Source organism: Chromobacterium vaccinii (assembly GCF_001855275.1).
In the GTDB taxonomy this organism is placed as follows: domain Bacteria; phylum Pseudomonadota; class Gammaproteobacteria; order Burkholderiales; family Chromobacteriaceae; genus Chromobacterium; species Chromobacterium vaccinii.
Map to the genome: position 1 here is coordinate 3,307,549 of NZ_CP017707.1, position 56,651 is coordinate 3,364,199.

At 64.6% G+C, this 56,651-nt stretch carries 50 protein-coding genes (2 of these 50 only partly in view); 25 read left to right on the top strand and 25 right to left on the bottom strand.

The window, feature by feature from the left end:
• From BKX93_RS24795 to dnaA, 6 genes are all read right to left on the bottom strand, one after another.
• Positions 1–197: the start of a hypothetical protein gene (locus BKX93_RS24795; RefSeq protein WP_145929327.1), read on the bottom strand. The gene continues 541 nt to the left of window position 1, outside the view; only the first 197 of its 738 coding nucleotides appear in the window; the start codon lies at positions 195–197; its stop codon lies beyond the left edge, outside the window.
• 1 nt (position 198) lies between these two features.
• Complete coding sequence (locus BKX93_RS24800; protein ID WP_145929328.1) at positions 199–1,602, bottom strand: SH3 domain-containing protein; 1,404 nt, start codon at positions 1,600–1,602, stop codon at positions 199–201.
• 3 nt (positions 1,603–1,605) lie between these two features.
• On the bottom strand, positions 1,606–4,341 hold the full coding sequence (locus tag BKX93_RS15320; RefSeq protein ID WP_244887187.1) for a type VI secretion system Vgr family protein: 2,736 nt from the start codon (positions 4,339–4,341) through the stop codon (positions 1,606–1,608).
• Between the two features lie 337 nt (positions 4,342–4,678).
• Entirely contained in the window at positions 4,679–7,069 is a 2,391-nt protein-coding gene (gene gyrB / locus BKX93_RS15325; protein ID WP_070980489.1) for a DNA topoisomerase (ATP-hydrolyzing) subunit B, read from the bottom strand.
• Positions 7,070–7,201: 132 nt separating this feature from the next.
• A complete protein-coding gene (dnaN, locus tag BKX93_RS15330; protein WP_046155229.1) occupies positions 7,202–8,311 on the bottom strand; it encodes a DNA polymerase III subunit beta in 1,110 nt (369 codons plus the stop codon).
• 42 nt (positions 8,312–8,353) lie between these two features.
• A complete protein-coding gene (dnaA, locus tag BKX93_RS15335) occupies positions 8,354–9,757 on the bottom strand; it encodes a chromosomal replication initiator protein DnaA (protein WP_046155228.1) in 1,404 nt (467 codons plus the stop codon).
• 330 nt (positions 9,758–10,087) lie between these two features.
• Between dnaA and rpmH the strand changes: the two genes are divergently transcribed.
• The 7 genes from rpmH (at position 10,088) to BKX93_RS15370 (ending at position 16,717) form a co-directional block, all read left to right on the top strand.
• Positions 10,088–10,222, top strand: a complete 135-nt coding sequence (gene rpmH / locus BKX93_RS15340) for a 50S ribosomal protein L34 (protein WP_021477546.1) — start codon at positions 10,088–10,090, stop codon at positions 10,220–10,222.
• A gap of 4 nt (positions 10,223–10,226) precedes the next feature.
• Positions 10,227–10,592, top strand: coding sequence for a ribonuclease P protein component (gene rnpA / locus BKX93_RS15345; protein WP_011137952.1), 366 nt, complete (start codon positions 10,227–10,229; stop codon positions 10,590–10,592).
• Entirely contained in the window at positions 10,568–10,777 is a 210-nt protein-coding gene (gene yidD, locus BKX93_RS15350; RefSeq protein ID WP_021477548.1) for a membrane protein insertion efficiency factor YidD, read from the top strand. The genes rnpA and yidD overlap by 25 nt, the downstream gene beginning before the upstream one ends.
• Positions 10,778–10,796: 19 nt before the next feature.
• Positions 10,797–12,434 (top strand): membrane protein insertase YidC, encoded by a 1,638-nt coding sequence (gene yidC / locus BKX93_RS15355; RefSeq protein ID WP_046155227.1) that lies wholly within the window; start codon positions 10,797–10,799, stop codon positions 12,432–12,434.
• Between the two features lie 327 nt (positions 12,435–12,761).
• Positions 12,762–14,114: a tRNA uridine-5-carboxymethylaminomethyl(34) synthesis GTPase MnmE gene (gene mnmE, locus BKX93_RS15360; protein WP_046168518.1), complete on the top strand. Its 1,353-nt coding sequence runs from the start codon at positions 12,762–12,764 to the stop codon at positions 14,112–14,114.
• Positions 14,115–14,474: 360 nt separating this feature from the next.
• A complete protein-coding gene (locus BKX93_RS15365) occupies positions 14,475–14,966 on the top strand; it encodes a putative pterin-binding protein (protein WP_070980490.1) in 492 nt (163 codons plus the stop codon).
• A gap of 56 nt (positions 14,967–15,022) precedes the next feature.
• A complete protein-coding gene (locus BKX93_RS15370) occupies positions 15,023–16,717 on the top strand; it encodes an ATP-binding response regulator (protein ID WP_070980492.1) in 1,695 nt (564 codons plus the stop codon).
• Positions 16,718–17,228: 511 nt separating this feature from the next.
• Here BKX93_RS15370 and BKX93_RS15375 read toward each other — a convergent pair.
• Positions 17,229–18,557, bottom strand: a complete 1,329-nt coding sequence (locus BKX93_RS15375) for a bifunctional transcriptional activator/DNA repair enzyme AdaA (RefSeq protein WP_222103261.1) — start codon at positions 18,555–18,557, stop codon at positions 17,229–17,231.
• 20 nt (positions 18,558–18,577) lie between these two features.
• Between BKX93_RS15375 and BKX93_RS15380 the strand changes: the two genes are divergently transcribed.
• Complete coding sequence (locus BKX93_RS15380; protein WP_070980496.1) at positions 18,578–19,414, top strand: isocitrate lyase/PEP mutase family protein; 837 nt, start codon at positions 18,578–18,580, stop codon at positions 19,412–19,414.
• A gap of 67 nt (positions 19,415–19,481) precedes the next feature.
• Here BKX93_RS15380 and BKX93_RS15385 read toward each other — a convergent pair whose 3' ends face one another.
• From BKX93_RS15385 to BKX93_RS15425, 9 genes are all read right to left on the bottom strand, one after another.
• Positions 19,482–20,213: an ABC transporter permease gene (locus BKX93_RS15385; protein ID WP_070980498.1), complete on the bottom strand. Its 732-nt coding sequence runs from the start codon at positions 20,211–20,213 to the stop codon at positions 19,482–19,484.
• Positions 20,210–21,139, bottom strand: coding sequence for an ABC transporter ATP-binding protein (locus BKX93_RS15390; protein ID WP_070980500.1), 930 nt, complete (start codon positions 21,137–21,139; stop codon positions 20,210–20,212). Before BKX93_RS15390 ends, BKX93_RS15385 begins: the two co-directional genes overlap by 4 nt.
• Positions 21,136–22,275 carry an ABC transporter permease gene (locus BKX93_RS15395; RefSeq protein ID WP_070980501.1) on the bottom strand — a complete coding sequence of 380 codons (1,140 nt, stop codon included), beginning with the start codon at positions 22,273–22,275 and terminating at the stop codon, positions 21,136–21,138. The genes BKX93_RS15390 and BKX93_RS15395 overlap by 4 nt, the downstream gene beginning before the upstream one ends.
• A 19-nt stretch (positions 22,276–22,294) precedes the next feature.
• On the bottom strand, positions 22,295–23,212 hold the full coding sequence (gene osmF, locus BKX93_RS15400; RefSeq protein WP_046155219.1) for a glycine betaine ABC transporter substrate-binding protein OsmF: 918 nt from the start codon (positions 23,210–23,212) through the stop codon (positions 22,295–22,297).
• A 112-nt stretch (positions 23,213–23,324) separates the two neighbouring features.
• Complete coding sequence (locus BKX93_RS15405) at positions 23,325–23,624, bottom strand: GIY-YIG nuclease family protein (protein ID WP_070980503.1); 300 nt, start codon at positions 23,622–23,624, stop codon at positions 23,325–23,327.
• Positions 23,611–25,194 (bottom strand): TerC family protein, encoded by a 1,584-nt coding sequence (locus BKX93_RS15410; RefSeq protein ID WP_070980504.1) that lies wholly within the window; start codon positions 25,192–25,194, stop codon positions 23,611–23,613. Before BKX93_RS15410 ends, BKX93_RS15405 begins: the two co-directional genes overlap by 14 nt.
• A gap of 130 nt (positions 25,195–25,324) precedes the next feature.
• Positions 25,325–26,470: a c-type cytochrome biogenesis protein CcsB gene (ccsB, locus tag BKX93_RS15415; RefSeq protein WP_046155308.1), complete on the bottom strand. Its 1,146-nt coding sequence runs from the start codon at positions 26,468–26,470 to the stop codon at positions 25,325–25,327.
• A complete protein-coding gene (locus BKX93_RS15420) occupies positions 26,470–28,491 on the bottom strand; it encodes a cytochrome c biogenesis protein ResB (protein WP_070980506.1) in 2,022 nt (673 codons plus the stop codon). Before BKX93_RS15420 ends, ccsB begins: the two co-directional genes overlap by 1 nt.
• Before the next feature lie 128 nt (positions 28,492–28,619).
• Positions 28,620–29,234, bottom strand: coding sequence for a c-type cytochrome (locus BKX93_RS15425; RefSeq protein WP_070980508.1), 615 nt, complete (start codon positions 29,232–29,234; stop codon positions 28,620–28,622).
• Between the two features lie 92 nt (positions 29,235–29,326).
• Between BKX93_RS15425 and yihA the strand changes: the two genes are divergently transcribed.
• The gene (yihA, locus tag BKX93_RS15430) at positions 29,327–29,947 is read left to right on the top strand and encodes a ribosome biogenesis GTP-binding protein YihA/YsxC (protein ID WP_021475550.1); all 621 of its coding nucleotides are present in this window, start codon (positions 29,327–29,329) and stop codon (positions 29,945–29,947) included.
• A 204-nt stretch (positions 29,948–30,151) separates the two neighbouring features.
• Here yihA and BKX93_RS15435 read toward each other — a convergent pair whose 3' ends face one another.
• The 3 genes from BKX93_RS15435 to BKX93_RS24090 all read right to left on the bottom strand — a co-directional run bounded on the left by BKX93_RS15435 (position 30,152) and on the right by BKX93_RS24090 (position 32,283).
• Entirely contained in the window at positions 30,152–30,964 is an 813-nt protein-coding gene (locus BKX93_RS15435) for a septal ring lytic transglycosylase RlpA family protein (protein WP_231178476.1), read from the bottom strand.
• A 103-nt stretch (positions 30,965–31,067) separates the two neighbouring features.
• A complete protein-coding gene (gene trmL / locus BKX93_RS15440; protein WP_021475552.1) occupies positions 31,068–31,532 on the bottom strand; it encodes a tRNA (uridine(34)/cytosine(34)/5-carboxymethylaminomethyluridine(34)-2'-O)-methyltransferase TrmL in 465 nt (154 codons plus the stop codon).
• A gap of 40 nt (positions 31,533–31,572) precedes the next feature.
• Complete coding sequence (locus tag BKX93_RS24090; RefSeq protein ID WP_235429480.1) at positions 31,573–32,283, bottom strand: ComFC family protein; 711 nt, start codon at positions 32,281–32,283, stop codon at positions 31,573–31,575.
• Between the two features lie 98 nt (positions 32,284–32,381).
• Here BKX93_RS24090 and bioB point away from each other — a divergent pair, with 98 nt between their 5' ends.
• The 10 genes from bioB to BKX93_RS15495 all read left to right on the top strand — a co-directional run bounded on the left by bioB (position 32,382) and on the right by BKX93_RS15495 (position 43,175).
• Positions 32,382–33,365, top strand: coding sequence for a biotin synthase BioB (gene bioB, locus BKX93_RS15450; RefSeq protein ID WP_082107249.1), 984 nt, complete (start codon positions 32,382–32,384; stop codon positions 33,363–33,365).
• Positions 33,366–33,478: 113 nt separating this feature from the next.
• On the top strand, positions 33,479–34,630 hold the full coding sequence (gene bioF / locus BKX93_RS15455) for an 8-amino-7-oxononanoate synthase (RefSeq protein ID WP_070980509.1): 1,152 nt from the start codon (positions 33,479–33,481) through the stop codon (positions 34,628–34,630).
• A 115-nt stretch (positions 34,631–34,745) separates the two neighbouring features.
• On the top strand, positions 34,746–37,589 hold the full coding sequence (locus BKX93_RS15460) for a bifunctional diguanylate cyclase/phosphodiesterase (RefSeq protein WP_070981856.1): 2,844 nt from the start codon (positions 34,746–34,748) through the stop codon (positions 37,587–37,589).
• A complete protein-coding gene (locus BKX93_RS15465) occupies positions 37,579–38,196 on the top strand; it encodes a class I SAM-dependent methyltransferase (protein ID WP_070980510.1) in 618 nt (205 codons plus the stop codon). The genes BKX93_RS15460 and BKX93_RS15465 overlap by 11 nt, the downstream gene beginning before the upstream one ends.
• Positions 38,197–38,220: 24 nt before the next feature.
• Complete coding sequence (gene bioH / locus BKX93_RS15470; RefSeq protein WP_070980512.1) at positions 38,221–38,985, top strand: pimeloyl-ACP methyl ester esterase BioH; 765 nt, start codon at positions 38,221–38,223, stop codon at positions 38,983–38,985.
• Positions 38,982–39,887, top strand: a complete 906-nt coding sequence (bioC, locus tag BKX93_RS15475; RefSeq protein WP_070980513.1) for a malonyl-ACP O-methyltransferase BioC — start codon at positions 38,982–38,984, stop codon at positions 39,885–39,887. Before bioH ends, bioC begins: the two co-directional genes overlap by 4 nt.
• Positions 39,888–39,925: 38 nt before the next feature.
• A complete protein-coding gene (locus BKX93_RS15480) occupies positions 39,926–40,474 on the top strand; it encodes a GNAT family N-acetyltransferase (protein WP_070980515.1) in 549 nt (182 codons plus the stop codon).
• A gap of 15 nt (positions 40,475–40,489) precedes the next feature.
• Positions 40,490–41,389, top strand: coding sequence for a patatin-like phospholipase family protein (locus BKX93_RS15485; protein WP_104945957.1), 900 nt, complete (start codon positions 40,490–40,492; stop codon positions 41,387–41,389).
• A gap of 83 nt (positions 41,390–41,472) precedes the next feature.
• Complete coding sequence (locus BKX93_RS15490) at positions 41,473–42,123, top strand: glutathione S-transferase family protein (protein WP_046168118.1); 651 nt, start codon at positions 41,473–41,475, stop codon at positions 42,121–42,123.
• Positions 42,124–42,290: 167 nt separating this feature from the next.
• Positions 42,291–43,175, top strand: a complete 885-nt coding sequence (locus BKX93_RS15495) for a sterol desaturase family protein (RefSeq protein ID WP_070980516.1) — start codon at positions 42,291–42,293, stop codon at positions 43,173–43,175.
• A 66-nt stretch (positions 43,176–43,241) separates the two neighbouring features.
• Here the strand turns inward: BKX93_RS15495 and BKX93_RS15500 are convergent, their stop codons facing one another.
• Positions 43,242–43,937 (bottom strand): glycine zipper 2TM domain-containing protein, encoded by a 696-nt coding sequence (locus BKX93_RS15500; RefSeq protein WP_115616349.1) that lies wholly within the window; start codon positions 43,935–43,937, stop codon positions 43,242–43,244.
• A 349-nt stretch (positions 43,938–44,286) separates the two neighbouring features.
• Between BKX93_RS15500 and BKX93_RS15505 the strand changes: the two genes are divergently transcribed.
• The 3 genes from BKX93_RS15505 to BKX93_RS15515 all read left to right on the top strand — a co-directional run bounded on the left by BKX93_RS15505 (position 44,287) and on the right by BKX93_RS15515 (position 48,894).
• The gene (locus tag BKX93_RS15505) at positions 44,287–45,657 is read left to right on the top strand and encodes an amino acid permease (RefSeq protein WP_046155202.1); all 1,371 of its coding nucleotides are present in this window, start codon (positions 44,287–44,289) and stop codon (positions 45,655–45,657) included.
• A 327-nt stretch (positions 45,658–45,984) separates the two neighbouring features.
• Positions 45,985–47,361: an amino acid permease gene (locus BKX93_RS15510; protein ID WP_070980518.1), complete on the top strand. Its 1,377-nt coding sequence runs from the start codon at positions 45,985–45,987 to the stop codon at positions 47,359–47,361.
• Between the two features lie 219 nt (positions 47,362–47,580).
• Positions 47,581–48,894 carry a sodium-dependent transporter gene (locus BKX93_RS15515; RefSeq protein WP_070980520.1) on the top strand — a complete coding sequence of 438 codons (1,314 nt, stop codon included), beginning with the start codon at positions 47,581–47,583 and terminating at the stop codon, positions 48,892–48,894.
• Here BKX93_RS15515 and BKX93_RS15520 read toward each other — a convergent pair.
• The 4 genes from BKX93_RS15520 to BKX93_RS15535 form a co-directional block, all read right to left on the bottom strand.
• On the bottom strand, positions 48,889–49,212 hold the full coding sequence (locus tag BKX93_RS15520; RefSeq protein WP_070980522.1) for an AzlD domain-containing protein: 324 nt from the start codon (positions 49,210–49,212) through the stop codon (positions 48,889–48,891). The two genes, BKX93_RS15515 and BKX93_RS15520, sit on opposite strands and share 6 nt — an antisense overlap.
• Positions 49,209–49,919 carry an AzlC family ABC transporter permease gene (locus BKX93_RS15525; protein ID WP_046155198.1) on the bottom strand — a complete coding sequence of 237 codons (711 nt, stop codon included), beginning with the start codon at positions 49,917–49,919 and terminating at the stop codon, positions 49,209–49,211. Before BKX93_RS15525 ends, BKX93_RS15520 begins: the two co-directional genes overlap by 4 nt.
• Before the next feature lie 96 nt (positions 49,920–50,015).
• Positions 50,016–50,849, bottom strand: coding sequence for a helix-turn-helix domain-containing protein (locus BKX93_RS15530; protein ID WP_070980524.1), 834 nt, complete (start codon positions 50,847–50,849; stop codon positions 50,016–50,018).
• 85 nt (positions 50,850–50,934) lie between these two features.
• Positions 50,935–51,582: a MarC family NAAT transporter gene (locus BKX93_RS15535; protein WP_070980526.1), complete on the bottom strand. Its 648-nt coding sequence runs from the start codon at positions 51,580–51,582 to the stop codon at positions 50,935–50,937.
• A gap of 189 nt (positions 51,583–51,771) precedes the next feature.
• Here BKX93_RS15535 and BKX93_RS15540 point away from each other — a divergent pair, with 189 nt between their 5' ends.
• The 3 genes from BKX93_RS15540 (at position 51,772) to dinB (ending at position 54,036) form a co-directional block, all read left to right on the top strand.
• Positions 51,772–52,227, top strand: coding sequence for a copper chaperone PCu(A)C (locus BKX93_RS15540; protein WP_046168110.1), 456 nt, complete (start codon positions 51,772–51,774; stop codon positions 52,225–52,227).
• A 357-nt stretch (positions 52,228–52,584) separates the two neighbouring features.
• A complete protein-coding gene (locus tag BKX93_RS15545) occupies positions 52,585–52,884 on the top strand; it encodes an Rdx family protein (protein ID WP_070980527.1) in 300 nt (99 codons plus the stop codon).
• A gap of 6 nt (positions 52,885–52,890) precedes the next feature.
• Positions 52,891–54,036: a DNA polymerase IV gene (dinB, locus tag BKX93_RS15550; RefSeq protein ID WP_070980529.1), complete on the top strand. Its 1,146-nt coding sequence runs from the start codon at positions 52,891–52,893 to the stop codon at positions 54,034–54,036.
• Between the two features lie 6 nt (positions 54,037–54,042).
• Here the strand turns inward: dinB and BKX93_RS15555 are convergent, their stop codons facing one another.
• Positions 54,043–56,651 carry the 3' portion of a M16 family metallopeptidase gene (locus tag BKX93_RS15555; protein ID WP_070980531.1) on the bottom strand. The gene runs 148 nt beyond the window's last position, so only the last 2,609 of its 2,757 coding nucleotides appear in the window; its start codon lies off the right edge, out of view; its stop codon occupies positions 54,043–54,045.

The following is a 56,651-nucleotide window of genomic DNA, read 5'->3' on the forward strand; positions in this document are numbered from 1 at the left end:
GCTATTTTATTTGCTTTTCTGCTAAGTACGAGTGTGGAAATTGTTGCCAAAATTGCGAAGGTAAGATAGAAAGCTATGGAAAATCTAATGGCCTCAGGCGACTTGCCAGACCACTGATTTGCCATAATAAAGGCTAGAGGCAATAGAATCCATGCCCAAACCAACACAATTCTAGAAATTTTTGTAATGGGATTCATATTATCTAGCCCAACCAGCTACGGTCTCTTTAATATTAAATGCGCTATCTGCATAGTCAATCACGGTTGCGGCAAGTATGTAGCCTCCAACAACAACCATTGCGCCCAGCCAAACTGGAGCCGTTATGGTAACACCAACTGCTGATGCGGCGGCAGCGGCGGTAAACATAATGCCCGCAGTAATCAAACCACCTAAAGCTGCTGTGCTCCCGGCTTTGAAGATAGACACTCCAGCTCTTCCGAAAAACTCGCTTATGTCATTGGACTTTCCATCTCCAAATGTGGTGGCGAAGTCTCCATATAAATCTATTACCGTTCCGACGCCTTGAATCTTCATGCCCGCCCTGAAATTTCCTTTGGCGGTTAAAAATACTCTTTTAAACCCACCGAGGCCGCGTCGTCCTGTTATGTGATGATTCGACCCCAAAAATTCAGCTTTGTTGCTACCTACGGGCATGCTAACTGTTTTTAGCTTAGACAGTCCTGTTGGGGTAATCAGCCTGCCTTTGAAAACATAACGATACATGCCAATTTTGGACCTCTCTATATAGACTCGCATGCCTAGCATGTTGAATCTTTTCCAGTGAGACTGGATATAACCTGCGGTTTCTTTAAAATAATTGGCAGTGAGAGGGGAATCATTGCTTGTCATTGCGGCATTTGTTCCCTCAACTACATTGGCAATGATGGCTTCAAGCTGACTACCCTTTTGAGGCTCTTTAAATAGCTGATCTGGAGCCCCTGTCATTTGGCCTCCAAGTAGTTCAAGTTGTTGAATAGCCGCAGGGGTTAGCTCATTTTTTGAAATTGTGCCGGCAATATAGTGCTCTTGGAGCTCGGGCTTGTCCATACTTCCTAATAAATAGGAGTATTGACTCTTCTTCATTTTTTCGTCGCTCAGGAAGCCTTGAAGTAACTGGTCTTCTTGGGTTAAAACGGCAGTATGCCCATAGGGGTCCGCGGCTGTACATTTCAAGAAGTTAGGTGTTGCGGGCCTGCTATTTAGAACGATCATCAGCGGTTCGGGCTTGATCATTGGGTCTTTGTCATACTTATTGTTGTCTAATTTGTTTGGATGCCATTCGCCTAAGACTTTTCCCGAGCTTTCAATAATTAATTTTCCAGAGAAGTCTCTGGATATCCAAACATATATGCGCTCACCATCCTTGAAAGACATGCTTTTTCTTGCATGGTATGCATGTAGAAGTTTATCTCTTTCGCTATAAAAATCACTGCGGTCTGTTCTCAGAGTATAGGTGGCACTCGACTTTATATTTATCTGAATGACCACGTCTCTGTGCCTGCGCTTAATTACTCGATTTTTGCAGCCTGCGACCAGACCTTTTGCCGTTTCTCCAGGGAGGCAAACATAAACCAGATTTTCCGGCATAGCTTTATCGGACATGATTTAACCTTTTTTTCTTGTAGGTAAATCGCCCTTGAATGTGTCGAAAAGCACATTCTTAAACTTTACCCAGCCGTCTGCATCAGATGATTGTTGCAATTTTGTATTATCACCTGATTGCAGCTTGATTTGTTCCCCAACCAAGGGGTTGCCCTCAGCATCCTCATAACGTACATGCAAGTCTGTGGTTTTATTCTCTGATTTCAACGTCTGAACGAGACTTGTGGGCCCACTCAATTGATGTTCAGCCCCCTTGACGCTCACGGTGCCTGGGCAATGTACCTCGATATTGCCGCCGGCGATGCGGATGTAGCTGCCGCCGCTGGTTAGCAGAATCTCTTCTTTGGCTGCAACGGTGATGACGTTTTTGCAGGAGGTGATCGATACATCCTTATCCGCCGTCAGCTCCATCGCATCGCTCTGCGCCTGCACCTGCACCTTGCCCTTGGCGGCGATCAGCTTCAGCGCCACCTTGTCCTTCACTCCCGCCACGAACAGGCTGATGTGCTGGCCGACGTTGTGCAGCCAGCGCCGTCCCGTCGTGTGGTTGGCGTCGCGCTGGGCGACCAGGTTCAGGTTCTGGCCAGCGCTGAGGGTTTGGCTTTGCTCGGTCAGGGAGGCGATGCCTGCGGGTGCGGACAGCACCAGCAGCGGCTGCTGGCCGGCTTGGCCCTTGGCGGTCTTGCCGTCCTTGTCGGTGTTGGTTCCCGCTTCCCAAGCCTTCAGCGCGTCGGCGTGGTGCTGCAGGTGGCCGTCGCTTTTCTTGCCGGCCTTGGCGTTGTCCAGGCCGATTTCGTCGGGCCCGGTTTCCATGGTGTCGGCCAGTTGGCCGGTGGCGGTCTCGGCCAGCGCCTGGGAGAGGCTGAGGGCCGAGTCCAGCTGGCTCTGGGTGTGCTCGCGCGCCAGCTGTTTGCCGGATGCGCCGTTCTGCGCCTCGGTGGACAGCAGCAGGCCGTGGGCGGCGCGGATGGCGCCGTGGTGGTCGGTTCTGAGTTCGAAGCCGTCGCCGCGCGGCTGGGCTTTGCCGTTGCTGCGCGGGTGGGCGAGGTAGCCCTGGTTGAGCTGGGTCTTGCCCGCTTCGCTCGACAGCTTGGCGCGCACTTCGCCGGGGGTGTCGTCGAACAGCAGCTCGTTGTAGCCGCCGCCCTGGTGTTCTTTGGATTTGATGCCGGACAGGGTCTTGTTGGCCGGCAGGCTGCCGGCGCCGCTGAAGTCGGGCGTCGGGTGGCTGCCGTTGTACAGCACGCCGGTGATCACCGGCCGGTCGATGTCGCCTTCGATGAAGTCGACCAGCACTTCCTGGCCGAGGCGCGGGATGAACTGGTGGCCCCAGGCTGCTCCGGCCGACGGCATCGCCACTCGGACCCAGCATGACGACTTGTCATCCATCGCCGCGCCGATGGTGGGATGCTCTTCCGGCCGCTGCCAGTGGAATTGCACCTTGATCCGGCCTTGTTCATCGGTGTGGACTTCCTCGCCGGCGGGGCCAACCACGGTGGCGGTCTGCACGCCGCGAGATTTCGGCTTGGCGTGCTCGGTATCGGCAAACGCCGGCGTCAGCGGGATGCCGCGGCGCTGGGTCTGGATGGCAGTAGCGAAAGGGGCGGTGTTCTGGTCTGCGCCGACATGCTGCGCCAAGTCGGTCGGCAGGTTGTTGCGGACCTGGAAGCTTTGGCCGGTGACGACAAATTCGCGCTTCTCCGCCGCATCGCCGTCATGCGCGGGATGGTCGTCCAGACGGAACCACTCGCCCGGCAGCAGCCCGCGCACCGATCCGCTGCCGCTGAACGACTTGGCTTGCAGATCGTTGGCTTGCTGCCGCAACTCGGCGTAATGACCCAGTTGTTCCTCGTCGCCGGCATAGTACAAACCCGGCGCGTCGTACTGAGTCAGGCTGCTTTGCAGGGCTTGGCCAGTTTGGCCTTGGTCGATGCGGCTATCATCCTGGATCTGCTGGGTGTAGACCGGTTTGTAATCGTAGCTGGCCAAGGCGGTGCCGCCGGGCACGATCTGGCGCGCGGCTTCCCAGCCGGTGAGGCCATCCTCTTCCTCAGTAGCGTCGCTGCGGTGGAAGCGTACCCGGTCCAACTTGGAGCCCGGCAGGCTGTGGGCATCGTCAAAGATGGCCAGTTCCACTTGCGAACCATCGTCATCCAGATGCACGAATCGCCAGGCGTAGCCTTCCTCATGCAGCAGCCTGACGATGAAATCGAAATCGCTCTCGCGATATTGCAGCGTATAGCTGCGCGGCAGGGCCGGTTTGACCTGGATGTCCAGCGTCTGGGTCCGGGCGAAGGCGGGATTGGTTGCCTGATGCTCGGACAGGATCTGTTTGACGATGTCCGGAACCGACAAATCCTGGAATACGCGAGAAGTGCGGCGATGGCGTAGCAACGCGAGGGGCGGCTCGATGATCAGCTCGTATTTGGCGAAACCGCCGTCCGACCCCGCCAGCCTGACCTGGCTAACCACGCCGCAGCGGATGGTTTCGTCTCCGTCCGCATCGGCAATGCCGATTCGGGCCGGCTGGCCCAGCAAGGTCTTGAGCTCGATATTGCCGTCCGGCGACAGGCAGGTGAGCGTGTAGCGGTAGGCGCGGGAGACGCCTTCCTCGCCGTCCAGGCTCAGCGGCAGCAGCTGCTCGGCGGCGATCTGGCCGCTGCCCAATTGCAGCGTCAATAACCGGTTATTTTGGCCAAAGGCGGAGGCGAAGCTGGCCAGCAGTGAATTCAGATCCATCAGACTCCCAAATAAAAATACCCTCGAAAGAGGGTATGTTATTGAACTGAAAGGGGATAAGAATTTTATGATGTTGAGGGGGGAGCAACAACTTAAATTGTCGGCAACGGTTGACATGACTGTACTAAAGTACAGGTATGTTATTGGTAGGGACTGGATGATTTTCTCAATACTGGGGCCTAATGTGCTCAGTACGTTTTTTGAATCCAGTGATACTCTAGAAATAAAAATGGCCCCCAAACCTGGAGGCCATTTTTCTCACAGCGTAGGCTGCGTGTGAAATCCCAAAAATCTAGAAAAGTGGGAAAAATCTAGATATTCGTGGGATCCTACAAGCTTAGACGTCAATATTCCGCGCAATCAGCGCATTACCCTCAATGAACTGCCTGCGCGGCTCCACCTCGTCGCCCATCAGGGTGGTGAACACGTCGTCCGCGCCCATCACGTCTTCGATGCGCACCTTGAGCAGGCGGCGCACGGTCGGGTCCATGGTGGTTTCCCACAGCTGTTCCGGGTTCATCTCGCCCAGGCCTTTGTAGCGCTGGATGTTCATGCCCTTTTTCACCTCGGCCAGCAGCCAGTCCAGCGCTTCGCCAAATTCGGCTACCGGTTTGACGGTTTCGCCGCGTTTGACGTGGGCGCCTTCGCGCAGTAGGCCGCCCAGCAGGTGGCCGGTCTTTTTCAGCTCGGCGTAGTCGCCGCTGTCCAGGAAGTTCTGGTCCAGCACGGTCACCAGCACGTTGCCGTGCAGCTTGCGGATGATCTTCACCAGGTGGCCGTCGTTCTTTTCATCGCGCAGCAGTTGCAGCTCGATGGTGTCGGCGGACAGGTGCTTGTTCAGCGCGGTCACGGTGGCGTCGGCTTGCTGTTGGCTTTCCAGCGACAGCGGGCCGGTTTTGAGCATGGCTTCCAGCACCAGCGGGTCGATGACGCGGCTTTCGCGTTCCATCACCGCGCGGGCCAGCAGGAACTGGCGGGCGATCTCGCCCAGGGTTTCGCCGGACAGCGGGGCTTCGCCTTCGGCCGGGATTAGCTCGGCTTTTTCCAGCGCCAGTTGCAGCAGGTACTGGTTCAGTTCGCCGTCGTCTTTCAGATAGCGTTCTTGCTTGCCGTGCTTGGCCTTGTACAGCGGCGGCTGGGCGATGTAGATGTGGCCGCGCTCTACCAGCTCGGTCATCTGGCGGTAGAAGAAGGTGAGCAGCAGGGTGCGGATGTGCGCGCCGTCCACGTCGGCATCGGTCATGATGATGATGCGGTGGTAGCGCAGCTTGTCCGGGTTGTACTCGTCCTTACCGATGCCGCAGCCCATGGCGGTGATCAGGGTGGCCACTTCCTGGCTTTGCAGCATCTTGTCGAAGCGGGCGCGTTCCACGTTGAGAATCTTGCCCTTCAGCGGCAGGATGGCCTGGAATTTGCGGTCGCGGCCTTGCTTGGCGGAGCCGCCGGCGGAGTCGCCCTCCACCAGGTACAGTTCGCACAGCGACGGGTCTTTTTCCTGACAGTCGGCCAGCTTGCCGGGTAGGCCCAGGCCGTCCATCACGCCCTTGCGGCGGGTGATTTCGCGGGCTTTGCGCGCGGCCTCGCGGGCGCGGGCGGCTTCCACGATCTTGCCGCAGATGATCTTGGCGTCGTTGGGGTTTTCCAGCAGATAGGTTTTCAGCGCTTCGCTGACCACTTCGTTCACCACCGGGCCGATTTCGCTGGAAACCAATTTATCTTTGGTCTGGCTGGAGAACTTGGGGTCCGGCAGCTTGACGGACAGCACGCAGGTCAAGCCTTCGCGCATGTCGTCGCCGGTGGTGTCCACCTTGGCCTTCTTGGCGGCTTCGGTTTCTTCGATGAACTGGTTCAGCGTGCGGGTCATCACCTGGCGCAGCGCGGTCATGTGGGCGCCGCCGTCCCGCTGGGGGATGTTGTTGGTGAAGCACTGGACGTTCTCTTGATAAGAGTCGTTCCACTGCATCGCCACTTCCACCGTCATGCCGTCTTTCTCGCCCAGGCCGTAAAAGGTCTTGGGGTGCAGCACGTTCTTGTTGCGGTTCATGTACTCGACGAAGCCGGCCACGCCGCCGGAGAAGGCGAAGTTTTCTTCCTTGCCGCTGCGCTTGTCGATCAGCTGGATGCCCACGCCCTGGTTGAGGAACGAGAGTTCGCGGATGCGCTTGGCCAGGATGTCGAAGTGGAATTCGATGTGGCCGAAGGTTTCCACGCTGGCGAAGAAGGTGACCTCGGTGCCGCGGTGGCTGGTATGGCCGGTGACGGTGAGCGGGGCCACCGCGTCGCCGCGGCGGAATTCCATTTCATGCACCTTGCCGTCGCGCCAGATCTTCAGCTTCAGCCAGTCGGACAGCGCGTTCACCACCGACACGCCCACGCCGTGCAGGCCGCCGGAGATCTTGTAGCTGTTGCTGTCGAATTTGCCGCCGGCGTGCAGGATGGTCATGATCACTTCCGCCGCCGACCGCCCTTCTTCCGGGTGGATGTCGGTGGGAATGCCGCGGCCGTTGTCTTCCACGGAAACGGAGTTGTCCGGATTGATGGTGACCTTGATGGTGTCGGCATGGCCGGCCAGCGCCTCGTCAATGGCGTTGTCCAGCACTTCAAACACCATGTGGTGCAAGCCGGTGCCGTCCTGGGTGTCGCCAATATACATGCCGGGGCGCTTGCGCACCGCATCCAGGCCTTTAAGCACCTTGATACTGTCCGCGCCGTATTCTTGTTCGCTCATACTCAAACCTTCCAAATGGCGGCGGCTGCGCCGTGAGGCGGGCCGCGCCGGTCATTCTTGAGAGCCGTCCGCCCGGGGGGGCGGGGGCTCTTTAACCCGGTGGGCGGCTGGGCCGCCCGCTCCGTCGCTACATCAGATGCGCATCGGCATCACGATGTACTTGAAGTTGCTGACGTCCGGAATGGTGAACAGCGCGCTGCGGTTGGAATCGCCAAACGCCAGCTGCAGGGTGTCGGCCGGCAGATTGGTCAGCACGTCCAGCAGGTAATTGATGTTGAAGCCGATTTCCAGGGTGCCGCCCTGGAAGGCGATTTCCAGTTCTTCCTCGGCTTCTTCCTGTTCGCTGTTGGTGCACAGGATGGACATCTTGCCCGGGGCCAGCACCAGGCGCACGCCGCGGAACTTCTCGTTGGCCAGAATGGCGGCGCGCTGCAGCGCGTGCAGGAATTCCAGGCGTTCGATCAGGAAGATCTTTTCGTTGTCCAGCGGGATTACGCGGTTGTAGTCGGGGAACTTGCCGTCCACCACCTTGCTGATGATCACGGTGGCGCCGAAGCTGAAGCGCACCTGGTTGGCCAGCACTTCGATCTTGATCTCGTCGTCGCTGTCTTGCAGCAGCTTGTACAGCTCGATGATGGTCTTGCGCGGCAGGATCACCTCGGCCTTGGGCAGGGTGGCGGTGACGTCGGCGCTGGCGAAGGCCAGGCGGTGGCCGTCGGTGGCCACCAGGCGCACCTGGTTGCCGTCGGTCTGCATCAAGAGGCCGTTGAGGTAATAACGGATGTCCTGCACCGCCATCGAATACTGCACCTGGGAGATCAGGCGCTTCAGCTCGCGCTGGGACAGCGAGAAGCTGGATTCGCCGGCGCTGCCCACCGACAGCAGCGGAAAGTCTTCCGCCGGCAGGGTTTGCAGGTTGAAGCGGCTCTTGCCGGCCTTCAGCACCAGGCGGCCGCCGTCCAGCTGTTCCAGCGTGACGGTGGCGTTGCCGGGGATGGCGCGCAGGATGTCCTGCAGCTTCTTGGCCGAGGTGGTGAGGCGGAAATCCTCGCCCGGCAGCTCGTCGCTGCTGGCGGTGGTGATCTGGATTTCCAGGTCGGTGGCCAAAAAGCCTACCTGTCCGCCCTTTTTCTCGATCAGGACGTTGGACAGGATGGGCAGCGTGTGACGACGCTCGACAATGCCGGTGACTGCCAGCAAGGGCTTGAGCAGGGCATCGCGTTCGGCTTGCAGGATCAGCATGTGGCGGGCTCCCAATGAATGGTGAAGAGTCGGATCATGGTTTTAATTGCGCAGCATGGCCAGCAGCGCTTCGTAATCGTGGGCGATGTCGGCGTCGTTGGCGCGCATCTCGTTGATTGTCTTGCAGGCGTGCAGCACCGTGGTGTGGTCGCGGCCGCCGAAGGCGTCGCCGATATTGGGCAAGGACAGCTGGGTCAGCTCCTTGGCCAGGGCCATCGCCACCTGGCGCGGGCGGGCGATGTCGCGCGAACGCTTCTTGCTGTGCATGTCGGACAGCTTGATCTTGTAGTACTCGGCCACCGTCTTCTGGATGGCGTCCACCGTCACCTGGCGGTTGCCGGCGGCCAGGATGTCCTTCAGCGCTTCTTTCACCAGCTCCAGCGTGATGTTCTGGTTGGTGAAGCGGGCGTAGGCCACCACGCGCTTGAGCGCGCCTTCCAGCTCGCGGACGTTGGAGCGCACGTTCTGGGCGATGAAGAACGCCACGTTGTGCTCCAGCTTGATGCTGTCGGCCTCGGCCTTCTTCATCAGAATGGCCACGCGCATCTCCAGCTCCGGCGGCTGGATTTCCACGGTCAGGCCCCAGGAGAAGCGCGAGATCAGCCGCTCTTCCATGCCTTCTATCTGCTTGGGGTAGCTGTCACAGGTCATGATCACCTGCTTGCCGCCCTCGATCAGCGCGTTGAAGGCGTAGAAGAATTCTTCCTGGGTGCGGTTCTTGCCGGCGAAGAACTGGATGTCGTCAATCAGCAACAGGTCCAGCGAGTGGTAGTAGCGCTTGAATTCATCAAAGGCCTTGTGCTGGTAGGCGCGCATGATGTCGGCCACGTAGCGTTCGGCGTGGATGTAGCGGATCTTGGCCTGCGGGTTCTTCTGGAACACGTGGTTGCCGATCGCCTGGATCAAGTGAGTCTTGCCCAGGCCCACGCCGCCGTAGACGAACAGCGGGTTGTAAGCCTGGTCGCCCGGATTCTCGGCGATCTGCATCGCTGCGGCGCGCGCCAGCTGGTTGCCCTTGCCGGTCACCAGCGTGTCGAAGGTGAAGGACGGATTCAGGCGCGTGCTTTCATGGCTGCCGCCAATGGCCTTCACCGCCGCCTGTTTGGCGGGCGACGGCGCGGCCGGGGCGCTGGCCGCGGTCTTGGCCGGCTCCTTGGCCCTGGGCTGGCTGCTGCTGGCTACCGGGGCGGCGGGGCGCGAGCTGGGCGCGCCCAGGCGCAGCTCCACCGGCAGCTCGCCCACCAGTTCAACGGCCAGTTCCTCGATGCGCGGCAGGAAGCGGTCTTTGATGAACTGCATGATGAAGCGGTTCGGTGCGAACAGCGCAATGCCTTCGTCGCCGGCTTCGGCGGTCAGCGGCTTGATCCAGGTGTTGAACTGTTGCGAAGACAGTTCGGCCTCCAGGCGGGCTAGGCACGCAGGCCAGAATTGATCCAGTTCAGTCATTACATACCAAGTGAAAGCGAAAAACCCGCTGCCGGCGCATGGCTTGCAACAGCGGGAAATGCCGCACGCGGCGCGCGTTTCGCGCGCGCGAACGACGGAATGTTCGGCATGGGAGCGGCCGACGGGCTGCGGTGTTTCGAACGCGGCGGGCTGGAGAGCCCCGGAGTGCGTTCATTTGTTGTGCAGCCGATCGGCAACGGTAAACCTAGACATTCTAACGGTTTTTTGCAAAGTTATCCACAGGGGTGGAGAAAATTCCTCGTTGACAAAGCGGCGAATATCTAGTCAAATCACGCGTTTATTTCCGTTTCGAAACAGGAAACCCATATCATGAAACGTACTTACCAGCCTTCCAATACCCGTCGCAAACGCACTCACGGCTTCCTGGTCCGCATGAAGACCCGTGGCGGCCGCGCCGTCATCGCCGCTCGCCGCGCCAAGGGCCGCAAGAAGCTGGCCGTCTAAGCCCTTGTCGGCTTACCGCTTTCGCCGTGCGCACCGGCTGTTAAAAACGGATGAGTTCTCATCCGTTTTTAGTTTGCGGCAACAGCGCAGCAATGCGTTCTTCCAGGTGTTCGCCCGTCCCAACGGCCTGGACCACGCCCGTGTGGGCCTGGTGGTCGGCAAGAAGGTCGCCAAGCGGGCGGTACGCCGCAACTATATCAAGCGCTGCGTGCGCGAGTGGTTCCGCCTGAACCAGCAAGGTCTGGACGGCGTGGACTACGTGGTGCGCGCCAAGACGGCGTTTACCCGAGAACAGCGCGCCGAAGCTGTAACGGCTTTGCAGGCCTTGTTTGCTAAACTGGCACGATGTCGCGCATCCTCATCCTCCTGATCCGTTTCTACCAGCTGGCTATCAGCCCGTGGTTGGCGCCGCGTTGTCGCTTCCAGCCCACCTGTTCCGGCTACGCGATCGAGGCGGTGAGGAAACACGGCGCGCTCAAGGGCGGCTGTCTGGCCGCCAGGCGCATCTGCCGTTGCCACCCCTGGGGCGGCAGCGGCTATGACCCGGTTCCCTGAACTTTCCGGTATCGAGAAGATGGACTCCAAGCGACTGATAATCTTTGTTCTACTGTCCGTGGGCATCTTGTTTGGGTGGAATGAATATTTCATGCCCAAGCACACCCCGCAGCAGCAAGCGGCCAAGACCCAGGCCACGACCGGCGCCGCCAATAATGTGGCGCAGCCGGCCGACGCCAACAAGCTGACCCGTGGTCAGCGCATCCACGTCAAGACCGATCTGGTCGAGGCAGAGATCGATACCGTGGGCGGCGACCTGCGCTCGCTGAAGCTTCTGAAGCACGGCGCGGCAGAAGACCACAACCAGCCGTTCCAGCTGTTCGAGGACGACGCCAAGCGCACCTACGTAGCCCAGACCGGCCTGGTGGCGGCCAGCAATCCCGCGCTGCCCACCCATAAAACCGTATTCACCGCCGACAAGCCCAGCTACGAGCTGACCGGCGACAAGCTGGAAGTGAAGCTGACCGCGCCGGACGCCAACGGCGTCAAGGTGAGCAAGGTTTACACCTTCAGCAAGAACAGCTACGAAATCGGCGTTCGTTACGACATCGTGAACGGCGGCGCCGCGCCGCTGGCCCCCACCGCCTACTACCGCCTGCTGCGCGACAGCCAGGCGCCGGAAGGCGAAGGCCGCATGGCTCACACCTACACCGGTCCGGCCGTGTACACCTCGGAGCACAAGTTCCAGAAGGTGAGTTTCGACGATCTGGCCAAGGGCAAGGGCGACTACGCCAAGACCACCACCGACGGCTGGGTGGCGATGGTGCAGCACTACTTCATGTCCGCCTGGATCCTGAAGCCGCTGGACGGCGCCTCGGTCTGCAAGGACGAGCGTTCCTGCCGCTTCGAGCTGAAGGAAACCGCCGGCCTGAACTCCGCCGCCGCGCTGGTGGACTACGCCACCGTCGCGCCGGGCAAGAGCCTGAGCGTGTCCGTGCCGCTGTTCGCCGGTCCGGAAGAGTACAGCATCATCTCCAAACTGGCCGACGGCATGGAATACGCCAAGGACTTCGGCATCTTCTACATCTTCGCCTCGCCGCTGTTCTGGCTGCTGGTGAAACTGCACGCGCTGGTGAGCAACTGGGGCTGGGCGATCGTGCTGCTGACGCTGACCGTAAAGGCGGTGTTCTACCCGCTGACCGCTGCGTCCTACCGCTCGATGGCCAAGATGAAGGCCCTGGCGCCGCGTCTGGAGCGCCTGAAGGCGCAGCATGGCGACGACCGCATGAAGTTCCAGCAGGCGGTGATGGAGATGTACAAGACCGAGAAGGTCAATCCGCTGGGCGGCTGCCTGCCCATGCTGATCCAGATCCCGGTGTTCATCGGCCTGTACTGGGCGCTGCTGGCTTCCGTGGAACTGCGCGGCGCGCCGTGGATTCTGTGGTACACCGACTTGGCCCGCCCGGACCCGTACTACATCCTGCCGGTGATCATGGCCGGCACCATGTTCCTGCAGACTTTCCTGAACCCGCCGCCGGCCGACCCGATGCAGGCGAAGATGATGAAGATCATGCCGCTGGCCTTCTCCGCGCTGTTCTTCTTCTTCCCGGCCGGCCTGGTGCTGTACTACGTGGTCAACAACGTGCTGTCGATGACCCAGCAATGGTTCATCAACAAGCAGATCGAAAAGAGCAACAAGGCCGCGCTGCAATCCTGAGCGCCCCGTCCGAATTGCTGATCGAACCCGGCCACTGGCCGGGTTTTTTGCTGGATAATTGAACAGGAGCAGCTAACAGAGCCCCTGATCCTGCGTTGCGCCTCCTTGCCGTACCATGTGTGCTGTCTGCGTCGGCGCGCCTTGGCTCAGGTGCTCTGTTAGCCGCTCTAAATGAATTCGCCGCGGGCATGAAGCCGGCGCGGAGCATGAGCGCAAGGCGGCCTGCCCCCTCTCCCTTCGGGGGCGAGGGGCGATGCCGACTCTTGATGCCCGATGTCCGCCCGTGTGCCAGCCCGCCGTCCGCGGCCAAGCATCGAAGGAATGCCGATGAACCTCAGCTACACCCCCGCCACCATCTGCGCCGTCGCCACCGCTCCCGGACGCGGCGGCGTCGGCGTGATCCGCGTCTCCGGCAAGGACCTGCTGCCGTTCGCGCAGGCCATCACCAATGGCAAGACGCCCAAGCCGCGTTACGCCACCTACACCGACTTCTTCGACGGCCACGGCCAGGCGCTGGACAACGGCCTGCTGCTGTTCTTCCCCGGACCCAACAGCTTCACCGGCGAGGACGTGATCGAGCTGCAGGGCCACGGCGGGCCGGTGGTGCTGAAGATGCTGCTGTCGCGCTGCGTGGAGCTGGGTGCGCGGCTGGCCGAGCCGGGCGAATTCACCAAGCGGGCCTTCCTCAACGACAAGCTGGACCTGGCCCAGGCCGAGAGCGTGGCCGATCTGATCGACGCCAGCAGCGAAACGGCGGCCAAAAGCGCGCTGAAATCGTTGAAGGGCGCGTTCTCGCGCGAAGTGCACGGCCTGGTGGACGAGCTGATCAACCTGCGCATGCTGGTGGAGGCGACGCTGGACTTTCCGGAAGAGGAGATCGACTTCCTCAAGCAAGCCGACGCCATCGGCCGCCTGCGCCGCCTGCGCGGGCACCTGGTGGGGGTGCAGGCCACCGCCAAGCAGGGCGCCATCCTGCGCGAGGGCATGCACGTGGTGCTGGTGGGCCAGCCCAATGTCGGCAAGTCCAGCTTGATGAACGCGCTGGCCGGCGACGACATTGCCATCGTGACGGATATCGCCGGCACCACCCGCGACACGGTGCGCGAGGAGATCGTCATCGACGGCGTGCCGGTGCACGTGATCGACACCGCCGGCCTGCGCGACACCGACGACGTGGTGGAGAAGATAGGCATCGAGCGCACTTGGCAGGCGGTGGAGCGCGCCGATCTGGCGCTGCTGCTGGTGGACAGCCGCGAAGGCTTGACCGCCGAAGTGCAGGCGATCCTGGAGCGGCTGCCGCCGGCGCTGCCGCGGGTGCAGGTCTTCAACAAGGTGGACCTGTCCGGCGAGGCCGCCGGCCTGACCGTGCAGGACGGCCACCCGCTGGTGCGCCTGTCCGCCCGCACGCTGGATGGCGTGGACGTTCTCAAGGCCAAGCTGCTGGAAATGATAGGCTACAGCGGCGCCGACGAAGGCGTGTTCCTGGCGCGTCAACGCCACCTGGACGCCATCGCCCGCGCGGCCGATCACCTGGAACTGGCGGAAGCAGACTGGGAGCAGGTGGAAATCTTCGCCGAAGAGCTGCGGATGGCGCAGAACGCGCTGTCCGAGATCACCGGCGAGTTCAGCGCCGACGATCTGCTGGGCGTGATCTTCTCGCGCTTCTGCATCGGCAAGTAGTCCGGCCCTTCTTGTCTCTCCGGCATGCGCCGGAATTGCGAAAAGCCCCGCTTCAGCGGGGCTTTTATTTTCGGGCTTCGCGTTCATGGCGCGGGGTTTGCGGGGCATGGATGCAAACGGGGCATCGCTGATCATCCCGATGCGCTGCGCGCCATGCCCGGATCGGAGACGGCGGCATTGGTAATAGCCTTGACCATATATTTTATGCGGCAAAATAAGATATAGTTTGTCATTGAGAATGACATTGTTGTTTTGGTTTAACTAATCTTTGTTAGTTATTTCCGAGTGCGTCCTGTGTTTTGAATTGCCGGTACTGGAGTTTGTGCTAGCGGATGGGCTTGGAAATGAGAGGGAGTGGTGATGAAGAGAATCTTATGGGGATTGCTCAGCCTGTTGCTGCTGAGTGGCAATGGTTGGGCGGAGAGCAATCCCGTTATTTTAACCGTTTCCGGGAAGATTGGAGTATTTACAAATAAAGACAAGACAGCATACGCTTTCAGGGTCAAAGATTTTCAGGCGCTAAAGCAGCACGACGTTGTGACGAAAACCAGCTGGACGCCGGTTTCAACTTTTTCCGGCCCGCTGATGCGAGATATCTTGGCGAAAGTTGGCGCAACGGGATCGAAGGTTAAATTTCAGGCATTGAATGACTACGCGTACTCAATCGATAGGCGGGAATTTGATAAATATAATGTCATTCTGGCCCGGTCCATGAATAAAAAACAGCTGGAAGTGAAAGAGCGGGGGCCGCTGTGGATCATGTATCCGATTGCCGATATGCCTAGCGCCGCGAAGGGGCCGCAGCTGGATGCCAAGCTGGTTTGGCAAGTTGATCGCATTGTAGTCTATTGATCCATTGCAAGGTGGATGCCTGAGCGCGTGAGGGTGCGGTGAGAAATAAAGCATGGATGACTGTCAAGAGCATTCCCCCGGTATTCATACTGGTTTTTTTTGTCGCCGCTGCGAGCATTTATATTGCCATTGAACGGCATGTCGTCACTAAAAAGTTTGAGGGGAAGAACGAGGATTTGTACTGGACGGTTGCCCAGCTACAAATCGAGTTGGAGCGCTCGCGCGCGGAGCTGGTTCGTCTGAAGGCGGGCGAGCTGACCATCGATCAGGCCAACCTTAGGCTGGCGGTGGCGAAAAGTCGATTCCTCGACTTTGTCACCCCCTCCAGCGTGCATGGCTTATTGAGCTCGGTTGAAGGATTTCATGGCGTTTCTAAGTTGCTGAAGAAGTTTTTCCGCGATGAAAATATTGCTTTGGTCAACCGCTCGTCCGCGCAGAATTACATTGATCAGATCGACGAAATTCGTCCCTTTCTCTCCGAGTTTGCCGTTCAGTCCCGGGTATCTGAAGTGGATAAGGATTTGGCCCGTAGTCAAAGGCTTGCCTCCGCGCTGTGGTTTGCCCTATGGGCTGGGGTCGGCATCATTGTCCTGATTCTCTTGTATCGTTATTACGCGGCGCGCCGCGACGTGGCGGCCCGGCAGGCTTTATTGGAGAAAGAGCGGGCGGCGCATAAGGCAACGGTTTCCGCCGAGCTGGACAGAACCACCTTTCTGGCTACGATCAGCCATGAGATACGCTCTCCGCTGCAAACAATGCAAGTCTGCGTAGAGTTGATCGAATTCGAAGTGCCTCCCGCAGGTAAAATGCATGCGACGCTGATGCGCTTGAAGAGCAGCATGACGCATTTGTTGACCCAGGTTCGAGACATCATGGATATCTCGGCAATCAACAATATGCAGTTCCGCTTGCACCCGGAAGATGTGAATGTCGAGACCGTCTTGCACGAAGCGATTGAAGCGCATCGGGTCCAATTGGAAAACAAGGGACTGAAACTGGAAGTTTCAGTGTCTGGCCTGCCTGAAAAAGTCAGGTTGGATGGCAATCGATTGCGGCAAATCGTTGGCAATTTGATCGCGAATGCGATCCGCTATACTGACCATGGCGAGATCGCCGTCATGGCCCGCATCGACTGCGAAGATGATCAGGGGATTCTGCAGATAAGGGTCCGCGACACAGGCATTGGCATTCCCATTGAATTTCAAAGCCGGATTTTCCAGCCCTTCTGCCAAGGCAAGCTGCGTCGGCCGGGCAGCAGCGGTTTGGGTCTAGCGATAGTCAAGGAACTGGTGAGTCTGCTGGGTGGAGAGATCGAACTGACAAGCGAAGAGGGGCAGGGGGCGGAATTCGTTGTCAGGCTGCCGGTGAATATCCAAGAGGGCGGGAGTGAGAGGACGGATTGCATTCTGCTGGTTGAGGATGATGAAAATATAAGCACGCCTTTCGCCGATTGTTTGACGATGAATGGGCATCCCGTTGTTGTGGCAAGCACAGTGAAAGAGGCCTGCCGATATCTTCAGGAAAAAGCCTTCAGCATCATCTTGGTGGATATGCAGCTAGGCAAGGAAAGCGGGTATGACGTTGCGGAGTTTGCCAAGAAAAGCAGAAACAACAAGGCTGCGCCCATCATTGCAATGACGGCTTACCCTGAAGAATATGCCGACTCAAGAGCTGTCTGGTTTGTTGAGCGGCTAGAAAAGCCTTTTGATTTCAATAGGCTGCGGCAAGTTATGAAGCAGCATATGAAATAAAGCATGGTGGGGTTTTGGAGCCAGTTGTCCCGCTCACCGTCTTGCCTTTGTTTGTCAGCGTAGCCAATGCTTATTCTGGCTTAGTTTTATCCACAAGGACGTGATCCTACGATTTTTATCCACAGCTCTGCCTGGAAATGCATTGTCGCTTCAGCCGCGCAAACTGCCACCAAAACCACCGCCCCGGTGGTTTCTTGCTTTCAGGCGCGCAGCGCTGTGGACTGGCCCGGCTCCTGTAGGCATCCCTGCCTTATGAATGGGCTGATGCGGCTTTTGCAACGCGGCGATGAACCTGGGCGGCGGCGCACACCGCTCGTTGGCCATGCCCGCCGATTACCGGTTGGACTTGTACGGAGTGTCGGCCTTATGCACCCAGGCGGCTGGCGCGATTGGGCTGACCTTGCTCGGCGCGGCCTTGCTGCGCTGGATCATGAGCAGGCTGTGGACTGGTATTGGCGTGAGTATCCGAAAGTGTTCGGCGAGCGGCCACGCACCTGATCGCCTTTTTGTCTCAATCCAGATAGTGCTGGGCGTAAGCCCGCCATGGACGCCAAGCATCCATATGCGCTGGAACAGGCATGGGATTGCACTCATCAGGTTCGGCTGCTCGGGGCATGTCGTTTTCTGCGTTTGGGCTCGGTGGGAAAGCATGACTGAGGGAAGGGAAGGCAGGATCAGCGGATGGCAATGGGCATCCGTGCCGGTTCAGCCAGCTGGCGCGATCGCTGGGCGCGGTTTCGTGTTTCCACACACTCTCCGCTACGCTCCAGGCGCCGAGCAGTCGCAAGCCGGGGCGAGCGGCGACACGCTCTGCAAGCATCGGATCTTGCGCTAGATGACGCTCGATGCAGTCTGGGTCGGCGGCGAGGTCCAGCATGGCGCGCAGGCGGGCCAGAATGTCCCCTAGCGCTTGCCATTGGCGGGTTCGTACCGTCACAAGCAGCGCTGGGTGTCGCGTTGGCGTGACGCTCAGCGTGCCAGCGACGCCGCGCCAGCAAAAGACTCGGGCATAGACATCTCCTTGGATAGCTTCAAGCCCCGGGACTACATGAGCCGCCAGTTGCGCCAGCATGTCCGGCCAATCGTAAGGCGGCCGATAGCGCAGCAGCAGGCTGACTTCCCCAGGCGCGTTTTGACAAGCGGATGCATCGCGGCGCAGCTCGCCCGGGGCGCGGCGGTATAGCTGCTGGAATACTTCGTTGAAGCGGCGCACGCTGCCGAAGCCGGCGGCGAAGGCGATGTCGGTCAGCGGCAGCCGCGTTTCGTGGATCAATTGCTTCGCCAACAGCACCCGTCGCGTTTGCGCCACCGTCAGCGGCGAGGCGCCGACGTGTTCGGCGAACAGCCGCCGCAACTGGCGTTCGCCCACGCCCAATTTGTCCACCAGCCCTGCCATGCCGCCATCGTCCAACGCGCCCTGCTCGATCAGCGCCAACGCGCGCGCCACGGTGTGCGAGTGCCCGCTGTTGGCCACGCCGCGCCAAGCGCCGGAATCGGGCGCGGCTTCCGGACGGCAGCGCAGGCAGGGGCGAAAGCCGGCCTCCTGCGCGGCGGCGGCGGAGGGATAGACGGCGATGTTCTCGCGCTTGGCGGTGCGTGCCGGGCAGATCGGGCGGCAGTAGATGCCGGTACTGCGCACGGCGATGAAGAAGCGGCCGTCGAAGCGGGTGTCGCGACTGGCCAATGCGCGATGGCAGAAATCTGGATCGAGTTCCATCGCGCGATGATGCGGGCAACGCGCAGTGCTGGCCAGCGGTTTTCGGACATTAACCCCGGGATGTTGTCTATGGCCGAAAACCGCCAGCCGATGAGTGGCCGCCGAGCGACGATGGCGTCCCATTTCCAACCGGAGTACGCGCCATGATCGCGCCTTTGTCCCGTTTTGAACGCTTCCGCCAATTGAACCTGCAGGGCCGGCTGATGCTGCCCAACGCTTGGGACGCTGCCAGCGCCCGGCTGTTCGAGGCCGCCGGCCATGCGGCTATCGCCACCACCAGCGGCGGCATCGCCTATGCCCGCGGCCTGGGCGACGCCCAGCGCATGGCTCGCGAGGCGATGCTGGGCGAGATCGCCCGTATCGCGGCCAGCGTGGCGGTGCCGGTCAGCGCCGATATCGAGGCGGGTTATGGCCTGGCGCCGGCGGATGTGGCGTTGACGGTGAAAGGCGCGATCGAGGCCGGCGTGGTCGGCATCAATCTGGAGGACAACGGCCACGGGCGGCTGCCGCAACTTTTGTTCGACGCGGCGGCGCAGTGCGAGCGCCTGGCCGCGGCCAGGCAGGCCGCCGGTCAGATGGACGCGCCTCTGTGGATCAATGCCCGCATCGACACCTATCTGCTCGATCTTGGTTTGACGGCGGAGCGGCGGCGGGAGGAGACGCTGGCGCGCGGCAACGCTTATTTGGCTGCCGGGGCCGACATGGTGTTTGTGCCAGGACTAAGCGATGTCGCGGAGGCTGCATGGCTGGCGCAACGTTTGCATGGTCCGCTGAACTTGATGGCGTTGCCGGATGTGGCCGGGGCGGACGCCTGGTTCGACGCCGGCGTGCGGCGCGTTAGCCTGGGCGTGGGGCCGATGCTGGCGGTGATGGGTCTGGTTCGGCGCATGGCCGATGAGGCGATGCAGGGCGAGTGGCCGGCGATGAGTGCGCACAGCTATGGCTTTGCCGAGGCGGAAGCGCTGTTCGCCAGAGGCTGAAAATTTATCCACAACCAGGCCGTTCAACGTCTTTTATCCACAGCATAGTGCGGTCATGGAGCGCAGCTCACGCATGGCGCTGCGGCGTCAGCCATTCTTCCAAGCACTGAAACGCCTGGTCGACGACGATGGCCAGCAGCGCCACCGGCAGCGCGCCCTGGATCACGTAGGCGGTGTTGAAGCCGGACAGGCCGACGATGATGGGCAGGCCCAGCGTGCGCGCGCCGACGGTGGACGCCAGCGCCGCGGTGCCGATATTGATCACCATCGCGGTGCGCACGCCGGCCACGATCACCGGCGCGGCCAGGGGCAGCTCCACCCGCCACAGCATCTGGCGCGGGCTCATGCCGATGCCGCGGGCGGTCTCGCGCGCGTCTTCCGGCACCGATGCCAGGCCGGCCAGCGCGGCGTGGGTGATCGGCAGCAGGCTGTACAGCGCCAGCGCGACCAGCGCCGGCGCGGCGCCGAAGCCGATCAGCGGGACCGTCAGCGCGAGCACCGCCACCGGCGGAAACGATTGGGCGATGGACAGCAGCGTTTCCAACAGCGGGCGGAAATCGCGTCCGGCAGGCCGGCTGGTCCACAGCGCGGCGCTTATCCCCAGCAGGGCCGCCGCGCCGCCGGACAGCGCGACGATGGCCAGATGCGCCAGCAGCAGCTCGCCGAAGCCATCCTGCAGATACAGCGGGCGGTCCAGCTCGGGAAACCAATAGTGGAACAGCGGCGCGCTGCGCGGCAGGGCCAGCAGCAGCGCGGCCAGGGCCAGCGCGCCGGCGATCAGCCCCGCGCGCCGCCTCATGCCGACGAGCCCAGCAGGTCTTCGAAACGCAGCGCGCCCACTTCCGCTCCCGCGGCGTCGATCACCGGCAGCGCCGCCGCGCCCTGCACGATGAAGGCGGACAGCGCTTCGCGCAGCGTGGCGTCGGCGCGCAGGGCGGCGCCGGCGGCGCGCTCGCCCGGGCGCAGCCGATCGGCCACGCGCAACAGCCCCAGCAGCCGCACGCCGGCCTCGTCCGGCTGGAAGAAGCCGCGGACGAAGCCGTTGGCCGGATTCAGCAGGATGTCGCGCGGGCTGCCCTGCTGCTGGATGCGGCCCTGGTCCATCACCGCGATGCGCTGGCCCAGCAACAGCGCCTCGTCGATGTCGTGGGTGACCAGGATGATGGTCTTGCCGGACAGGCGGTGGATGCGGGCCAGCTCCTGCTGCAGGTTGGCGCGGGTCACCGGGTCCAGCGCGCCGAAGGGCTCGTCCATCAGCAGCAGGTCGGGATCGGCCGCCAGCGCCCGGGCCACGCCGACGCGCTGCTGCTGGCCGCCGGACAATTGTTGCGGGTAGCGGCGGCGGAAGTCGGCGGGCAGCCTGAGCAGCGCCAGCAGCTCGTCCACCCGGGCCTGTATTCGCGGGCGCGGCCATTTCAGCAGTTGCGGCACCGCGGCGATGTTCTGCTCGACGGTCCAGTGCGGGAACAGGCCGACGGACTGGATCGCGTAGCCGATATGGCGGCGCAGCAGTTCCGGCGGCTGGGCGCGGATGTCGCGGCCGGCGATGCGGATCTCGCCGCTGTCCGGCTCCAGCAGCCGGTTCAGCATTTTCAGCATGGTGGACTTGCCGGAGCCGGAGGTGCCCACCAACACCGCGAATTCGCCTTCGGCGACGGTCAACGACAGGTCGGCCACCGCGGGCGCGCCGTGGAAGGCTTTGTTGACGTTGGCGATTTCAATCATCGGGGCACGGGCTCCAGCCGGGAGGCCAGCAGTTTGAAGACGGCGTCGCAGCACAGGGTGAGCAGCACGATGGGCAGCACGCCCAGCAGCACCTGGTCCGGCGCGCTGGCTGACAGGCCCTGGAACAGGATGGCCCCGAAGCCGCCGGCGCCGATCAGCGCCGCCACCGCGGCCAGACCCACCGCCTGCACCGTGGTGACGCGCAGGCCGGCGATGAACACCGGCAGCGCCAGCGGCAGTTCCACCCGGCGGAAGATCTGCCACGGCGACATGCCGATGCCGCGCGCGCTGTCGCGGACGGCGGCCGGCACCTGGTGCAGCGCGGCCAGCGTGCCGTGGGTCATCGGCAGCAGCGAGTACAGCGTCAGCGCGGTCACGGCCGGCGCCAGGCCGACGCCGGCGATGCCCGATTGCGGCCACAGCCGTCCCAGCCAGGCCAGCGGCGCGATCAGCAGCGCGAACAAAGCCAGCGAGGGAATGGTCTGCAAGGTGTTCAGGATCGGGAACAGCCAGGCTTCAGCGCGCGGCCGGCGGAAGGCGGCCAGCCCCAGCGCCGCGCCCAGCAGCGCGGCCGGCAGCACAGACAGGCTCACTAGTTGCAGATGGCGCAGCAGCGCCTGGCTGAACGCGTCGGGATCGTTATGGTATTCGCGCAGCAGCGCCAGCGCGTCCAATCGGCCGGCTGCCAGCAGCGCCAAGGCCGGCAGGCAGCCGGCGCACGCTATGAGCGCGCGGGCGGGCGGACTCAGGGCCAGGCCGCGCAGCGATTCGGCCAGTTGCAGGCAGGCGGCCAGCTGCAGCAGCCAGAAACCGGCTCCGAAGGCGGTGCGGGCCAGCGAGTCGGAATCGCCCCCTCCCAGCCGCGCGGCCTCGACGCCGGCCAGCAGCAACAGCCCGTTGGCCAGCAGGACGGCGCACAAGGCCAGCAGGCCGCGCAGCCGGCGCGACGGGCGCAGCCACGGCGACAGCAGCAAAGGCAGCGCCGGAACGATCAGCCAGAAGGCGCCGGGCAGCGCCGGAAGGCGCAAGCCCTGGCCGCTGAGTAGGCGGTTGGGGGCGTGGCTGAGCAGCGGGCTGCATAGGCCGGCCAGCAGCAGCAGCGCCAATGCCAGCTGCACCCGGTTATGCAGCCGCATCAGGCGGGCGTCCGCGGCGTCACTTGATGAAGCCCTTGCGCTTCAGGTAGCCGGCCGCCACCTGGCGCGCGTTGCGGCCTTCCAGCGCGATGCTGGCGTTGAGTTTCTGCAAGGTCGCTTCGTCCAGCGACTGGAACACCGGCTTGAGCCAGGCGGCGATCTCGGGATGGCGGGCCAGCGCGTCGGCGCGGATGATGGGCGTCGGCGCGTACACCGGCTGCACGCCCTGGGGATCGGCCAGCGCGACCAGGCCCAGCCCGGCCACCGGGCCGTCGGTGCCGTAGGCCATCGCCGCGTTGACGCCGGATGTCTGCTCGGCCGCGGCCTTGATGGTGGCCGAGGTGTCGCCGCCGGCCAGCGCCAGCAGCTGATCCTGGCGCAGCTTGAAGCCGTAGGCGTTCTGGAAGGCGGGCAGCGCGTCCGGCCGTTCGATGAACTCCGCCGAGGCGGCCAGCTTGAAGCGGCCGCCGCGGCCCAGCCAGGCGCCCAGGTCGGCCAGCGATTGCAGGCGATTGGCGGCGGCCACGTCGCGGCGCACGGCGATGGTCCAGGTGTTGTTGGCCGGCGCCGGCGCCAGCCAGACGATGCGGTTCTTGTCGTAATCCAGCTGCTTGACGCGCTGGTAGCCGGCGGCGGCGGATTTCCACGCCGGGTTCTTTTCGTCGGAGAAGAAGAAGGCGCCGTTGCCGGTGTATTCGGGATAGATGTCGATTTCGCCGGCGGCGATGGCGGTGCGCACCACCTTGGTGTTGCCCAGCGACAGCCGGCCCTCGGTCTTCACGCCGTGGGCCTGCAGCACTTGCTGGATGATATTGCCCAGCAATGCGCCCTCGGTGTCTATCTTGGAGCCGACGCGGACGGCGTCGGCCGCGCCGGCGGCGGAGGCCAGCAGGATGCCGGCCAGCAGCGCGGCGAAGCGGGACATGCGGTTTGACATGGATTTTCCCCGTGGCGGACCGGCCGCGCTCGCAGCCGCGCATGATGACGATGGCGTTCACTATACCGTCCATCGCGCGGCGGCGGCCAGCGCCGGGAGGGGAAAAGACGCGTCAGCCCGCTGTGGCAGGATCGGCGTGGTCGCGGAGGAAGTCCCGCTTGGCCGCGGCGGTGAGCCGCTTGAACGCGTGTTCGGCCTGCAGCGCGGCGGAGCGGCCGGGATATTCGATCACCAGTTCGACGGCGACCGGCGGGTTGAGGCGGGTGTAGCGCGCGCCCTTGCCGGCCAGGTGCTGGCGGTAGCGGCGCGCGACGTCGGTGCTGACGCCGGTGTACAGCGCGCCGTCGCCGCAGCGCAGCACGTAGAGAAACCAGGGCCTGGACGGCCCCGGCTCATGCTCAGATGGCGGCATCGAAGCCGTTGGCCAGCGGGCTGATCAGCACCCGTTCGGTGCGGTTGCCCTTCTGCGCGGTGACGCGCAGCTTCCATTCGCCGACGGTCACTTCGTCGCCTTCGCGCGGGATGCGCTCCAGGCAGTCCATCAGCAGGCCGGCCACGGTGTGGAAGTCTTCGTCTTCGAAGTCGCCCAGCGTCAGATACTGCTCCAGCGTGACGAGCTCCAGGCTGCCTTCGACGTCGTAGCTGCCGTCGCCGTTCACCGCGATGGCCGGGCGCTCGTGGCGCTCGTGCTCTTCCGGGAATTCGCCGGCGATCGCCTCCATCAGGTCTTTCTGGGTGACGATGCCTTCCAGGCTGCCGAACTCGTTGACCACGAAGGCCATGTCGGCGGCGTTCTGGCGGAAGCTTTCCAGCGCCTTCAGCACGGTGACGGTTTCCGGCAGCACCAACGGCTGGCGCAGCGCGGCGTCGATGTCGAGCGCGCGGCCGTCCAGCAACTGGGCCAGCAGGTCCTTGCGGGCGACGATGCCCAGGGGCTCGTCTATGCTGCCGTCGCGGATCACCACCAGGCGGGAGTAGGGGCTGTCGCGCAGCGCCTGGCGCTGGGCCGCTTCCGGCTGGCTCAGGTCCAGGCGGTGGATGTCGGCGCGCGGGGTGGCGATCACGCGGATCGGCCGCTCGGCCAGGGTCAGCACGCTGTGTATCATCGCGCGCTCGTTGTGGCCGAAGGCGGTGTCCTCCACCTGCTGCGGGCCGGCCTCGGGCTTGGCCTCGTCGGCGCTGGCGGCGGTCAGGCGGCTGCCCATCAGGCTCAGCACCGCGTTGGCGGTGCGCTCGCGGAAGCTTTGCGAGCGGTTCAGGTAGCGGATGCGGTTGGCCTGCGACACCTGGTTGAAGGCCTCGATCAAGACCGAGAAGCCGATCGCCGCATACAGATAGCCCTTGGGAATATGGAAGCCGAAGCCGTCGGCGATCAGGCTGAAGCCGATCATCAGCAGGAAGCCCAGGCACAGCATCACCACGGTCGGATGGGCGTTGACGAAGGCGGTCAGCGGCTTGCTGGCGGCGATCATCAGGATCATGGCGATGATCACGGCCAGCATCATCACCGGCAGGTGTTCGGACATGCCGATGGCGGTGATCACCGAGTCGATCGAGAACACCGCGTCCAGCACCAGGATCTGCGCCACCACGGTGGCGAAGGCGGCGTAGGCGCGCTGGCCGCCGCTCTTGACGTGGTCGACGCCTTCCAGCCGCTCATGCAGCTCGGTGGTGGCCTTGAACAGCAGGAACACGCCGCCGCCCAGCATGATCAGGTCGCGGCCGGCGAAGCCGACCCCCATGACCGAGAACAGCGGCGTGGTCAGCGTGACCAGCCAGGAGATGCTGGCCAGCAGGATCAGGCGCATGACCAGGGCCAGCGACAGGCCGACGATGCGGGCGCGGTCGCGTTGTTCCGGAGGGAGTTTGTCGGCAAGGATGGCCACGAAGATCAGGTTGTCTATGCCGAGTACGATCTCGAGGACGATCAGCGTGAAAAGGCCCAGCCAGGCGGCGGGGTCGGACAGCCATGAAAAGTCCATGATGGTGTAACGCGTTCCTTGTGCGATAAAAAAGCGATAAAAACGCTACAAGGATACCAAATGCCAGCGTTCCGGACAGGGAAAATGCGAAAAGCCCGGCAGGTGCCGGGCTTTGGAGAGGCCGCGGGGTTTACAGGCCGCCGTAGGAATGCAGGCCGGACAGGAACATGTTGACGCCGAGGAAGGCGAAGCTGGTGACGGCCAGGCCGATCACCGCCCACCAGGCCAGCGGCGCGCCGCGCCAGCCCTTCACCAGCCGGATGTGCAGCCAGGCGGCGTAGTTCAGCCACACGATCAGCGCCCAGGTTTCCTTCGGGTCCCAGCTCCAGTAGCCGCCCCAGGCGTCGGCCGCCCACATCGCGCCCAGGATGGTGGCGATGGTGAAGAACAGGAAACCGACGGAGATGGCCTGGTACATCATTTCGTCCAGCACCTCGGCCGCCGGCAGGCGGTCTTTCAGCCAGCCCTTCTGCGCCAGCAACTGGCCGATGCCCAGCATGGCGGCCAGCGAGAAGGCGCCGTAGCCGACGAAGTTGGCCGGCACGTGGATTTTCATCCACCACGATTGCAGCGCCGGGATCAGCGGCTGGATGCCGTGCGCCTGGCGGTCGAAGCTGTACCACAGGATGAAGCCGACCGCGGCGCTGATCACCGGCAGCACCAGCGCGCCGGATTGCGCGGCGGCGAACTTGGCCTGGTAGTACAGATACATCAGCGCGGTGATCAGCGTGAACAGCACGAACACTTCGTACAGATTGGACACCGGGATGTGGCCGACGTCGGGCGCGATCAGATAGCTCTCGTACCAGCGCACGAACAGGCCGGCTAGACCCATCACCGATGCGGCCCAGGTCAGGCCGGCGCCCATCCGCGCCAGCTGCGCCGAGCGGCGGGCCAGGCCTATCCAGTAGACGGCGGTGGCCAGGAAGAACAGCGAGCACATCCACATGATCGCCGACTGGCTGGACAGCGCGTACTTGAGCCAGAACGCGCTCTGGCCGCGGGCCAGGTCATGCTGGTACAGCTGGATGCCCAGCAGCGCCAGCGCGCCCGCCAGCGGGAAGAACCAGCGCCAGGCCGGCCAGAACCAGCCCAGCGCCACCAGGCCTAGCGCAGAGCCGGCCAGGATGGCCTGCTCGTAGCCGTCCATCGCGTGGTGGTAGAGGGAGAAGGCGTAGCCGGCGGCGACGGCGATCAGCAGCGCGTACGCCCAGTCCCGGCGGTCCAGCCGCCGCCACAGCGGCAGGCGGTCGAATCTCGTTGTTGCCAGTTCCATCATAGTCCCCGTGTCAGCTGTTTGATCGCGTCGAGATGACGCTGGAAGTCGGTATCCAGATCGCGGTTGTGGCGGTTGGCGGTCATCGCCACCCGCAGTTTGCGGCCATCTATGCGTATCCACAGGCGCAGTTCTCGCACATAGAACATTAGCACGATGCCCAGCACCAGCAAGACCGATCCCAGATAGACCAGCATCTTGCCCGGCGAGCGGGTCAGCTGCAGGCCGGACGACTGCACCTGGTCGAAGCCCTCCAGTTGCAGGAACACCGGCGAGCCGTAGTCCTGCAGCGCGCTGGCGGCCACCAGGCCGTCCAGCAGGAAGCGGTAATGGGCGGCGTCGGCGGCCAGCGGCTTGACGCCGGCCTTGTCGTCGGCCACCGCCATCACGTCCACCACCGCGCCCTGCAGGATCTTGATATAGGTCTGCGCCACCGCCTGGCGCTTGTCGGCCGGCACCCGCTCGTCGAGGAACTGCTCCAGCGCGGAGAAGCCGCCCGAGGCGAAGCGCTCCAGCACGCCCTTGACGCTGTCGCCGAACTGCTTGGCCAGCTTGTCGTCGATCACGCCGCCCTGCTGCGCCTTGCGGGTGGCGCGCGCGGCGATCTCGCCGTACAGCGCCGGGTTGCGCAGCGCGGCGTACAGGCGCATGAAGCGGTCGACCTGCATGTCGTCGTCCAGCGGCAGGCGCAGGTACTGGAAGGGATCGGCCGGGGTCTTGCGCATGCCGGCCATCAGGTAGCTGGCGCCGTCCTGCGCGATCGGCGCCATGTAGTGGACGTATTCCGCCGCCTGGCCCTGGGTGTCGCGCAGCTTGAAGGTGATGGACGGGCCGTAGTTTTTCAGATCCTTGTGCAGCTTCACCTCGCGCGCGTCGTGCATGCGCTGGGTGAGGGTGGGATCGCCTTCGCCCGGCTTGGCGACGTTTTCGATGTTGAACACCCTGAGCTCGCCGAATTCCAGCGCGTAGTCCTTGCCGTTGGCGCGCAGCGGCTGGCTGTTCATCGACACGCCTTTCAGTTCGGCCGGCGCGCCGCCGGGAGCGGCCAGGTTCCAGGCCTTCAGCCGCAGCGGCGAGCCGCCGTCGCCGAAGCTGGACTGGTAGATGGCGACGCCGTCGACGATCAGCGGGTGGTTGACCTGGACCGTGGCCTCGGTGGTCTTGCCGCTTTTCTTGTCGGTGACCACGATGTCGCTGGCGAACAGCTTGGGCATGCCGTTGCTGTAGTAGGCGACGTGGAATTTCTTCAGCGAGACGATGAAGGGCAGCTCCTGCACCAGGTAGCCGTTGCCGGAATTGAGGAAGGTGACGTCGGCGCTCTTGCCCTCGGCGATGGTGACGTTGCCGCGGAAGGACAGGTTGGACGGCCCCAGCCGGCTCTGCTCGGGAATCTGGCTTTGCGGGAGGTCGCGGGTTTCCGGCACGATGCGGCCGGCCACTTCCGCGAGCTTCAGCGGCAGGTTGCCGTCCAGCAGGCCGCCGACGCAGATCACGATCAGCGCGATGTGGGCGAGGAAATAGCCGAGCTTGCCGGCGGCGCCCTTCTTGGCGGCGATCAGCTTCACGCCGCCGTCGCGCTCGGCTTCGCGCCAGCGGAAGCCCTGGCCGCGCAGATAGCCCAACAGGCGCGGCAGATCGACTTCCTCGGCCTCCAGCGCCTGGCTGTGCGGCATCGCCGCCAGCGAGTTGTCGCCGGCCTTTTCGCGGTAGCCGCGCATCTGCTTGATGAAGCCCGGGCCGTTGCGCACGATGCACAGCGTGGTGGACAACACCAGGAAGGCCAGGATGATCAGGAACCAGGCCGAATGGTAGACGTCATACAAGCCGAGCAGCTCGAAGGCCTGGAACCAGAACTGGCCGAATTCGAAGGCGTAGTTGGGATAGGGCTCGTTTTGCTTGAGCACGGTGCCTATGATGGAGGCGATGCCGAGCACGGTGAGCAGCCCGATGGCGAAGCGCATCGAGCTGAACAGCTCGTACAGCGCGCGGGACAGGGTTTGGCGACGGTGTGTGGTTTTCATTGTTATGAACGTGAAAAAGGAAGCCCGTTCGGGGCTTCCCTTTTGAACGGGCCGGAGCGGCAAAGTTGCGTCCGCCCGCGCGGCTGTCGCCGCGCGGCATGTCGGGCTCCGGCGGGAGAGGGCACGGCTCAGCGCAGGCCGGAAATGTACTCGGCCACCGCCTTCATCTCGGCATCGGTCATCCGGCCGGCGATATCGGTCATCATCAGATTCTTGCGGTCGGCGCCGGCCTTGAAGTCGGCCAGCTGCTTGGCGATGTAGCCGGCGTGCTGGCTGCCCACGCGCGGGAACTGCTCGGGCAGGCCCTTGCCGGCCGGGCCGTGGCAGGCCATACAGGCGGGCACGTGGCTGGCGGGGTTGCCGACGCGGTATATCTTGGCCCCCAGCGGCAGCAGCGCCTTGTCGGCCGCTTCGCGGTCCTTGGGTTTTTGCTGGCTGAAGTAGGCGGCCAGGTTGTGCATGTCGTCGTCGGACAGGCCGGCGGTCATGCCCAGCATGGTCGGGTTTTTGCGTTCGCCGGTCTTGAAGGCCTTGAGCTGGCTATACAGATATTGCTGGCTCTGGCCCGCGATGGTCGGATTGGCCGCTGCGACGCTGTTGCCGTCGACGCCATGGCAGGTGGCGCACACGGTGTCCACGATCTGCTTGCCTTTCGCCGGGTCACCCTTGGCCGCCGGGGAGGCTGCCAGCACGTTGCCGGCCAGGGTGAGGGATGCCATCGCCAACAGCATTTTACGTCTCATGGTCGCTCCTTTAGGGTGAGCCCCTAAAATATCTGTAAAAGTAGCAATTCCAAACCTGTTATTCTATACCAATTGATTTCAACCTTACTACCATGTCGATTTTTCAGAACGCCCGGTTTTATACCACCGTCAACCACATGAAGGACCTGCCGGCCACCCGCGCCGAGGTCGCCTTCGTCGGCCGATCCAACGCCGGCAAGTCCAGCGCCATCAACACGCTGGCCAACCGCACCCGGCTGGCCTATGTGTCCAAGACGCCGGGACGCACCCAGCACATCAACTTCTTCGAGCTGGGCGACGAGTGCTTCCTGGTGGACCTGCCGGGCTACGGCTACGCCGAAGTGCCGGAGGCGGTGCGGGCCCACTGGGTGGAGCTGCTGGGCCGCTACCTGCAGACCCGGCAGAGCCTGATCGGCCTTCTGTTGATTATGGACGCCCGCCATCCATTGAAAGACCTGGATCGCAGAATGCTGGAATTTTTCCGCGTCGCCGGCCGTCCGGTGCACATCCTGCTGTCCAAGGCCGACAAGATGTCGCGCCAGGAGCAGAACAAGGTGCTGGCCGAGGTGAAGCGCGAACTGGCCGACTATCCGTCGGTCAGCGTGCAGATGTTCTCCAGCCTGAAGAAGACCGGCGTCGACGAGGTGGAACAGGTGGTCAAGGGATGGTTCGACGCGCTGCCGCCGCAGGACGACGGCATGGCGGAACTTTGAGCGACGGGCTCCGCCTAAGCTTGCAGGTGCTCCGCACCTCCCGCTTGGCTCCCTGAGCGGGGCCTGAATCGTTGCTATCCAGGCTTTGCCCCGGCTTCTCGGCCGGGGCTTTTTATTGGGTTGGGCGGCAGACGGGCATGAAAAAAGGCGAAGGATGAATCCTTCGCCTTTTGCCCTGTTGCCATACGATTCAAGCACGGACCATCACAAGCTGGTGATGACGGTCTCCACGTGCAGGTTTTCCGCTGCGTTGCGCACCGCCTCGTCTGTCGAGAACGGTCCCAGGCGCACCTTGTATGCGCCCTGCTGGTTGACGATGCCGAGCTTGGAGTCGTACTTGTCGTCCAGCCCGTCCAGCGTCTTCTGCAGCAGCGCCTCGGCGTTGGCCAGCGTGTTGAACGAGCCAAGCTGCAGATACTTCGGATTGTCGCCCGCCCTGAGCTCCCGGCCCACAGGCTGGGTCACCGGCTGCGCGGAGGCGGAGTAGGTGCTGTCTTCGGCCGGCCAGACGCGATCGATCGCGATCTTGGCGCTGCCCTGCTGGATGAAGCCCAGCTTGTAGGCGGCGGCGTAGGACAGATCCATCAGGCGCTTCTTGTGAAACGGACCGCGGTCGTTCACGCGAACTACTACCGACTTGCCGTTGGTCAGATTGGTCACCCGGGCATAGCTCGGGATCGGCAGGGTCGGATGGGCCGCAGTCATCGCGAACATGTCGTAGCGTTCGCCAGAGGACGTCTTGCGGCCGTGGAACTGCTTGCCGTACCAGGAGGCACGGCCGACGGCGTGATACGGCTTTTCACGCACATCGGGACGGAAGCTCATGCCCAGCGCCGAGTAAGGCAGGTTGGCCGACTTGATAAGCGGCTCGTCCTGCGGAACGGCGTCGGGAACCAGGCTCAGGTTGACCGGGATATGATCGGCCGGACCGTCGTTCTGGAAATAAGCTCCGTTTTTGGCAACGGACTTCTTGTTAGTCGGCGAAGCCGACTGGTTTGTGGCACTGGCCGTCTTCACAGTGGAACAGGCCACAAGCACTAGACTGACAAATAGAAGCCACAGCCATCGGAGAACAGGTTGCATAAACCTCCCTATGCTGTTGGGCCAACTTTGCGAACCGCTATACCCCCCCTTCGAAACCGAGCTGGCGCCAAGCCTCGAACACCGTCACAGCGACGGCATTGGAGAGGTTGAGGCTTCTCGACTCGGGACGCATCGGCAGTCGAATCCTTTGCTGCGCCGGCAGGGCAGCCAGCACATCTTGCGGCAAGCCGCGGGATTCGGGACCGAACAGAAAAACGTCCCCGGGTTGGTAGGAAATCCGGTCATGGCGCGTAGCGCCCTTGGTCGTCGCGGCGAAGATCCGCCGTCCCTGAAGCGCACGCAAACAAGCGTCCCAATCTTCATGGACGACGACGCGGGCATACTCGTGGTAATCGAGCCCTGCGCGCCGCAACTTGGCATCCTCAAGCGGGAAGCCCATGGGTTTGACCAGATGCAGCTCACAGCCGGTGTTGGCACATAAACGAATCACATTGCCCGTGTTGGGCGGAATTTCCGGCTGAAATAGAACAACAGTGAACATCGTTGGCAGGCTGGATTGTTCCAAAGAATCAAAATCTTGGTCAAGTTTTTAGGGAAAATGCTCGGGCAAGCACCCATGCGTCGACCCGTTTCGCGCCTTGTTTTTTGATCATTTTAGACAAGGCGGAGAGGGTTGCGCCGCTGGTCGCGACGTCGTCGACGATCGCGATGGAAAGCCCGTCGCACCGGCGTTTTACGTCGAATGCATGGCGAACGTTTCGCAGTCTTTCGGCGCGGCCGAGCGAGGCTTGCGGCAAAGTGTTGCATTTTCGCCAACACAGACTGTCCGAAAAACGGCTGTTTATTGTATCAGCGAACGCTTTGGCAAGCTCGGAACTCTGATTGAAGCCCCTTTCGGCCAGTCGCGCGCCTGCCAGCGGAACAGGAATGACTAAATCGTATTTATGGTCTTGACAGCGGGCAAATTCGGTGAGCAAACCAGAAAGCGCGCCAGCCAGCTGCAGCCGCCGGCCGTACTTGTAGGCATGGATCAGGCCGTTCAGAGGGTAAGCGAACAGATAGGGAACATGCAGCGCGTCGAACGCCGGCGGCTGGCGCTGGCAGTGTCCGCACAGCGCGCCGCCGACTGTCGGTTCCGCGCAACGCGGGCAGCGCTCCGCCGGCATCCGCGGCAGCATCGCCCGGCAGCCTTCGCACAGACCCTCTCGGGCGTGCGGCTGCCCGCATAGCACGCATTTCTGATTAATTATTGAGCAGTTGTCAATTATTAACTTTCTAATATTTGACAGCATGTCGACCACCCTCCAAGATTTTGTCGCCTGCCCATCGGGGCAGGGTGACGAGCCGCACGGCTCGCAGTGAGAATGACAAACAGCTATTGGAGCATACGATGCATTCTGCCACGATGGTACTCAAGCGCCCGGCCACCCCGCATCCGGAAAACACTAATTGGAGCGTAGACGATGTAGAGGCGCTGTTGGGCCTGCCTTTCATGGAGCTGGTGTTCCGCGCCGCCGAAATCCATCGCCAGTTCTTCGACCCGACCAAGATCCAGTTGTCGACGCTGGTGTCGATCAAGACCGGCGGCTGTCCGGAGGATTGCGGCTATTGCCCGCAGTCGGTGCACCACGACACGCCGGTGGCCGACCAGCCGATGATGACGGTGGACGAGGTGGTGGACGCGGCGCGCCAGGCCAAGGCCAACGGCGCGGGGCGCTTCTGCATGGGCGCGGCCTGGCGCGGCCCCAAGGACGCCGATCTGCAGAAAACGCTGGAGATGGTGCGCGAAGTGAAGGCGCTGGGCCTGGAGACCTGCGCCACTTTCGGCCTGCTGCGCGACGGCCAGGCCGAGCAGTTGAAGGACGCCGGCCTGGATTATTACAACCACAATCTGGACACCGCGCCGGACAAGTACGCCGACATCATCCAGACCCGGGAGTACGAGGACAGGCTGGACACCTTGGGCAAGGTGCGCAAGGCGGGGCTGTCGGTGTGCTGCGGCGGCATCGTCGGCATGAATGAGACCCGCGCGGACCGCGCCGGGCTGATCGCCCAGCTGGCCAATCTGGACCCGCAGCCGGAGTCGGTGCCGGTCAATAATCTGGTGCAGGTGGTGGGCACGCCGCTGCAGAACGCCGAGCGGCTGGACTGGACCGAGTTCGTGCGCACCATCGCGGTGGCGCGGATCACGATGCCGGCCAGTTACGTCAGGTTGTCGGCCGGCCGCCGCGAAATGGATGAAGCCACCCAGGCGCTGTGTTTCCTGGCCGGCGCCAATTCCATTTTCTACGGCGACAAATTGCTGACCACCGGCAATCCGGACGTGGTGGCCGACCAGGCATTGATGTCCAAGCTGGATTTGCAGGCACTGTAAAAAACATTAGCAATTCTGTACTGTAGCCTTAAATGGAAACATATATATAGTGTGTCGCACCGGGGCGGGCAGCTGCCGCGGTTTGGTCAACAACGTAAAAGAGTGCAATCGCCATGCGCCTCCAAGACCTGTCCGCAGCCCTGCTGGAATTGGACGCCAGCCATCGTCGCCGTTACCGGACGACGCTCGAGTCGCCGCAAGGCGTCGATATTGTCATCGATGGCGAGGAATACCTGTCTTTCGCCAGCAACGATTATCTCGGCCTGGCCGATCATCCTTCCCTGGTGCGTGCGCTGCAGCAAGGCGCCGACCGCTGGGGCGCCGGCAGCGGCGCCTCCCATCTGCTGACCGGCCACACGCGGGCCCACCAGCAGGCGGAAGAAGAGCTGGCCGGCTTCGTCGGCCGCGAGGCGGCGCTGTTGTTCGGCTCCGGCTACGCGGCCAATCTGGCGGTGCTGACCAGCCTGGCGGGGCGCGGCGACGCGGTGTTCGCCGACAAGCTCAACCACGCCTCGCTGAATGACGGCTGTCTGTTGTCGAGGGCCGATTTCCAGCGGTTCCGCCACAACGACCTTGATCATCTGGAACAACTGCTGGCCGCCAGCGACGCGCCGACCAAGCTGATCGCGGTGGACGCCGTGTACAGCATGGACGGCGACCAGGCGCCGCTGCCGGCCTTGCTGGCGTTGGCCGAGCGTTACGACGCCTGGCTGTATGTCGACGACGCCCACGGCTTCGGCGTGCTGGGCGACGGCCGAGGTTCGGTCGCCGCGCACGATCTTTCCAGCGAGCGGCTGATCTATATGGCGACGCTGGGCAAGGCCGCCGGTCTGGCCGGCGCCTTCGTCGCCGGCGGCAGGCCGTTGATCGACTGGCTGGTGAACAAGGCCCGCACTTATATCTTCACCACCGCCCAGCCTCCGGCGCTGGCGGCCGCGGTGGGCGTCAGCCTGCGGCTGATCGCCGAGGCCGGCGAGCGCCGCGAGCGGCTGGGGCAGTTGATCGCCCGCTGCCGGCAGCGGCTGGACGGCACCCCTTACGCCGGCCAATCCGCCACGCCGATCCAGCCCTTCGTCGTCGGCTCGGATGAGAACGCGGTTCGGCTGGCCGACGCGCTGCGGCGGCAGGGCTACTGGGTGCCGGCGGTGCGGCCGCCGACGGTGCCGGAAAACGGCTCCCGGCTGCGGATCTCGCTGTCGGCCCGACATGAGCTTTCCCAATTGGACGCATTACTGGATCTGATGCTGAGCCAGGCGGCAAACTGAAGCCTGGCGTGGTGGAAGGCGTCCGCGCCACATGAAAACGTTCAAGCCCGGGGCATTTGCCCCGGGCTTTTGTCTGGCTGCGGACTTTCTCGGCGTCCCGTACTACGATAACGACATGAAGAGCACGGCAGAATATCTGGACGATCCGGAACGGGCCGCGGCCCGCGCCTTGTCGTTATTGCAAGGCCTGGGCGGTTTGAGCGCGGCGGCCGCATGGGGACGGAACGGGGCGGCCTGGCGGCGGCTGGCGGCGTTCGGCGATGCCGATGGCCTGCCCGACGGCGAGACCTTGTCCGCGGGAGAGTCGCTGCCGGCAGGCGCGGGCGCGCAAGCGCTGCGGGCGGGGGGGCAATCCTTGGGATGGCTGGTGTGGCGGGGCGCGCCGCCGGCGCAGCTGGAGACCGTGGCGGCGCTGCTGGCCGGCCATCTGCAGTGCGAAGCGTTGCGGGCCGAGCAGGCGGCCGCGCGCGCCGCCAATGAGACGATGCTGGAAATCAGTCTGCTGGCCGGCGAGTGTCCGGCGCTGGAGCGCATGTTGCCGCGGCTGCACCGGTTGATGCAGCGTCTGCTGGACGCCGACAATTTCGGCATCGCACTGTACGACGAGGACTGCTCCGCGTTCCACTTCCCGTTCTACGTCGACCGGCGCGATCCGTCGCCGCCGGATCCGGAGCGGATCTTTCCGTTGGCCGGCCCCCATGCGTCCTTGACCGCCTGGCTGATGCGCGGGGGCGCGCCGGTGGTGCTGACCGGGGAGCGCATCGAGGAATTGTGCCGGCAGGAGGCGCTGGCGCCTCCGGCGCAGCTGCCGGCTTTCTGGATGGGCGCGCCGCTGGCCAACGCGGCCGACGAGCTGATCGGCGCGGTGGTGCTGCAGGTGTACGATGACCAGCCGATGCCGACATCGGCCGAACAGCAGTGGTTCATGTTCGCCGCCCGCCATGTCGGGTTCGCGCTGGACCGCGTGCTGTACCATGGCCGGCTGGAGCGGCAGGTGGCGCTGCGCACCAGCGAGCTGGAGGGCGCCAACGCGCGCCTGCGCGCGGAGGTGGCTGGCCGCAAGCGCGCGGAGAAATTTCAGGAGGTGCTGTTCCGCATCGCCGAATTGTCCAATACCAGCCTGTCGCTGGAGGCGTTTCTCAGCGGCCTGCACCGGCTGTTGCTGGAGATGGTGGCGGCGCGCAACTGCGTGGTGGCGTTGTACGACATGGGCAGCGACCTGATCAGCTTCCCTTATTGCGCCGACGAATACGCGTCGTCGCTGCGGGCGCGCAAGCCCGGCAAGGGCCTGATCGAGCAGGTGCTGCACAGCGGGCGGCCGCTGCTGCTGGATCCGTACGGCAGCTTGCCGGGCGTCGCGGCGGAGGAAGGGGAGATGCCGCCCAAGAGCTGGCTGGGCGTGCCGCTGTATTGCGACCACGAGCTGCTGGGCGTGCTGGCGGTGCAGAGCTACGACGGCGAGGTGGTGTACGGCTACCGGGACCAGGAGGTGCTGGAGTTCGTGGCCAACCATATCGGCGCCGCGCTGGCTCGGGTGCGCGCGCTGGAGAGCCTGCAGCAGGCCTACGCCGACCTGGAGCAGCGGGTGCGCGAGCGCACCAGCGAGCTGGACGCGGTCAACGCCCAGCTGGAGTTCGACAGCCTGCACGATCCGCTGACCAAGCTGCCCAACCGCAATTATTTCTCCAAGGCGCTGCGCCGCGCCTGGGACGCCTACCTCGACGGCGGCGACCGCTTCGCCGTGGTGTTCATCGACCTGGACCGCTTCAAGCTGGTAAACGACACGCTGGGCCATCTGGCCGGCGACCACCTGCTGTTCGAGGCGGGGGCGCGCATCCGCGCCTGCCTGCGCCATTACGATTTCCTGGCGCGGCTGGGCGGCGACGAGTTCGCGGTGCTGATGTTCGGCATGGACGCGGTGGACGAGTGCGAGATCATCGCCCGCCGCATCGTCAGCGAGTTCGAGCGGCCGGTGATCCTGGCCGGTCGCGAGGTGTTCTCCACCGCCAGCGTCGGCGTGGTGCTGGCCGACCGCGCGCACTACCGCCAGGCCGACGACCTGCTGCGCGACGCCGACCACGCGATGTACTGCACCAAGCAGCAGGGCCGCCAGGGCTACACCTTGTTCAGCCACCAGCTGCGGATAGACCAGGCCGACCAGCTGGCGCTGGAGACCGAGCTTCGGCGCGCGCTGGAGGAGGAGGGCCAGCTGCTGCCCTACTACCAGCCTTTCATTTCCGCCGCCACCGGCGAGCTGGCAGGCTTCGAGACGCTGGTGCGCTGGCAGCATCCGCAGCGCGGGCTGGTGTCGCCGGGCGTGTTCCTGCCGGTGGCCGAGGAGAGCGGACTGATCACCCGGCTGGACCGCTACATGATCAACGCCGCCTGCGCCCAGCTGCGGGCCTGGCGGGCCGAGGGGCGGGTGGACGAGGACTGCGCGCTGCACATCAACCTGTCGTCGGCCAATTTCCGCGACCCGGACCTGGTCGGCTGGATAGGCGAGCGCATCGCCCATTACCAGCTGCCGCCGGCGATGCTGCATCTGGAAATCACCGAGAGCGCGCTGATCGACCAGCCCGAGGCCGCCGCCACCGCGATGCAGGCGCTGCACGGTCTGGGCGTCAGGCTGGCGCTGGACGATTTCGGCACCGGCTATTCGGCGCTGTCCTATCTGCACCGCTATCGTTTCGACGTGCTGAAGATAGACCAGTCCTTCGTGTTCGACCTGGATCGCAAGCAGGAGTCGGTGGCCATCGTCCGCGCCATCCTGGCGCTGGCGCGCGCGCTGGACTTGGACGTGGTGGCCGAGGGGGTGGAGACCGCCAGCCAGCAGGCGATGCTGAAGGAAATGGGCTGCGGCATGCTGCAGGGCTTCTATTTCGCGAAGCCGGCGCCGGCCTGGGCGCTGGACTGGGACAAGCTGGCGCGCCTCGGCAGGGAGCCGGACCGTGTGGCGTGAGTGCGCGAACCGCTTCAACCGCTGGCGTTACGATCTGTACGCGCCGGTGTACGACAAGGTGGCGCAGGGCTTCGCCCGCCACCGCCGCCGCTCGATCGGCCTGCTCAACCCGCAGCCGGACGAGCGCTTGCTGCTGGTCGGCGCAGGCACCGGCCTGGACCTGGATTTCCTGGTGCGCTGCCGCCATATCACTGCGATAGACATCGCGCCGGCGATGCTGGCGCGGCTGCGCGAGCGCGCGGCCAAGCTGGGCATGGAGGTGGACGCCAGGGTGATGGACGGACAGAAGCTGGACTTTCCCGACGCGAGCTTCGACGCGGTGGCGCTGCATCTGACGCTGGCGGTGGTTCCCGATCCGCGGGCCTGCCTGCGGGAGGTGGAGCGGGTGCTGAAGCCGGGCGGCCGGGTGGCGGTGTTCGACAAGTTTCTGGCCGACGGCGGGCGGGCGCCGCTGTGGCGGCGCGCCGGCAATCTGCTGGCGCGCGCCATCGCCACCGACATCAACCGCCGGCTGGGCGACATCGTTTCGGTTACCAAACTGCAACCTTTTCACGACGAAGATGCCGGCTTCGGAGGTTTCCTTCGCATCGTACTCTTGCGAAAATAGCGTTTTCGCCCAATTTGACTGTTCATGAATCTGTTTGTCGAAACGCAGGGCCAGGGACCGGACGTGGTCATGCTGCACGGCTGGGGGCTGCACGGCGGCGTGTTCGCCCGGGTGGCCGAACAACTGGCGACGCGTTTCTGCGTCCACTTGGTGGATCTGCCGGGCCACGGCGCGTCGCCGGCGCTGCAACGCTTCGATGCCGACGCGGTGGCCGATCTGCTCGCGGCCCAATTCGCGTTGCCGGCGCAGGTGGTGGGCTGGTCGCTCGGCGGCCTGATCGCCCAGCACTGGGCCGCTCGCCATCCGGCCCAGGTGAAAAGCCTGGCGCTGGTGGCCACCAGCCCGCGTTTCGTCCGCGACGAAACCTGGCCGCACGCGCAAGAGCGCAAATCGATAGAAGCCGTCGCCCAGAGCCTGGACGGCGCGTTCGAGCAGACGCTGGAGCGCTTCCTCGCCTTGCAGATGATGGGCGCGCCGGCGGCGCGCGACACGTTGAAGGCGCTGCGCGGCGAATTGTTCTCCCATGGCCGGCCGCAAGGCCTGCTGCCGGCGCTGCAGCTGCTGCTGGAGGCCGACGCGCGCGCGCTGGCCGGCCGCATCCAGTGCCCGACCGCGCTGTTCTACGGCGCGCGCGACGCGATCACCCCGATCGGCGCCGGCCGCTGGCTGGCCGAGTCGCTGCCCGACGCCGTCCTTTACGAATTCCCGCAGGCGTCGCACGCGCCCTTCCTGTCCCATGAGCAGGATTTCGTGCGCGCGCTTGCCGAGCATCTGGAAACCCAGGCATGAGTGAAGCGTTTTACACCGACAAGGCGCGCGTGCGCGCCTCGTTCGAAAAGGCCGCGGCCAGCTACGATTCCGCCGCGGTGCTGCAGCGCGAAGTGTCCGACCGCATGGCGGAACGGCTGGATTACATCAAGCATCAGCCGGCGGTGATCCTCGACGCCGGCGCCGGCACCGGCTACGGCTCGGCCGAGTTGCGGCGGCGTTATCCGCAGGCGCGGGTGATCGAGCTGGACCTGGCGCACGCGATGCTGCAGGCGTCGCGAGAGCGCGGCCGATCCGGCGACGGCTTGCTGAAGAAGCTGTTCAAGCCCAGCCAGCCGTGGCAGATCAACGCCGACATCGAAAAACTGCCCTTGGCCGACGCCAGCGTCGACATGATCTGGTCCAATCTGACCATTCAATGGATCAACGAGCCGGACCGGATGTTCGCCGAGATGCGCCGGGTGCTGAAGCCGGATGGCATGCTGATGTTTTCCACGTTGGGGCCGGACACGCTGTTCGAACTGCGCGACGCCTTCGCCGGCGTGGACGGCGCCACCCATGTCAACCAGTTCATCGACATGCACGACATCGGCGACGCGCTGATGCGCGCCGGTTTCGCCGAGCCGGTGATGGACATGGAAAAGATCGCGCTGACCTACGACGACGCCCGCGCGGTGATGCGCGACCTGAAAGCGATAGGCGCGCACAATGCCACCGCCGGCCGCGGCCGCGGCCTGATGGGCAAGCAGGCTTGGCGCAAGGTGGAGGCCGCGTACGAGCGGCACCGCCGCGACGGCAAGCTGCCGGCCAGCTACGAGGTGGTGTACGGCCACGCGTGGAAGGGCACCGAAAAGAAGCTGGCCAAGATGACCGACGACGGCCGCCAGGTGATCGAATTCGTCAAGAAGGCACCCAAGCCCTGACGGCGGACCGCCGCCGCGCAACTTAAAGAAAGTTAGCCATGGAGTTGGAAATCCGTCCCGCGCGTCCGGGCGACGCGGCTTCTCTCGCCGCGCTGTCCATCCAGGTGTGGCTGAGCACCTATGCCATCGACGGCATCCGCCAGGCGTTGGCCGACTATGTGCTGACGGAATTCACGCCGGAAAAGATGGCGGCCTTGATCGCCGATCCGGCGCGCCAGCTGCTGGTGATGGAGAAGAACGGCCATCTGCTGGCTTATGCGCAGCTGAAATCGGATGAGGCCTGCGCCGGCTGCGACGACCCGTCGTCGGAGGTGGAGCGGGTTTACCTGATGGAGAACCATACCGGACAAGGCCTGGGGCGGCGGCTGATGGCGGCGGCGCGTCAATGGGCTGCAGCGCAGCCCGGCCAGCCGCGTTTGTGGCTGAGGGTGTGGCACGGCAACGAACGCGCGATCGCCTTCTACCGCCGCATCGGCATGGCTGTTCATGGCGAAACCGATTTCGAATTGGAGGGCGCGAAGCATCTGAATTACGTGATGCTGGACCCCGCGCCCGTTGGGGCGGCCCTGGCGGCCGCCGATGTCTGAAAGACCGATGCAATCATGATTAGCAAGAGCATTCTACGTCCCGCGCTGCTGGCCGGGATCGCGTCCCTATTATCCGCCTGCATGAGCGCCACGCCGCCGGACAGCGGCCAGGTCGCCAAGCCGCTGCAGAAACCCAGGATCGCGCTGGCGCTGGGCGGCGGCGCGGTGAAGGGCTTCGCCCACATCGGCGTGATCAAGGTGCTGGAAGGCGCCGGCATCACGCCGGACATCATCGTCGGCACCAGCGCCGGCAGCGTGGTGGGCAGCCTGTACGCGTCCGGCCTGACCGGCATGCAGCTGCAGCAGCGCGCGATCGCGCTCGACCAGGCCGACCTCACCGACTGGACGCTGTCCACCAAGGGAGTGATCAAGGGCGAGAAGCTGCAGAACTGGATCAATGCCCAGGTGGGCAACCGCCCGCTGGAAAAACTGGGCAAGCCGTTCGCCGCGGTGGCCACCGAGCTGGATTCCGGCCGCCGGGTAGTGTTCCGCACTGGCAACACCGGCCAGGCGGTGCGCGCCTCGGCCAGCATCCCCAACGTGTTCCTGCCGGTGAAGATAGGCGGCAAGAGCTATGTCGACGGCGGCCTGGTCAGCCCGGTTCCGGTCAGCGCCGCGCGCGAAATGGGCGCGCAGTTCGTCATCGCCGTCGACATCACCGGCCGCCCCAAGGCCGGCCGCGCCACCGGTTTCCTGTCGATGCTGGACCAGAGCCTGAGCATCATGAACGGCTCGGCGCTGGCGCAGGAATTGAAGCAGGCCGACGTGGTGATCCACCCGAATGTGCTGAATATCGGCTCGGCCGAGTTCGAGGCCCGCAACCAGGCCATCCTGGAAGGCGAGAAGGCGGCGCAGCAGATGCTGCCGCAGATCCGCCAATTGCTGCAGCAAAAGAGCCTGGCGCTGGCTAAATAAGGGAATAGGCTGGATGATGTAGGCCGCGCGCCGATGCCTGGCCCCGCATCGGCGCTTACGAACCCATCGCTATTGGAGTCGGCATGATCAAACTGCACGGTATTCCGCTGTCTCCCTACTACAACAAGGTGAAGATCGCCTTGCTGGAGAAGGGGGTCAATTTCCAGGAAGTGGTGACGACGCCTTCGCAAGAGGACGAGCTGCTGGAAAAGAGCCCGATGGGCAAGATTCCCTTCGTCGAGATCAACGGCCACCCGCTGGCCGAGTCCACGGTGATCCTGGAGTGGCTGGAGGACGCCTACCCCACCGCCTCGCTGCTGCCGCCTACGCCCAACAGCCGGGCGCTGGCGCGCGAGCTGACCGCGATGCTGGAGCTGTACGTGATGCTGCCGGCCAGCCCGCTGATCCGCCACATGCTGAAAGGCACCCGGCCGGAGCCGGAGAAGTGCGAGGAGATCCGCCAGGCCCTGGCGCGCGGCATCGGCGCGGTGGCCAAGCTGGCGCAATGCCGCCCCTGGCTGGCCGGCGAGGACTTCAGCTTCGCCGATCTCAGCGCCGCCGGCATCCTGCCGGTGGTGGCGCGCCTGAGCCAGACTTTTCTCGGTGAGGACATGACGCAGCGGCTGGAAGGCTGTAGCGACTACCTGCGCCGTCTGGGCGAGCGCCCCAGCGTGGCGCGGGTGTGGAGCGAGCGCGACGCCTCGCTGGCGGCGCTGATGGCCCGCCGCGACTGAATGCGGCGGCCGCGCGGCTATCTCCGGTGATTCGGGATAGCCGCTTTTGATATGGCTTTCCCGCCACAGCGGGCGGGGAAAGCGTGTCGGCCGGGTTGCCGCGGTTGACAGCCCATCGTGCATAGAGCTTACACTCCAATCAAGTGTTTGCTCTATGGCGGGCTGCGATGAAATTTCCGATTGAATTGATCCTGCTGGCGCTGGCGCCGGTATTCCTGCTGTTCGTCGCCTGGGAGTTGTGGCTGTTCCGGCGCCAGGGCCGGCTTGGCCTCTACAATTGGCGCGATTCGCTGTGCAGCGCGGCGCTGGGCCTGCTGCACCAGGGCGCGGACAAGCTGGCCTGGGTATTGGTGCTGCCGCTGTACGGCTGGATCTACCAGCACCATCGGCTGTTAGATTTTTCCGATAGCTGGCTCAGTTTCTTGCTGTTGTTTCTCGGCCAGGATTTCCTCTATTACTGGTTCCACCGCGTCAGCCACCGCGTGCGTTGGCTGTGGGCGGCGCACAGCGTCCACCACAGCTCGACGCGGATGAACTTCACCACCGCCTTCCGTCAGAGCCTGATGTATCCGCTGGCCGGCATGTGGGCGTTCTGGCTGCCGCTGGCCTGGGTCGGTTTCCCGCCCGAGCAGGTGGTGGGAGTGGTGTTGCTCAACCTGGCCTTCCAGTTCTTCGTCCACACCCAGGCTTCGCCCAAGCTGGGCTGGTTGGAGTACGTGTTCAACACGCCGTCGATACATCGCGGCCACCATGCCAAGAACCCGCGCTACATCGACCACAACTACGCCGGCGTGCTGGTGGTCTGGGACCGGATGTTCGGCACCTATGCCGAGGAGCTGGCCAGCGACCCGTGCGACTATGGCACGGTGAAGCCGGTCAACAGCTTCAATCCGCTGTGGGTCAGCCTGGTGGAGTGGCGCGACATGCTGGCCGAGGCCTGGCGCGCCGATGGCTGGCGCGACCGGCTGGTGTTGCTGTTCGGCCCGCCGGAGGCGGCGGAGAAGGTGGCGGAACGGCAGCGCGCCGGCGAGGCGAGGCGCGCCGCGGCCTGAGGCCTTGAATGGAAAAAGGCCCGGCGATGCCGGGCCTTGTCTCTTGCTGAGGCCAATCCGCCGGGATCAGATCAGCAGCTTGCCGTCTTTGGCAGGCAGCGTCTTGCCCTTCGGCTTTTCGTCCATGCGCACGGTGCCGGTCTTGCCGTCCAGCGAGTAGCGCACGTTGTAGCCGACGATTTTCTCCGTCTTTGTTTCTTCAGTGTTGCAGATGGTGCGGGTGCCGGTCACTTGGTCGCGTTGCTGCATGCCTTCCTGTACCCGGTTGCCGGCGTAGCCGCCGGCCAGCGCGCCGATTACGGTGGCCGCCTTCTTGCCGTTGCCGCCGCCTACCTGGTTGCCCAGCAGGCCGCCGACCACGCCGCCGAGCACAGAGCCGGCAATGCGGTTTTCATCCTGCACGGGCGCCTGGTGCACCACTTGCTCCTGGTGGCAGACCTGCTTGGGCTCGGTGCCGGCCTCGCGGATAGGCGTCACGCCCAGGATCTTGGCGTGTGTCGCGTGGACCGGCTTGGGCGCCGGCTTGGGTGCGGCGGCCGCCACCGGGGTGGAGGCCTGCGGCGCCGCCTGCGCGAGGGTGGACGAGGCCGCGCTGGGCGCGAGCGCCTGGATGGCCGGAGCCGAGGCCTGGGCCAGCGGGGCGCTCGCGACGATGGCGGCTTCCGGTTTCGACGACTTCATGGCCTGGATGCCGGCCACGCCCACCGCGCCGAGCGCGATGCCGCCGCCGAGCACGCTGGCGATCAATACGGATTGCTTCATTGTTCTCTCCCTGATGTGACGCACGGGTCACTCAATGCCTTCGACTGGGATTATCGACAAACAGTTGCAAGAGCTGTGTGTGGCATTTGTCACTGCAGGTAACGGAACGTTCGTGCCGGACATGGGGCGGCGGATGCGGAAAATTCGCAGCTAGATAGGTCTGATTGAGCAATTTATGGTTTGAAGTTGCAGAAAACGGGGAATTTTATTTTTAATATTCAATCATTGTGCATATTTTGGGCATTTATATTGTATCCAATGGTTTGACGGCAATGTCGTGCTGATGTTTAGATGATCGCGCACCCGTCCGGGCGCGCGTTTGGCGCCCGCACCTCAAGGAGAATTCATAGTGAGCGAAGCCCACACCGGTTTGCAGCGACAGCTGAAAAACCGCCATATCCAGCTGATCGCGCTGGGCGGCGCCGTCGGCACCGGCCTGTTCCTCGGCTCGGCCAGCGTGTTGAAGTCGGCCGGCCCCTCGATGATCCTCGGCTACGCCATCGCCGGCTTCATCGCCTTCATGATCATGCGCCAATTGGGCGAGATGGTGGCCGAGGAGCCGGTGGCCGGCTCGTTCAGCCACTTCGCCTACCGCTACTGGGGCAGCTTCCCCGGCTTCTTGTCCGGCTGGAACTACTGGGTGCTGTACGTGCTGGTGAGCATGGCCGAGCTGACCGCGGTCGGCGCCTACGTCCAGTACTGGTGGCCGCACGTTCCGGCCTGGCTGACCGCGCTGGTGTGCTTCGTCTGCATCAACGGCATCAACCTCGCCAACGTCAAATCCTACGGCGAGACCGAGTTCTGGTTCGCGTTGATCAAAGTGGCGGCGGTGATCGGCATGATCGTCTTCGGCGGCTACCTGCTGCTGTCCGGCACCGGCGGCCCGCAGGCTTCGGTCAGCAATCTGTGGAACGACGGCGGCTTCTTCCCGCACGGTGTCAAAGGCCTGTTCATGATGATGGCGGTGATCATGTTCTCCTTCGGCGGCTTGGAGCTGATCGGCATGACCGCGGCCGAGGCGTCCGACCCGCAGAAGACCATCCCCAAGGCGGTGAACCAGGTGATCTACCGCATCCTGATCTTCTACATCGGTTCGCTGGCGGTGCTGTTGTCGCTGTACCCGTGGAGCAAGGTGGCCGCCGGCGGCAGCCCCTTCGTGATGATCTTCGAGCAGATCGGCGCCGGATTCACCGCGCACGCGCTGAACTTCGTGGTGCTGACCGCCGCGCTGTCGGTGTACAACAGCTGTGTCTACGCCACCAGCCGCATGCTGTTCGGCCTGGCCAGGCAGGGCAACGCGCCGCGCGCGCTGGGCAAGCTGGACACGCGCGGCGTGCCGGTTTACGCGACGCTGTTCTCCGCGGTCGCCACTTTCGCCTGCGTGATCCTGAACTACCTGCTGCCGGGCGAGGCGCTGGGCCTGCTGATGTCGCTGGTGGTGGCCGCGCTGGTCACCAACTGGGCGATGATCAGCCTGACCCACCTGAAGTTCCGCCGCGCCAAGAGCGGGCAGAAGCTGGTGTTCCCGTCGTTCTGGTTCCCGCTGTCCAACTGGATCTGCCTGGCCTTCATGGTGATGATCCTGGGCATCCTGCTGTTCACGCCGGGCATGGCGGTGTCGGTTTACGTGCTGCCGGTGTGGCTGGGCTTGTTGTGGGCGGGCTTCCGAATGAAGCGCGCGAAGCAGCCGGACGCCGAACTGGCGCGCCAGCTGCCGTAAACCGCGGCGCCGGCCTGTCGGGCCGGCTTCGCGATGCCAGGCCGCCTCTTGGGGCGGCCTTGTCATTGGTGGCATGGCTATCAAACATTGGACTTTTTGTCCGATAATTGATCTTGAGAGATGGCGGCTCGATGCGAACCGAGCCTGCGTCTTTGACGAATTGCCCTGATTTGTTTTAGTCTTTCTTTGACTTGTACTGATTGGTACGTTTTTTAACGAGTTGTGCGGTTGGTTTGTATTGGACATTTTGTCCGATTTTGGGTGATTCCACGATAAGCTCCCTGTTTCCAGCGCCGTTCCAATTCACCCACATATGGAGGCGCCAAGGTGAGCGTTCCCTCGACTTCCGGCGGTTTGAAGCGCGAGCTGAAAAACCGGCATATTCAGTTGATCGCATTGGGCGGCGCCATCGGCACCGGCCTGTTCCTCGGCTCGGCCAGCGTGCTGAAATCAGCCGGGCCCTCGATGATTCTCGGCTACGCGGTCGCCGGCTTCGTCATCTTCCTGATCATGCGCCAGCTTGGCGAAATGCTGACCGAAGAGCCGGTGGCCGGCTCGCTCAGCCATTTCGCCGGCCGCTACTGGGGCAGGTTCCCGGCTTTCCTGGCCGGCTGGAACTATTGGGCGCTGTATGTGCTGGCCGGCATGGCGGAGCTGACCGCCGCCGGCGAATACGTTCGCTACTGGTGGCCGGAGGTGCCGACCTGGCTGACCGCGCTGGTCTGCTTCGCGGCGATCACCGGAGTTAACCTCGCCAGCGTCAAATACTATGGCGAGACCGAGTTCTGGTTCGCGCTGATCAAGGTGGGCGCGGTGATTTCAATGATCGTGTTCGGCGGCTACCTGCTGCTATCCGGCACTGGCGGGCCGCAGGCCTCGGTCGGCAATCTGTGGAACGACGGCGGCTTCTTTCCGCGCGGCTTCGGCGGACTGTTCATGTCGATGGCGGTGATCATGTTCTCCTTTGGCGGTCTGGAGCTGATCGGCATGGCCGCCGCGGAGACCCGCGATCCGCAGAAAACCATCCCTCGGGCGGTTAACCAGGTGATCTACCGCGTGCTGATCTTCTACATCGGTTCGCTGGCGGTGCTGTTGTCGCTGTACCCGTGGAGCAAGGTGGCCGCCGGCGGCAGCCCCTTCGTGATGATCTTCGACCAGATCGGCGCCGGCTTCGCCGCTCACGCGCTGAACTTCGTGGTGCTGACGGCGGCGCTGTCGGTGTACAACGGCGGCGTTTACGCCACCAGCCGCATGCTGTTCAGCATGGCGGAGCAGGGCAACGCGCCGCGCGGCCTGGGCAAGGTGGACAAGCGCGGCGTGCCGGTGAACGCCACCCTGGCTTCGGCGCTGGCCACCTTCGTGGGCGTGATCGTCAACTATCTGCTGCCCAGCAGCGCGCTGGCGCTATTGATGTCGCTGGTGGTGACGGCGCTGGTGATCAACTGGGTGCTGATCAGCCTGACCCACCTGAAGTTCCGCCGCGCCCGCGCCGGCCGCCGCTCGCTGTTTCCGGCGCTGTGGCATCCGTTCGCCAATTGGCTGTGCCTGGCCTTCATGGCGGCGATACTCGGCGTGATGTTGTTCACGCCCGGCATCGCGGTGTCGGTGTACGTGTTGCCGTTGTGGCTTGGCCTGTTGTGGCTGGGTTTCCGGCTGCGCGGCGCGCCGCGCGCCGAGGGCGAGCTGGCGGCCGAGAATGCTTGAGCGCGCACGCCGGGCTTGACGCCTGCGGGCGTTAACCGGCATGCTTGAACCATGATGAAGCAGATTATTTCACTCCAGACCCAAAATTGGCGGTGGCGCAGCTAAGCCGGCGCGCCAGGAGTGTTCACATCCGCTTTCCGGGCCGCCGTCATGGGCGGCCTTGTTGTATCCAGCTTTTCATCCCGTGCGGCGGCAAACAGTTTTGACTCAGGAGTTGTCATGCCACGCACGCAATGGGGTTCCCGCCTCGGTTTCATTCTGGCTTCGGCCGGCGCCACGGTGGGCCTCGGTTCCATCTGGAAATTTCCCTACGTCACCGCGATGAACGGCGGCGGGGCTTTTCTGCTGGTCTACCTTGCCTTCACTTTCACCTTGGGGCTGGCCTTGCTGCAGGCCGAGCTGGCCTTGGGCCGCGCGGCTGGCTGCGGCGCGGTCGGCGCGTTCTCCAAACTGGGCTCGCCGCGCTGGAAGCTGCTGGGCTACGGCGGCGTGCTGTGCTGCTTCCTGGTGTTTTCCTTCTACAGCGTGGTCGGCGGCTGGACGCTGGGCTATCTGCTGCGCGCGCTGGACGGCCGGGTGATGAGCGATGACGTCGGCGCGCTGGGCGCGCTGTTCGGCCAGTACGTCGGCGATCCGGCCGAGGCGCTGCTGACCCACGCGCTGTTCGCCAGCCTGACGCTGCTGGTGGTGGCGGGAGGCGTGCAGAAGGGCATCGAGCGCGTCGGCAAGCTGTTGATGCCGCTGCTGTTCCTGCTGATGCTGGCGCTGATCGTGCGGGCCTTGACCCTGCCCGGCGCGATGGCCGGGGTGGAGGCGCTGTTCCGTCCCGATTTCGCCCGGCTGACGCCGGGCATGCTGGTGGAGGCGCTGGGCCTGGCCTGCTTCTCGCTGTCGGTGGGCGCCGGCTGCATGCTGGCCTACGGCTCCTACCTGGGGCCGGGCACCCGGCTCGGCAATTCCGCGTTGTGGGTGACCGGGTTGACCGCGCTGACCTCGGTGCTGGCCGGCTTGATGATCTTCCCCGCCATCTACGCCTTCGGCCTGAATCCGCAGGCCGGCCCGGGCCTGACTTATATGGTGATGCCGGTGGTGTTCAACCATCTGCCCTACGGCCAGCTGTTCGCGACGGCGTTCTTCGCGCTGCTGCTGATGGCGGCGCTGACTTCGGCGGTGTCGCTGTTGGAGGTGGTGGCCATCCTGCCGATAGACGAGTTCGGCGTCGGCCGGCGCAAGGCCGCGCTGGCGGTGACCGCGCTGGCCTTCCTGGCCGGCGTGCCGGCGGCGCTGTCCTTTGGCCTCCTGGCCGACTACAAGCTGTTCGGCCGCAACGCGTTCGAGCTGATGGACTACGCCGCGTCCAATGTGCTGTTGCCGCTGGGCTGCATCGGCACCGCCTTGTTCGCCGGACGCGTGGCGTGGCCGGCGGTGAGGGATGAGCTGCGGCTGTCCGCGCCGGCGGCGATGCTGATGCGCGTCGCCTGCCGCTGGCTGGCGCCGCTGATGATAGGCCTGGTCTTGGCCTACAACCTATAGCAGCCAGCGCAGCGCGCCATAGACGGCGAAGCTGACCACGATGGCCAGCAGCGTCTTGCCGTTTTTCCAGGCGACGGCGATGGCGATGACGGTGCCGACCAGATAGGCGTTATGCCAGGACAGGTCTATGGTTCCGGCCGGCGCCAGCGCCATCGGCGCCACCAGCGCCGACAGCACCGCCGCCGGCACGTAGTGCAGCGCGCGGTTCAGCCAGCCGGGAAAGGCCAGCCGCTGGCCGAAGACCAGGAAGCTGGCGCGCACCGCCAGCGTGGCGGCCAGCATGCCGATGATGGCCGCCCAATGTTGCCATGCGTTCATGCCGCCTCCCGTTTCTGTCCGCGTTCAAGCAGCATGCCGGCGGCGACCCCCGCCAGCGCCGCCAGCATCAGGTCCAACTTGTAGGGCAGACCGCGCGCCAGCAGCGCGACCGCGCCCGCGGCCAGCGCGGCGGCCAGCGTCGGCCGCTTCTTCAACTGCGGCGCGACGATGGCGGCGAAGGTGGCCACCATCGCGAAATCCAGTCCCAATCTGTCCAGTCCCGGCACCGAGCGGCCCAGCGCCACGCCCGCCAGCGTCCATAGCTGCCAGTTCAGATACATGGACAGCGACGATCCCAGCCAATACCACTGGCCGCCGTCCGCGCCCAGGCTGCGGAAGCGGTGCTCGACCACGGCGAAGGTTTCGTCGGTGAGCCAGAACGCCAGCGGCCAGCGCCAGGACAGCGGCCATGGCCGCGCGTAGGGCAGCAGCGTGGCGCTGTACAGCGCATGGCGCAGGTTGACGACGAAGGTGGTCAGCCAGATCACCGGCAGGGCGGCGCCGGCGGAAACCAGGCTGACGGCGATGAACTGCGAGGAGCCGGCGAAGACCAGCAGCGACATCGCCGCCGTGGCGGCGGGCGACAGTCCGGCGGCGATGGCCAGGGTGCCGAAGATCAAGCCGAACGGCGCCGCGCCCACCATCATCGGAATGGTGTCGCGCGCGCCGTCCAGCAGCCAGCGGCGTCGGTCGGATAAGGAGGGCATGGATGAATCCTGCGTGCGGCGGGGCCGGACATCGGCCCTCTGTTCCTGATGATGGAGCAGGCCGTCCGGCCTGTCTTGAACGATTTTGCGGCCGGCTCAGCGGGCGCGGGCGCCCACGGCCTTCTGATAGGCTGCCGGCGTGACGCCCAGCGCCTGCTGAAACGCGCGGGTCAGGTGCGGCTGGTCGGCGAAGCCCAGCTCCAGCGCCGCCGCGCCGGGCCGCATGCCGGTCGCCAGCAGCTTGCGGGCGCGCGCCACCCGCAGCTGGTTGCGCCAGGCCACCGGCGGCAGACCGGTCTCGCGCTTGAACTGGCGGCACAGCTGCCAGGGCGACAGGCCGACCGCCGCCGCCAGTTGCTGCAGCGAGTGGTTGGCGGCGGGATCGTCGGCCAGCATCTGCCTGACGGTTTCCACCGCGCCGGGGGCGGATGCCTGCTCATGGGGGCGCAGCCGCATGTATTTGACCAACACCTCGCTGAACACCGCGGCCAGCGCCGATTCGCGCTGCAGCGCGTCGCGGCTGTCGCGCAGCAGCAGGTGCAGGCAGTCCAGCCGGCGCGCCAGGCCGGGGTCGGCCACCACGGTGTCGCGGAAATAGGGCAGGCCCGCCTTGCCGTTCAGGTCGGCGGCCAGGCTGCTTATCATGTCGACGCCGGGATAGAAGCCGCGATAGGCCCAGCCGTTTTCGTGGGCGGTTTCGCCGGTGTGCACCTCGCCGGGATTGATCAGCACCAGCGCGCCGACGCCGGCGCGGTGCAGGCCGCCGCGGTGGCGGTAGGACTGCGCGCCCAGGGTCAGCGTGTTGACGACGAACTGCTCGTGGAAATGGGGCGGGAAGGTCCGCTCGGCGTATTGCGCGTCCAGGCATTCCAGCGCGCCGAGGTCGTCGGCGCGGAACAGTTCGGAGCGTTCGGCGGAAAGGGCGGGCATGGCGCGGACCTGCGGTGATGGTCCGCCCATTGTGGCAGAGGCGGCGCCGCTTGTGCGCGCCGGCTTGCTTGGCTTGGGCGGCGGCTCAGGAGCCGGCCATGAAGGTGCGGATGCCGGAGCCGACGAACTGCACGCCGATGCAGATCAGCAGGAAGCCCATCAACCGCGTCATCACCTCGCGGCCGCCGCGGCCCAGCCGCTCCGAGATCAGCAGCGACGACTTCAGCGTCAGCCACATGCCGGCGCAGGTCAGGCCGATGGCGGCGAAAGTCATCGCGAAGGCCAGCGCCTTGGCCGGCAGCGTGGAGAGTTCGGCGATCTCGGTGGAAATGCCGATCACCACCGCGATGGTGCCGGGGCCGCTGATGCCGGGCATCGCCAGCGGGAAGAAGGCGTGGTCCTCGCGCTCGCCGGACTGTTTGGGCGCCTGGCCGGGGTCCTGCGACAGGAACAGCATGCGGTAGCCCAGCACCGCCACCACGAAGCCGCCGGCGATGCGCAGCGCGCCGTAGGAAATGCCGAAGGCGGCCATGATCAGGTTGCCGGCCAGCAGGCTCACCGCCATGATGGCGGCGGCGAACACGCAGGCGCGGCGGGCTTGCGAGTCGCGGTGCGGTTCGCTCATTTCGCGGGTCAGCGTGATGAACAGCGGAATCTTGGACAGCGGATTGGTGATGGTGATCAGGCTGAGCAGACCGCCGAACAGGAATTGCAGCGACAAGGTTTTGAACATGGTGTTGAGGCCGGGTATCTAGCCCGCCGATTGTAGAGGCTTACGTTGTGGCGGGGTAGCCGGGGACTGCGCTTTAGACCGGCGGCATGGCAAGGTGTGGCGCGAGGCCTACGGATGCGGCAATTTGTCGCGTTCATCGGCCCGCGCGGCGTGCTAAAGTGAGAGCCATTTTCAATTGGAGACTCCGCGATGAAACGTTTCGCCGCCGCCCTGTTGGGCCTGTGCCTGTCCGGCCTGGCAGCCGCCCACTCCTTCCAGCTGGGCGCCATCCACATCGGCCATCCGTGGAGCCGCGCGATGCCGGCCGCCAGCCAGACCGGCGGCGTCTACCTGTCGCTGGAAAACCAGGGCAAGGCCGAGGACAAGCTGGTGTCGGCCAGCACCCCGCGCGCCGATCGCGCCGAGCTGCACACCCACGTCAACGACAACGGCGTGATGCGGATGCGCAAGGTGGAAGGCGGCGTGGCGATCGCGCCGGGCCAGACCGTCAAGTTCGCGCCGGGCAGCTACCACATCATGTTGATGGGCCTGAAGCAGCCGCTGAAGGCTGGCGACCGCTTCCCGCTGACGCTGGGCTTCGAGAAGGCCGGCCAGGTGGAGGTGCAGGTGGTGGTGCAGGACGGCGCCGACGACCACGCGCACTGATAGCGCTACCAAGCGACGCCCGCAGCAGCTTGCCGCCATTTCCGCCGCAAGCTGCTGTTTTTTGTCCGTTTGCCGGCGTTGCGCCGAAGTTACATGCTGCTTCGCAGCAATGCGCGAGGCGACCATCCCGAGCTTTACAGTCCAGGCCCGGCTGGGCACACTGGCCCGAGCAACAAGGTTGAACAAGACGATATCCGCGACGCCGGCCCCCGACTCGGCACTGCGCCAAGTCTGCCAAACATAAAGAGAAATGATGGAGGAGAGGGTGCTTCGCACCCGCACAACACGCTGCAAACAGGGGGTCGGCGCCGTTTTTTACGTTATGCTGTCGTTTTGTTCCCGCCTCGCCTCTCCATCATGAATCCGTCCGACTCCCCCGCTTCCCTTCCCCGCGTCGTCATCCACTACTGCACCGGCTGCCGTTGGCTGCTTCGCGCCGGCTGGCTGGCCCAGGAACTGTTGACCACCTTTGAGAAAGAACTGGCCGAGGTGGCGCTGCGTCCCGGCTGCGGCGGCGTGTTCCGCGTCGAGGTCGACGGCGAGCTGCTGTGGGACCGCAAGGCGGAAGATGGCTTTCCCGAGCTGAAAATCCTCAAGCAGCGGCTGCGCGACCGCATCGCGCCGGACAAGGCGCTGGGGCACAGCGACCGTCCCTGATTCCCGATGAACGCCCCGCAACGCAAGATCATCCACGTCGACTGCGACTGCTTCTACGCCGCGATCGAGATGCGCGACGACCCCAGCCTGCGCGAAGTGCCGCTGGCGGTGGGCGGACGCCCGGAGACGCGTGGCGTGGTGGCCACCTGCAACTACATCGCCCGCCGCTACGGCGTGCACTCGGCGATGTCGTCGGCGCGCGCGCTCAGGCTGTGCCCGGAGCTGGTGATCCTGCCGCCGGACATGGCGCGCTACCGGCTGGCCAGCCAGCAGATCATGGCCATCTACCAGCGCTACACCGACGTGATCGAGCCGCTGTCGCTGGACGAGGCCTATCTGGACGTCACCGGCCAGCCGCACGAGCAGGGCAGCGCCACGCTGATGGCCGAAGCGATACGCCGCCAGATCCGCGACGAGGTGGGCATCACCGCGTCGGCCGGCATCGCGCCCAATAAATTCCTGGCCAAGGTGGCCAGCGACTGGAACAAGCCGGACGGCCAGTTCCTGATCCGCCCGCGCGACGTCGACGCCTTCGTCGTCACCTTGCCGGTGGAGAAGATACACGGCGTCGGCCGCGTCACCGCCGAGCGGCTGCACCGGCTGGGCATACACAGCTGCGGCGATCTCAGGCGCTGGTCGCCGGCCGACCTGTTCCGCCATTTCGGCAGCTTCGGCGAGCGGCTTCTGGCGCTGTCGCAGGGCCGCGACGAGCGGCCGGTGTCCACCGACCGCAGCCGCAAGACGATCAGCGTCGAGGAGACCTACGCCCAGGACCTGCCCGACCTTGCCAACTGCCTGTCCAAGCTGCCGGAGCTGGCGGACCGGCTGCAGGCGCGGCTGGCGCGCAGCGGCAGCCCGGAGTTCAAGGGCTTGTCGGTGAAGCTTAAGTTCGATGATTTCAGCCAGACCACGGTGGAGCAGCCGGGCTATGCGCTTTCGATGGCGGCCTTCGGCCAGCTGCTGCGCACCGGCCATGCCCGCGGCGCCCGCCCGGTGCGCTTGCTGGGCGTAGGCGTGAAGCTGGCCGACGATTTCGACCTGCCGCGCCAGCTGCGGCTGTTCGGCCGCGACGGCCGGCCGCTGCCGGACAGCGCGCCGGCGGACGAGGAAACGCCGCCGCCGGAGGGGCCGGCGGCGGATGCGAGCGCTTGACGCGCCTTACTTGGCCGCGGCCGGCTTGGCGGCGAAGTCGCCGGCGTAGGCCTGGGTCAACAGTTCCGGCCGCAGATACTTGCGCAGCGCGGCGTTGACCTGGTCCACCGTCTGCGCGTCCAGCATCGCCAGCCGCTCGCGGGTGAAGGCCATGGTGCGGCCTTGCCACAGCTGGCGCTGCAGCAGGTCGCTGAGCGGGCCGTCCTGGGCCAGTGCCACCTGGTAGGACCGCCGCAGGCCCTGCTTGGCTTCGGCCAGCTCCTCGGCGGTGACGCCGTCTCGCCGCAGCCGCGCCAGCTCCTCGGCCACGCCCTGTTTCAGCTTGTCCAGATTCTGCGGCGCGAAGATCGCGCCCATCCGCCACGCGCCCACCTTGCCGAAGCTGGCGGCGTCGATGCCGCTGCCGGCGCCGTAGCTGATGCCGTCCTGCTGGCGCAGCCGCGTCAGCAGCCGTGATTGCGCGCCGCCGCCGAGTATTTCGTTGGCCAGCAGCAGCGCCGGGTAGTCGGGCGAATCGTCGCCGATGGCCAGCGGCAGCGAGGCGCTGTAGACGGCGTTGGCCTTGTCCGGCGTGGCGACGGACAGGCTGGCCGGCTTGGGCGGCGGCAGCAGGCCGTCCACGCGCTGGTAGGCGGCCTTGCTGTTCCAGCGGCCGAACAGCTGGTCCAGCTGGCCGCGGACGGCGGCGGCGTCGAAGTCGCCGACCAGGGACAGCTGCGCGTGGTCGGCGCCGTAGAACTGCTGGTGGAAGCGCTTGAGCGCGTCCAGCTTCACCCCGGCGATGTCGCGGTAGGATTCGTCCAGCGTCGGGCTGTAGCGGATGTCGTCCTTGGCGTAGGCGTTCAACTGCTGATTGACCGCCTGGCCGGCCAGCGCTTGCGGCTCGCCGCGCGAGGAGTCGATGCCGGCCAGCGCCTGGCGCTTCAGCTGCTCGAACTCGTCGGCGGGGAAGGCCGGCTGCAGCAGCAGCTCGGCGATCAGCTCCAGCAGCGCCGGCAGGTTCTGGCGGGTGGTCTTGAAGCGCACCTGCAAGTCCTGGCCGTCCTGGCCGATGTCCAGGCTGGCCTGCAGCGCGTCCAGCTTGTCGGCGATGGCGGCGCGGCTCAGCTTGCGGCTGCCGCGATCCAACATGTTGGCGGCCAGCTCGGCCGCCGCGGCCTGGCCGCGCAGATTACCGGCGTCGCCGAAGGAGAAGCTGAATGCGCCGTGGACGACGTTGCCGCGGGTCTGCTTGGGCAGCAGCGCGATCGCCGCGCCGTTGGCGAGCCGGCCGCGTTGGGTGCGGGCCTCGATATTGGCGGGGCTGGCGTCGAAGGCCTCGCCGGCGGCGACGGCGGTCTTGCCCTTGTAATCCTTGACCATCGCGGCCACGTCCGGCGCCGGCGGGATGACGGCGCGGTCGGGCTTGGCGGTGGGGATGAACTGGCCGTAGCTGCGGTTGCTGGGCTTGAAGTAGTTTTCCGCCGCCCGCTGCACGTCGGCTACCGTCAGCGCCGCGATGCGGTCGCGCTGCAGGAAGTACAGCCTCCAGTCGCCCAGCGCGATGGACTCCGACAGCTGCACCGCCAGCCGTTGCGGATCGTTCAGCGTTTGGTCGATGTCCTTCAAGAGCGCGGCCTTGGCGCGTTTGAGCTCGGCGGCGGTGATCGGTTTGGCGCGGATGGCCTCGACGGTGGCCTGCAGGATGGGACGGGCCTGGGCCAGGCTTTGGCGCTTGGACAGCTCGGCCAGGAACACGATGTAGCCGGGCTCGGCCAGCTCGAACGGCATTGCGCTGACGCCGACCGCCTTGTGGGTGGCGACCAGGTTCTTGTACAGGCGGCCGTTGGGCGTGTCGGCCAGGATCGCCGCCAGCGCCTGCAGCGCGGCGCTGTCCGGGTGGCTGCCGGCCGCGGTGCGGTACAGCGTCGCCGCCAACTGGGTGTCGCCGACGCGGCGCACGGTGACTTCGCGCTCGCCGTCGCGTTGCGGCTCCTCGGTCCAGGTGGGCGCCAGTTCGCGCGGTGGCCGCGGAATCTTGCCGAACAGCGTTTCGATCCGCGCCAGAGTCCGGGCGGGGTCGAACTTGCCGCCCACCACCAGCACCGCGTTGTCGGGCTGGTAGTACTTGCGGTAGAAGGCCTGCAGGTTTTCGATGCGCACCTTTTCCACGTCGGAGCGCGCGCCTATCGTGCTGTGGCCGTAGTTGTGCCAGTCGAAGCTGATCGCCGACAGCTGCTTCCACAGCACGTTGGCCGGGTTGTTCTCTCCCTGCTCCATCTCGTTGCGCACCACCGAGAACTCGGTGTCCAGATCGCTTCTGGCCACCTTGCTGTTGACCATGCGGTCGGCCTCCATCGCCAGCGCCCAATCCAGGCTAGCCTCGTCGGCGGGGAAGGTTTCGAAGTAGTTGGTGCGATCGAAGAAGGTGGAGCCGTTGAACTGCATGCCGCGCTTGGACAGCTCGGACATCAGGTTGCCGCTGGTGGGCGTGCCCTTGAACAGCATGTGCTCCAACAGGTGCGCCATGCCGGTTTCGCCGTAGCCTTCGTGGCGGCTGCCGACCAGATAGGTCAGGTTGACAGTGGTGGTGGGCTTGGAATCGTCCGGCGCCAGCAGCACGCGCAGGCCGTTGG

Excerpts from the sequence above, each read along its gene's own strand:
- BKX93_RS24800 (WP_145929328.1), bottom strand. The coding sequence starts at position 1,602 with ATGTCCGATAAAGCTATGCCGGAAAATCTGGTTTATGTTTGCCTCCCT.
- BKX93_RS15320 (WP_244887187.1), bottom strand. The coding sequence starts at position 4,341 with ATGGATCTGAATTCACTGCTGGCCAGCTTCGCCTCCGCCTTTGGCCAA.
- gyrB (WP_070980489.1), bottom strand. The coding sequence starts at position 7,069 with ATGAGCGAACAAGAATACGGCGCGGACAGTATCAAGGTGCTTAAAGGC.
- dnaN (WP_046155229.1), bottom strand. The coding sequence starts at position 8,311 with ATGCTGATCCTGCAAGCCGAACGCGATGCCCTGCTCAAGCCCTTGCTG.
- dnaA (WP_046155228.1), bottom strand. The coding sequence starts at position 9,757 with ATGACTGAACTGGATCAATTCTGGCCTGCGTGCCTAGCCCGCCTGGAG.
- rpmH (WP_021477546.1), top strand. The coding sequence starts at position 10,088 with ATGAAACGTACTTACCAGCCTTCCAATACCCGTCGCAAACGCACTCAC.
- yidD (WP_021477548.1), top strand. The coding sequence starts at position 10,568 with ATGTCGCGCATCCTCATCCTCCTGATCCGTTTCTACCAGCTGGCTATC.
- yidC (WP_046155227.1), top strand. The coding sequence starts at position 10,797 with ATGGACTCCAAGCGACTGATAATCTTTGTTCTACTGTCCGTGGGCATC.
- mnmE (WP_046168518.1), top strand. The coding sequence starts at position 12,762 with ATGAACCTCAGCTACACCCCCGCCACCATCTGCGCCGTCGCCACCGCT.
- BKX93_RS15365 (WP_070980490.1), top strand. The coding sequence starts at position 14,475 with ATGAAGAGAATCTTATGGGGATTGCTCAGCCTGTTGCTGCTGAGTGGC.
- BKX93_RS15370 (WP_070980492.1), top strand. The coding sequence starts at position 15,023 with ATGACTGTCAAGAGCATTCCCCCGGTATTCATACTGGTTTTTTTTGTC.
- BKX93_RS15375 (WP_222103261.1), bottom strand. The coding sequence starts at position 18,557 with ATGGGACGCCATCGTCGCTCGGCGGCCACTCATCGGCTGGCGGTTTTC.
- BKX93_RS15380 (WP_070980496.1), top strand. The coding sequence starts at position 18,578 with ATGATCGCGCCTTTGTCCCGTTTTGAACGCTTCCGCCAATTGAACCTG.
- BKX93_RS15385 (WP_070980498.1), bottom strand. The coding sequence starts at position 20,213 with ATGAGGCGGCGCGCGGGGCTGATCGCCGGCGCGCTGGCCCTGGCCGCG.
- BKX93_RS15390 (WP_070980500.1), bottom strand. The coding sequence starts at position 21,139 with ATGATTGAAATCGCCAACGTCAACAAAGCCTTCCACGGCGCGCCCGCG.
- BKX93_RS15395 (WP_070980501.1), bottom strand. The coding sequence starts at position 22,275 with ATGCGGCTGCATAACCGGGTGCAGCTGGCATTGGCGCTGCTGCTGCTG.
- osmF (WP_046155219.1), bottom strand. The coding sequence starts at position 23,212 with ATGTCAAACCGCATGTCCCGCTTCGCCGCGCTGCTGGCCGGCATCCTG.
- BKX93_RS15405 (WP_070980503.1), bottom strand. The coding sequence starts at position 23,624 with ATGCCGCCATCTGAGCATGAGCCGGGGCCGTCCAGGCCCTGGTTTCTC.
- BKX93_RS15410 (WP_070980504.1), bottom strand. The coding sequence starts at position 25,194 with ATGGACTTTTCATGGCTGTCCGACCCCGCCGCCTGGCTGGGCCTTTTC.
- ccsB (WP_046155308.1), bottom strand. The coding sequence starts at position 26,470 with ATGGAACTGGCAACAACGAGATTCGACCGCCTGCCGCTGTGGCGGCGG.
- BKX93_RS15420 (WP_070980506.1), bottom strand. The coding sequence starts at position 28,491 with ATGAAAACCACACACCGTCGCCAAACCCTGTCCCGCGCGCTGTACGAG.
- BKX93_RS15425 (WP_070980508.1), bottom strand. The coding sequence starts at position 29,234 with ATGAGACGTAAAATGCTGTTGGCGATGGCATCCCTCACCCTGGCCGGC.
- yihA (WP_021475550.1), top strand. The coding sequence starts at position 29,327 with ATGTCGATTTTTCAGAACGCCCGGTTTTATACCACCGTCAACCACATG.
- trmL (WP_021475552.1), bottom strand. The coding sequence starts at position 31,532 with ATGTTCACTGTTGTTCTATTTCAGCCGGAAATTCCGCCCAACACGGGC.
- BKX93_RS24090 (WP_235429480.1), bottom strand. The coding sequence starts at position 32,283 with ATGCTGTCAAATATTAGAAAGTTAATAATTGACAACTGCTCAATAATT.
- bioB (WP_082107249.1), top strand. The coding sequence starts at position 32,382 with ATGCATTCTGCCACGATGGTACTCAAGCGCCCGGCCACCCCGCATCCG.
- bioF (WP_070980509.1), top strand. The coding sequence starts at position 33,479 with ATGCGCCTCCAAGACCTGTCCGCAGCCCTGCTGGAATTGGACGCCAGC.
- BKX93_RS15460 (WP_070981856.1), top strand. The coding sequence starts at position 34,746 with ATGAAGAGCACGGCAGAATATCTGGACGATCCGGAACGGGCCGCGGCC.
- bioH (WP_070980512.1), top strand. The coding sequence starts at position 38,221 with ATGAATCTGTTTGTCGAAACGCAGGGCCAGGGACCGGACGTGGTCATG.
- bioC (WP_070980513.1), top strand. The coding sequence starts at position 38,982 with ATGAGTGAAGCGTTTTACACCGACAAGGCGCGCGTGCGCGCCTCGTTC.
- BKX93_RS15480 (WP_070980515.1), top strand. The coding sequence starts at position 39,926 with ATGGAGTTGGAAATCCGTCCCGCGCGTCCGGGCGACGCGGCTTCTCTC.
- BKX93_RS15485 (WP_104945957.1), top strand. The coding sequence starts at position 40,490 with ATGATTAGCAAGAGCATTCTACGTCCCGCGCTGCTGGCCGGGATCGCG.
- BKX93_RS15490 (WP_046168118.1), top strand. The coding sequence starts at position 41,473 with ATGATCAAACTGCACGGTATTCCGCTGTCTCCCTACTACAACAAGGTG.
- BKX93_RS15495 (WP_070980516.1), top strand. The coding sequence starts at position 42,291 with ATGAAATTTCCGATTGAATTGATCCTGCTGGCGCTGGCGCCGGTATTC.
- BKX93_RS15500 (WP_115616349.1), bottom strand. The coding sequence starts at position 43,937 with ATGAAGCAATCCGTATTGATCGCCAGCGTGCTCGGCGGCGGCATCGCG.
- BKX93_RS15515 (WP_070980520.1), top strand. The coding sequence starts at position 47,581 with ATGCCACGCACGCAATGGGGTTCCCGCCTCGGTTTCATTCTGGCTTCG.
- BKX93_RS15520 (WP_070980522.1), bottom strand. The coding sequence starts at position 49,212 with ATGAACGCATGGCAACATTGGGCGGCCATCATCGGCATGCTGGCCGCC.
- BKX93_RS15525 (WP_046155198.1), bottom strand. The coding sequence starts at position 49,919 with ATGCCCTCCTTATCCGACCGACGCCGCTGGCTGCTGGACGGCGCGCGC.
- BKX93_RS15530 (WP_070980524.1), bottom strand. The coding sequence starts at position 50,849 with ATGCCCGCCCTTTCCGCCGAACGCTCCGAACTGTTCCGCGCCGACGAC.
- BKX93_RS15535 (WP_070980526.1), bottom strand. The coding sequence starts at position 51,582 with ATGTTCAAAACCTTGTCGCTGCAATTCCTGTTCGGCGGTCTGCTCAGC.
- BKX93_RS15540 (WP_046168110.1), top strand. The coding sequence starts at position 51,772 with ATGAAACGTTTCGCCGCCGCCCTGTTGGGCCTGTGCCTGTCCGGCCTG.
- BKX93_RS15545 (WP_070980527.1), top strand. The coding sequence starts at position 52,585 with ATGAATCCGTCCGACTCCCCCGCTTCCCTTCCCCGCGTCGTCATCCAC.
- dinB (WP_070980529.1), top strand. The coding sequence starts at position 52,891 with ATGAACGCCCCGCAACGCAAGATCATCCACGTCGACTGCGACTGCTTC.